The following is a 50,257-nucleotide window of genomic DNA, read 5'->3' as shown; positions in this document are numbered from 1 at the left end:
CCGGACTCACGATGGCCACCCCCGTTCAGGAGTCGACCTCTGATGCCTCTCCAGGCGCTACGGGCTACGCCCTTCGCGCCTTGAAGACATTAAAAACTTACACCACTCCCCGGGACATCAACCACCTCAGAGCGGCGAGCTCGAGACTACGCTTACGGACGCCCCCACACCCCAAAGCTCAAAGAGCAACCTTGACCACGATCAGGGCGCCGCGAACGCGCGGCAGGTAACGTCGCACCCATGCTCTCCTACCCCACCGCAAAGGAGTTGGCCACCCCCAGCCCTTCGCTCGAACTGGTGTGCCCCGCCGGCAGCCTGCCGGCCCTGCGCAACGCCGTGGACGAAGGCGCGGACTGCGTCTACTTCGGCCTGCGCGACGCCACCAACGCACGCAACTTCGCGGGGCTGAACTTCGACCTGCCGGCCATCGTCAGCGGCGTGCGCTACGCACATGCGCGCGGCAAGAAGGTGCTGATGGCGATCAACACCTACCCGCCCGCGGCCGACCCCGCGCCGTGGCACAAGGCGATCGACCTCGCGGTGGACCTCGACATCGACGCGGTGATCGTGGCCGACCCCGGCCTCATGCGCTACGCCGCGAAAACGCATCCGGACCTGCGCCTGCACCTGTCCGTGCAGGCGTCCGCGACCAATTACGAAGCGATCAACCTGTACCACGAGCAGTTCGGCATCCGCCGCGCCGTGCTGCCGCGCGTGCTGTCGCTCGACCAGGTCAAGCAGGTCATCGGCCGCACGCCGGTGGAGATCGAGGTGTTCGGCTTCGGCAGCCTGTGCGTCATGGTCGAAGGCCGCTGCCAGCTCTCTTCGTACGTAACGGGCGAGTCGCCCAACACGCACGGCGTGTGCTCGCCCGCCAAGGCCGTGCGCTGGCAGGACACGCCGCAAGGCATGGAAGCGCGCCTGGGCGGCGTGCTGATCGACCGTTACGCCAAGGACGAGAAGGCCGGCTACCCCACGCTGTGCAAGGGCCGCTTCGATGTCGGCACGCAGAAGAACTACTACGCGGTGGAGGAACCCACGAGCCTCAACACGCTGGAGCTGCTGCCGCAGCTGATGAAGATCGGCGTGAAGGCCGTCAAGATCGAAGGCCGCCAGCGCAGCCCCGCTTATGTTTCGCAGGTGACGCGCGTCTGGCGCGAGGCCATCGACCAGGCGCTCGCGCAAGGCCACCGCTACGCGGTGCGCACGAACTGGATGGCGCAGCTGGACCCGCTCGCCGAGGGGCAGCAGCACACGCTGGGCGCCTACCACCGCCCCTGGAGATGACCCGATGAAGCTATCCCTCGGGCCGGTGCAGTACTACTGGCCGCGCGACACCCTGCTCCGGTTCTACGAAGAAGCCGCGCAATGGCCCATGGACATCGTCTACCTCGGCGAGGTGGTCTGCTCCCGCCGCCACGAGATGCGCCTGCCGGACTGGCTGGCGCTCGCGCGCGACCTGCGCACGGCCGGCAAGGAAGTGGTGCTGTCGACGATGGTGCTGCTCGAATCGGGCAGCGACGTCTCGGCGATGGCGCGCATTGCCGACAACGGCGAATTCGCCGTCGAAGCCAACGACATGGGCGCGGTGCATTGCCTCGCCGGGCGCCTGCCCTTCGTCGCGGGCCCGCACCTGAACATCTACAACCAGGACGCGCTCGGCTGGATCGCCGAGCTCGGCGCGCGCCGCTGGGTGGTGCCGCTCGAAGCCACGCAGCCCAATGCCGCGCGCCTGCATGCGCAGCGGCCGCAAGGTGTGCAGACGGAGCTGTTCGCCTTCGGCCGCATGCCGCTCGCCTTCTCCGCGCGCTGCTTCACGGCGCGGCACCACGATTTGCCGAAGGACGATTGCCGCTTCAGCTGCATCGCCGACCCCGACGGGCTGCTGCTCGCGACGCGCGAGGGTGAGCCCTTCCTCGTGCTCAACGGCATCCAGACGCAGTCCGCGCGCACGCACAGCCTGCTGCAGGAGTTTGCGTCGCTGCAGTCGATGGGCATCGACGTGCTGCGCATCAGCCCGCAGTCGCGCGCCACGGGCGACGCGCTGCGGCTCTTCGACGAAGTGCGCCGCGGCAAGCTGCAGGCCGGCGAGGCGGAGTCGCAGCTGCGCGAGCTGGTGCCGACGGCCGCGTGCAACGGGTTCTGGCATGGCCGGCCCGGCATGGATACCGCATTGCCGCGGGAGGCCGTGTGAACGAAGGCGCCCTGCAACTGCCACCCTGCCCGAAGCCGCTCGCGGCGATCTTCGCGCGGCTGCCTTCTTACCCGCCGTCGGCATTGCTCGCTGCCGCCCTCAACATCGGCCTCGCGTCAAAGCTGCCCGAGGACGTGCGCGAGCGCCTGCTGCGCAAACGCCTGCGCATCGAGGTACGCGACGCACGCATCACGATGGATTTCACTTGGACCGGCGACCGCTTTCGCGCGCTGCCGCGGCAGGCGCAAACGGACCTGACCATCGGCGCGACTGCGCCGGACTTCCTGCGGCTCGCGCAGCGGCAGGAAGACCCCGACACCCTCTTCTTCAGCCGCCGCCTCACGCTCGAAGGCGACACCGAGCTGGGCCTCGTCGTGAAGAACACGCTCGACGCGCTGGAGCTGCCGGTGCTCGACCTCACGCGCCTGCGCGAGACGGCTGCGCGCCGCCCCCCATGGCGCAGCTGAAACCCGCGCCGGCGGTGCGCGACTTCGTCGTCGCCATCACCGGCGCGAGCGGCGCCGTCTACGGCAAGCGCCTCCTCGAAGCGATGCACGACATGCCGGACGTGCGCGCGCACCTCGTCGTCTCGCCGGCGGGCTGGCGCACGGTGACGCACGAGCTCGGCATGTCGGTGGACGAACTCTCCTCGCTCGCCGACATCGTGCACGACGCATCGGATGTCGGCGCCTCGATCGCCAGCGGCAGCTTTCGCTGCCAGGGCATGGTGGTCGCGCCCTGCTCCATGCGCACGCTGGCCGCCGTGGCGCACGGGATCTCCGACAGCCTCATCACGCGGGCCGCGGACGTGATGCTCAAGGAGCGCCGCCGCCTCGTGATGATGGTGCGCGAAACGCCGCTGCACCTCGGGCACATCCGCAACATGGCGACCGTCACCGAGATGGGTGCCATCGTCTGCCCGCCCATGCCCGCGTTCTACCTGAAGCCGCGCAGCCTCAACGACATCGTCGACCAGGCCGTGGCGCGCGTGCTGGACCTGCTCGACGTGCAGCACGAGCTCGCACCGCGCTGGACCGGCGGCCTCGCCGCTGCGGCCTGACGCCATGCCGTACCGCGACTTGCGCGACTTCATGTCGCAGCTGGAGGCTGACGGCGACCTGCTGCGCATCGTCGAACCGGTGTCGCCGCACCTGGAGATGACGGCGCTGGCCGATCGCGTGCTGCGCAAGGGCGGCCCCGCGCTGCTGTTCGAGCGGCCCGCCGGCCACTCGATGCCGGTGCTGGCGAACCTCTTCGGCACGACGCAGCGTGTCGCACGTGCCATGGGCGTGGACAGCCTGCGGGCGCTGCGCCCGCTCGGCGAAGTGCTGGCGCGCCTGCGCGAGCCCGCGCCGCCCAAGGGCTGGCGCGACATGCTCGGCCTGGGCGACCTGCTGCGGCGCCTGTGGCACATGGCACCGCGCGAGGTGGGCAGCGCCGATTGCCAGCAGGTGGTGTGGGAAGGCAAGGATGTTGACCTCGCGAAGCTGCCCGTGCAGCACTGCTGGCCCGGCGACGTCGCACCCCTCATCACGTGGGGCCTCGTCGTCACGCGCGGCCCGCACAAGGCGCGGCAGAACCTGGGCATCTACCGCCAGCAGGTGCTCGCGCGCAACAAGGTCATCATGCGGTGGCTGCCGCACCGCGGCGGCGCGCTGGATTTCCGCGACCATGCGATCGCCAACCCCGGGCAGCCTTACCCCGTCGCGGTGGCGCTCGGCGCGGACCCCGCCACGATCCTCGGCGCGGTCACGCCCGTGCCGGACGCCCTCTCCGAATACCAGTTCGCCGGCCTGTTGCGCGGCCAGCGCACCGACGTCATCTCCGCCGTCGGCGTGCCGCTGCAGGTGCCCGCCACGGCGGAGATCGTGCTCGAAGGCCACATCCAGCCGGACGCCACGCACGCGAGCGGTTTCGAGCATGCGATGGAAGGCCCGTACGGCGACCACACCGGCTACTACAACGAGCAGGCCTCGTTCCCGGTTTTCACCATCGACCGCATCACGCTCAAGCGCGAGCCGATCTACCACTCCACCTACACGGGCAAGCCGCCCGACGAGCCCGCGGTGCTGGGGCTCGCCATGAACGAGCTGTTCATCCCGCTGCTGCAGCGGCAGTTCCCCGAAATCACGGACTTTCATTTGCCTGCCGAGGCGTGCAGCTACCGCATGGCGGTTGTGCAGTTGCGCAAGGCTTACCCCGGCCACGCCCGGCGCGTGATGATGGGCGTGTGGAGCCACCTGCGGCAGTTCATGTACACCAAGTTCATCGTCGTGGTGGACGAGGACGTGGACGTGCGCGACTGGCGCGAGGTGATCTGGGCGCTGACCACGCGCGCGGACCCGGCGCGCGACACCTTCACCATCGAGAACACGCCGATGGACTACCTCGACTTCGCTTCGCCGGTTGCCGGGCTGGGCAGCAAGATGGGCATCGATGCGACGAACAAGTGGGCGGGTGAGACGCAGCGCGAGTGGGGGCGCTCCATCGCCATGGATGCGGATGTTTCCGGGCGCATGAACTCGTTGGCGGAGGCGCTGGGCCTGTAGGATGGCCGCATGCGGTCTCCTGCGAAGTTCGGCGCTGCCTTCCTGCTGGCTTGCGCCGCTGCATCGGCAACCGCGGCGCAGTGGCGCACGCTGCCCGGCACGGCCGACGTGGACGTCGACCTGGCATCCATCCGGCTCGAGCGAGCGCGGGTGACGGCCTGGCTGCGCTGGTGGGGGCGGTCCCCGCTCGTGAGCGAAACGCCTGTTTTCGCGGCACTGCGCTCGCGCGTCTACAAGACGGCGGTGCAGGTGGAGTTCGATTGCGCGGCGCGCCATTGGCGCACGCTGGCTTTCAGCGCCACGGACAGCAGCGGCCTGCCGATCGCGATGGACAGCACGCCGGGGCCGCGCATCGCGGCGGTGGACGGCGACATGGGCTGGGCGTACGACTCGCTGTGCGAGATCGTGCGCGCGCCGCACCGGAAGTGAGCCGGCGCGGAATGGGTGTAATTGGGTGTAGTATCGGGTGGCATGTTCCGCACGCACTCGGTCCGCATCACCCCGGAGGTCCTCGGCCTCATCGCCTCGATCGACGAGTTCCGTGGCGCCTGGCGATCGTTGGGCACGCTGGCACCGGAACGGCTCGCCGCGCTGCGCCGAGTCGCCACCATCGAGAGCATCGGGTCTTCCACACGCATCGAAGGCAGCCGCCTGAGCGACCGGGACGTCGAGAGGCTCCTGTCGAACCTGCGCATCCAGTCGTTTACCACCCGCGACGAGCAGGAAGTGGCCGGATACGCGGACGTGATGGAAACCGTCTTCGCCCATTACCGCGAGATTCCCCTGACGGAGAACCACATCCGCCAGCTACACCGCGACCTGCTTCGACACAGCGAAAAGGACGAATGGCATCGCGGCAATTACAAGAAGTCCTCCAACAGCGTTGTCGCCTTCGACGAGCAGGGCCGGTCGATGGGCGTCGTGTTCGAGACCGCAAGCCCCTTCGAAACCCCACGGCTCATGACCGAGCTGGTGGACTGGTTCCATTCGAACCGCGACATCGCGCCTTCCGAACGCCTGCACCTGCTGCTGCTGATCGGCATCTTCATCGTCGTGTTCCTGGAAATCCACCCGTTCCAGGACGGCAACGGCCGGCTGAGCCGGGTGCTCACCACGCTGCTGCTGCTGCAGGCGGGCTACGCCTATGTGCCGTACAGCTCCCTGGAGAGCGTCATCGAGCAGAGCAAGGAAGCGTACTACCTCGCATTGCGGCAGACGCAGGGCACGATTCGCGGCGCCGCCCCCGACTGGCAGCCCTGGCTTGTTTTCTTCCTCCGCGCGCTGTCCCGCCAGGTCCAGCGGCTTGCGCAGAAGGTCGAGCGGGAACGGCTGGTGCTGGCCGCGCTGCCCGACCTGTCGCTGAAGGTGATCGACTTCGTGCGGCAGCACGGGCGCATCACCATGGCCGAAGCAGTCCGGCTGACCGGCAGCAGCCGGAACACGCTGAAGCTGCACTTCAGGTCATTGGTCGCGCAGGGGCATCTTGCGACTCGCGGCCAGGGTCGCGGCGCCTGGTACGAGCTGCGTTAGCCCGGACGCCGCGACGCAATCGGGTGGAAATGGGTAGGGTTTTAGAACGCCGCAATCCCCGTCTGCGCGCGCCCCAGGATCAGCGCATGGATGTCGTGCGTGCCCTCGTAGGTGTTCACCACCTCGAGGTTCACCAGGTGCCGCGCGATGCCGAACTCGTCGCTGATGCCGTTGCCGCCCAGCATGTCGCGCGCCACTCGCGCGATGTCCAGCGCCTTGCCGCACGAGTTGCGCTTCATGATCGACGTGATTTCCACCGCAGCCGTGCCGTCGTCCTTCATGCGGCCGAGGCGCAGGCAGCCCTGCAGGCCGAGCGTGATCTCCGTCTGCATGTCGGCCAGCTTCTTCTGCACGAGCTGGTTGGCAGCCAGCGGCTTACCGAACTGCTTGCGGTCCAGCACGTACTGGCGCGCGCGGTGCCAGCAGTCCTCGGCGGCACCCAGCGCGCCCCACGCGATGCCGTAGCGCGCCGAGTTGAGGCAGGTGAACGGGCCCTTGAGGCCGCGCACTTCGGGGAAGGCGTTCTCCTCGGGGCAGAACACCTCGTCCATCACGATCTCGCCGGTGATCGACGAACGCAGGCCCACCTTGCCCTCGATCTTGGGCGCGGTCAGGCCCTTCCAGCCCTTTTCCAGCACGAAGCCGCGGATGGCGCCTTCATCGTCCTTGGCCCAGACCACGAACACGTCGGCAATCGGCGAGTTCGTGATCCACATCTTGCTGCCCGTGAGCTTGTAGCCGCCGTCGACCTTGCGGGCGCGCGTGATCATGCTGCCGGGGTCCGAGCCGTGGTTGGGCTCGGTCAGGCCGAAGCAGCCGATCCACTCGCCGGTGGCCAGCTTGGGCAGGTATTTCTGCTTGGTCTGCTCATTGCCGAACTCGTTGATCGGCACCATCACCAGCGAGCTCTGCACGCTCATCATCGAGCGGTAGCCGGAGTCGATGCGCTCCACCTCGCGCGCGACGAGGCCGTAGCAGACGTAGTTAAGGCCGGCGCCGCCGTACTGCTCGGGAATCGTCGGGCCCAGCAGGCCCAGCGAACCCATCTCACGGAAGATCGACGCGTCGGTCTTCTCGTGGCGGAAAGCTTCGAGCACGCGCGGTGCGAGCTTCTCCTGGCAATAGGCGTGGGCGGCGTCGCGCACGGCGCGCTCGTCGTCGGTGATCTGCGCATCCAGCAGCAGCGGGTCGGCCCAGTTGAAAGCGGCTTTGGCGGCCATGGTGTTCTCCTTGGATTCGTGCGGTTTGCCGCTCAGGCCGGGGGCGCGAGGCGGTAGGTGGCCGGGGTGCGGCTCAGCTTGATCGGCGATGCAACGCCAGTGTAGTCGCCCAGCTTCACCACCATCTCGCGATGCGCGGTGTGCGGGTGCTCGAGCGCTGCGCGTACGGACAGCACAGGTGCGGCGGGCACGCCGATGGCCATCAGCTCCTCGGCGAGCTGCGGGCCGTCGCGTTCGGCGAGCAGCCGCACGAGTTCGGCACGCAAGGCTGCGCGATTCGTGGACCGCGCGCCGGCCGTTGCATAGCGGTCGTCCTGTGCGAGCGCAGGCACGCCCAGGTGCTTGCACATCAGCGCGAACTGCCGGTCGTTGCCGACGGCGAGGAACACCGGCGCGCCGCCCGTGGGGAACGAGTCGTACGGGTAGATGTTGGGGTGCGCGTTGCCCGTGAGCTTCGCCTCGCGGCCATCGGCGAAGAAATTCGCCGCGTGCGGATGCAGCAGCGACAGGCCGCAGTCGTACAGGCTCGCCTCGACGAACTGGCCCTTGCCGCTGCGTTCGCGCTCCTTGAGCGCCAGCAGCACGCCGAGCGCGGCATTGAGGCCCGTCACGAGGTCCACCACCGGCAGGCCCACGCGCAAGGGCTCGCCACCCACCTCGCCGTTCACGCTCATGAGGCCGGCCATAGCCTGCACGGCAGCGTCGTAGCCGGCCAGCCCGCCGAGCGGGCCGTCGGCGCCGAAGCCGCTCACACGGCAGTGCACGAGGCGCGGGAAGCGCTGCGCGAGCTGTTCGTAGCCCAGGCCCCACTTCTCCATGGTGCCGGTCTTGAAATTCTCGATGAGCACGTCCGCGCCTTCGAGCAGCGTCATCAGCACGTCACGCCCTTCGGCGCTCGCCAGGTCCAGCCGCATGCCGGTCTTGTTGCGGTTCAGGCCCATGTAGTAGGAGGCCACGCCCTTGATGAACGGTGGGCCCCACTCGCGCGTGTCGTCGCCCTGCGGCGGCTCCACCTTGACGACGTCGGCGCCATGGTCGCCGAGGATCTGCCCGCAATACGGGCCGCCGAGGATGCGCGAGAGGTCGATGACCTTGATGCCTTGCAGGGCGCCGGTGCTGGTCGACATGCCGTGCTCCTTCAATCGGCCTTGGCGCCGGACGCCTGGATCACCTCGCGCCACTTCGCGGCTTCGGACCGCATGTAGCCGGCCAGTTGCGCGGGCGTGTAGTTCGGCGGCGGCTCCAGCCCCTGCTGCGACAGGCGCTCCTTCACGTCGGGCTGCTGCAGCACGGCGGTGAAGGCGGCGTTGAGCTTGGTCACCACGTCCTGCGGCGTGCCCGAGGGCACCACGATGCCGAAGAACACGCTGGCGTCGAAGTCCTTCAAGCCCTGCTCCGCGAGCGTCGGCACATCGGGCAGCGCCTTCGAGCGCTTGGCGGACGTCACGCCCAGCACGCGCAGCTTGCCCGCGCGAATGTGCGGCAGCGCCGTGAGCACGTCTGTGAACGACATCGCCACCTGCCCGCCGAGCAGGTCGTTGAGCGCCGGGCCGGTGCCCTTGTACGGCACGTGCTGGATGTCGGTGCCGGCGCGCATGTTGAACATCACGCCGGCCAGGTGCGACGACGCTCCGCTGCCGGAGGACGCGAACGCGAGCTTGCCCGGCTGCGCCTTCGCGTGGGCGATGAGCTCCTTCACGTTCTTCGCCGGGACGGAGGGGTGGACCACCAGCACGTTCGGCAGGTAGCCCACCTGCACCACCGGCGCGAAGCTGCGGAACGGGTCGTAGTTGATCTTCGGGTAGAGGTACAGGTTGATGCCCAGCGGCGCGGAGGTGCCGAAGAGGAGCGTGTGGCCATCGGCTTCGGCGCGCGCCACGTACTCGGCGCCGATGTTCGAGCCCGCGCCGGCTTTGTTCTCGACGATCATCGTCTGGCCGAGGTGCGGCTTGATCGCCGTGGCGAGGATCCGCGCCATCGCGTCGGTGGGGCCGCCGGGCGCGTAGGGCACGACGAGCGAAACGGTCTTGGCCGGGTAGCCGCCTTGCGCGAAGGCGAAGGGGCTGGCTGCGATGGCGCCGAGCGCGGCGAGGCTTTGCAGGGTCTGGCGGCGGTTCATGGGTCGGGTCATGTCAGTGGGCGAGCAGGCTGTCGTTCAGGGGCGCCATGTCGGCGGCGAGCGGGTCTTTCGGTTCGAGGCGGTGGCGCAGCACGAGGTCCGCCCATTCCGTGCGTTGCGGCTTGCCCATGCGGTGCGCCTCCCAGCACATCGCGATGGCGCTGGTCACGTGGTACAGCGCCGAGGCCGCCTGCCGCGCGATCGCGTCCTGCCCGGCTTCGGCGGCGGCCTGCGCGAGCGCCGTCGCGCGTTTCGCCGCCGACTGCAGGCGCGCACGCAGCGCGGCGTCGAGCGTCATCTCGTCCAGCTGCGACTGCCAGTGCGATTGCAGCGCGGCGAGCGAGCCTTCGCGGCGGATCGCGCGGACGACGTCCAGCGCCACGATGTTGCTCGTGCCTTCCCAGATCGAGCCGAGGTGCGCGTCGCGCACGAGGCGCGGGTCGGCCCATTCCTCGATGTAGCCACAGCCGCCGCGCACTTCCATCGCGTCGCCCGTCACCTTGCGCGCATCGCGGCAGGCGCGGAACTTGATGAGCGGGGTGAGGATGCGCGCGAGCGGCTTCGCCGCCTCGTCGCCCGCGTCGGCGGCGCGCAGCGCCTGCGCGGTCTGGAACACCATCGTGCGCGCCTGCTCGGCGGGCACCTGCAGCTTGAGCAGCTGGCGGCGCATCAGCGGCAGGTCGATGAGCTTGCGGCCGAAGGCCTCACGGTTGCGCGCCACATGCATGGCCTCGCTCACCGCGCGGCGCATCAAGCCGGCGGCGCGCACGCCGTTTGACAGGCGCGAGTTGTTCACCATGTCCGCCATCTGCACGAAGCCGCGGCCCTGCTCGCCGACGAGCCATGCGCGCGCGCCCTCGAGGCGGATCTCGCCGCTGGCCATCGAGCGCGTGCCGAGCTTGTCCTTCAGGCGGATGATCCGGTAGTGGTTGTGCGTGCCGTCCTCCAGGTCGCGCGGCAGCAGGAAGAGCGACACGCCCTTCATGCCCGCCGGGCCGCCTTCGACGCGCGCGAGCACCATCGCCAGCGCCGCATCCGGGTTCGAACAGAACCACTTGTCGCCGGTGAGCAGCCATGCGCCGGGATGCTGCAGGTCGGGCCGCGCGAGCGTCGTGGTGGCGGCGATGTCGGAGCCCGCACCTTGCTCCGTCATGAACATCGCGCCTTGCGACAGCGTATCGAGGTCCAGGCTGGTGAGCGAAGGCAGCCAGCGCTGCACGAGATCCGGCGAGCCGAACTTCTTGAGCGTGCGCGTGAGCGAATCGGTCATCGAGACCGGGCAGCACAGGCCGAATTCCGCCTGCACGAAGAGGTAGGTCAGCGCGTACTTGACGACAGCGGGCAGCTGCCCCTCCCAGCCGAGCACGTCCTGCCGGTGCGAGATGGCGGCCAGTGCGAATTCGCCGAAGGCCAGGCGCTCCATCTCCACGTACGCCGGGTGCTTGTCGATGCGCTGCTGGTCGATGCCGGTGCGGGTGCGCAGCTCGAGCGTGGGCGGGTTCCTGTCCGCGATGCCGGCCAGGTCATCCAGTTCGCCGCCCGCCAGCGCCCCGAGGCGCGTGAGCACCGGCTCCAGGTGCGCGAGCAGTTCGCGCGGCATGTAGACCTGCAGCAGGTCGCGCAGCGCGGGGTCGGTGGTGTACAGGTTGGCGCCGTGCTGGTCGGGCACCGGGTGGGCTGTCATGGCTCGTCTCCTGTTTTCGGGTTTCGCCCATTTTTGCCTTGCGGCCGATAGGTGTCCAATATCGAATACGACTCCAACGATTCGATAATCGAAACATGGAATTCCGCCACCTGCGCTACTTCCTCGCCGTCGCCGAAGAGCTGCACTTCGGCCGCGCGGCGCAGCGGCTGGCGATCTCGCAGCCGCCGCTGTCGCAGAACATCCGCCAGCTGGAGGAGTCGCTCGGCGTGAAGCTCTTCCACCGCAACAGCAAGGAGGTGCGCCTCACCGCCGCCGGCCGCGAGTTCGTGCCGCGCGCACGCGCCCTGCTGGAGCAGGCCGGCGACGCGGCGCGCCACGCGCGTGAGGTGGACAAGGGGTTCGCCGGGCGCCTGCGCATCGGTCTGGTCAGCTCCATGCTCTACCGCGGGCTGCCCAAGCTGCTGCGCGACTTCCAGGCGAAGCACCCGCAGCTGCGCCTCGTGCTGCGCGAGCTCAACTCGCAAGGCCAGGTCGTGGAGCTGGTGCACGGGCAGCTGGACATCGGCTTCGTGCATACGCAGCGATTGCCGCCGTCGATTTCGCGCGTGCTGTTCGCGTCGGAGCCGTTCCTGTGCTGCCTGCCGGAAGGGCACGCGCTGGCGAACGCGCGGAAGGTGGCCGTCGCGAAGCTCGAGGGCGAACCGCTCGTCATGTTCTCGCGCGAGGCCTCGCCCGACTACTACGAGCGCGTGCTGGCGATCTGTTCCGACGCGGGCTTCTACCCCGAGGTGCGGCACGAGGTGCGGCACTGGCTCAGCGTCGTGTCGCTCGTCGCGCAGGGGCTGGGTGTGGCGCTGGTGCCGCAGGCGCTGAAGGACTCCGCCATCCCCGGTGCGGTGTTCGTGCCGCTCGACAAGGTCACCGCGCGTTCGGAGGTGTTCTGCGCGTGGCGCACGGCGGACGACAGCGCCGCGCTGGACGCCTTCCTCAAGCAGGTGCGGGCGCGCTGAAGATTGCTCAGTCCTCGAGGACGGCCGTGACCTCGATCTCGACCTTCGCGCGGTCCTCGATCAGCGCCTTCACTTCCACGGCCGTCATCGCCACGTCGTAATGGCCGATCACCTCACGGAACGCGCGGCCGATGTCCTTGGCCGCGGCCAGGTACTCGCGCTTGTCCGTCACGTACCAGGTCATGCGCACGATGTCCTGCGGCCTGCCGCCCGCGGCCGCCAGCACGTCCGCGACGTTCTGCAGCGCCTGGCGCGACTGCTGCGCGAAGTCGTCGCTGTGGAACTTCTGCTCCTTGTCCCAGCCGATCATGCCGGCGATGAAGAGCATGCGGCCGCGCGCCGCCACGCCGTTGGCGTAGCCCTTGGGGCGGGGCCAGCCTTCGGGCAGGATCGGTTGGTGGCTCATTTCATTTCCTTCAGGAGTTCGCGGGCGATGATCAATTGCTGGACCTCGGTCGCACCTTCGTAGATGCGCAGCGCGCGGATCTCGCGGTAGAGCGACTCGACCATTTCGCCGCTGCGCACGCCCGCGCCGCCGAACATCTGCACGGCGGCGTCGATGACCTGTTGGGCGCCTTCGGTGGCCGCCATCTTGGCCATTGCGGCTTCCTTCGTGACGTTGCGGCCCTGGTCGCGCTGCCAGGCGGCGCGATAGACGAGCAGCGCCGCGCTGTCGATGGTGGTGGCCATCTGGGCCAGCTTGGCTTGGGTGAGCTGGAAGTCGGCAAGGGTCTGGTTGAACATCTTGCGCGTGGTGGCGCGTTGCAGCGCCTCTTGCAATGCGCGGCGTGCGAAGCCGAGCGCGGCAGCGGCGACCGAGGTGCGGAACACGTCCAGCGTGCGCATCGCCACCTTGAAGCCTTCGCCCGGCTCGCCGATGCGCTGCGCGAGCGGCACCTTGCAGTCGGTGAACTTCAGCCGCGCGAGCGGGTGCGGCGCGATCACTTGGATGCGTTCGGCGATCTCGAAGCCGGGCGTGCCCGCGTCGACGATGAAGGCCGAGATGCCGCGCGCGCCGGGCGCTTCGCCGGTGCGGCAGAACACGACGTAGAAGTCGGCGATGTCGCCGTTGGAGATCCACGTCTTCTCGCCGTTGAGGATCGCGTGGCCGCCTTCGACGCGCGCGCTGCATTGCATCGCGGCGACGTCGCTGCCGGCTTCGGGCTCCGAGAGCGCGAAAGCCGCGATGGCTTCGCCGCGCGAGACCCGGCCGAGGTACTTGTCCTTCTGCTCGCGCGTGCCCTGCAAGCTGATCGCACCGGAGCCGAGGCCTTGCATCGCGAAAGCAAAGTCAGCGAGGCCGTTGTAGCGCGCGAGCGTTTCGCGCAGCAGGCAGATCGCGCGAGTGTCGATGGTGCCCCCGACGGCGTGCTGCAGCCAGCCGGCGGAGCCGAGCTTCCTGACCAGCGCGCGGCATTCGGCGTCCACATCAGTTGCATGGTGGTCCGCCAGGTTCTCCGCCGCCCAGCGATCGAGCGCAGTCGCGAGCTCGCGGTGGCGGGTTTCGAAGAACGGCCATTCGAGGTAAGTCATCTCAGTCGCCCTGGAAAACGGGCTTCTGCTTCGCCACGAACGCGTGGTACGCGCGAGAGAAGTCCTCCGTCAGCATGCAGATCGCCTGCGCCTGTGCCTCGGCCTCGATCGCCTGCTCGATCGTCATGCTCCACTCCTGGTGCAGCATGGTCTTCGTGATGCCATTGGCGAACGTGGGGCCGGCGGCCAGGTCCCGCGCGAGAGCCTGCGCTTCACCCAGCACTGCTTCCGGAGCGCACAACCGATTGAAAAAACCCCAGCGCTCGCCCTCTTCCCCACCGAGCGCCCGCCCGGTGTAGAGCAGCTCGCTCGCCCGCCCCTGCCCGACGATCCGCGGCAGCATCGCGCAGGCACCCATGTCGCACCCCGCCAACCCCACGCGGTTGAACAGAAACGCCGTTTTGCTGCGCGCCGTCCCCAGCCGCAGGTCCGAAGCCATCGCCATGATCGCGCCCGCACCGGCACACACGCCATCGATGGCCGCCACGATCGGCTGGGGGCAGGTGCGCATCGCCTTCACGAGGTCGCCCGTCATGCGCGTGAACATCAGCAGCTCCGGCGCCTTCAGCCGCACCAGCGGCCCGATGATCTCGTGCACATCCCCGCCGGAGCAGAAGTTGTCCCCTGCTCCTGCCAGCACCACGGCCTTCACGTCGGTGGCGTACTTCAGCTGGCCGAACAGGTCGCGCAGCTCCGCATACGAATCGAACGTGAGCGGGTTCTTGCGCTCCGGCCGGTTCAGCGTGATGGTGGCGACGCCGCCTTCCACCTGCCACTTGAAGTGCTGCGCGGCGTAACCCGCCAGCTGCTTGCGGTTGCCCGCGGCCAGCGCGGGGTCCACGCGCTCAGTTGAATCGCTCATTCTTCGTCTCCTGCGCGGATTGCAGCTTCTCGCGCTCGAGGTTGCGCTCCAGCTGGTTCTTGCCCGATAGGTACTGCTTCGGCCAGCCGATGTCGTGGTAGCCGATCTTCGCGGCCTCCTGCAGCGTCCACTGCGGGTTGGCCAGGTGGGGCCGCGCGATCGCGCAAAGGTCCGCGCGGCCGGCAGCGATGATGCTGTTGACGTGGTCGGCTTCCGAGATCGCGCCCACGGCGATGGTCGCGATGCCCGCCTCGTTGCGGATACGGTCGGCAAACGGCGTCTGGTACATGCGGCCGTACACCGGCTTCTGCTTCGGGCTCACCTGGCCCGACGAGCAATCGATCATGTCGGCGCCCGCGGCCTTGAACAGTTTGGCGATCTCCACCGCGTCGTCGGGCGTGATGCCACCCTGCACCCAGTCGTGCGCCGAGATGCGCACGGACATCGGCAGGTGCTGCGGCCACACGGCGCGCATTGCCTTGAACACCTCGAGCGGATAGCGCAGCCGGTTCTCGAGCGAGCCGCCGTATTCTTCGGTGCGTTGGTTCGTCAACGGCGAGATGAACGACGAGAGCAGGTAGCCGTGCGCACAGTGCAGTTCCAGCCAGTCGAAGCCCGCTTCAGCGGCGTAGCGCGTGCTACGCACGAAGTCGTCACGCACGCGGTCCATGTCCGCGCGAGTCATGGCGCGCGACCAGTCGCTCACGCCGTCGAGGTATTGCTGGGGCGACGCGGAGATCAAGGGCCAGTTACCGCGAGCCAGCGGCTGGTCCTCGCCTTCCCACGGCACGCAGGTCGAACCCTTCGCACCCGCGTGTCCCAGCTGCATGCCGATCTTCGCGTCGGTGTTGGCGTGCACGAAATCCACGATGCGCTTGAACGCATCGCGCTGCGTGGTGTTCCACAGCCCCGGGCAGCCGGGCGTGATGCGCGCGTCGGCGGTGGGGCAGGTCATCTCCACCATCACCAGCCCTGCGCCGCCCATGGCGCGCGCCCCGAGGTGCACGAGGTGGTAGTCGCCCGGCACGCCATCGACGCAGGAGTACTGCGCCATCGGCGAAACGACGATTCGGTTCTTGAGCGTCGTCTCGCGCACCGTGAACGGCGTGAGCATCGGCGGGATCGGCTGTTTCGACGGCGTGCGCACCACGCCCGCGAGCGAAGCGATCCAGTCCTCGTACTGCTCCACATAGCCCTTGTCGCGCAGGCGCAGGTTCTCGTGGCTGATGCGCTGGCTGCGTGTGAGCAGCGAGTACGCGAACTGCTCGGGCGGCAGGTGCACGTAGCGCTTGACGTTCTCGAACCACTCGGTGGAATTGCGCGCGGCGTTCTGGATCTTCAGCACCTCGACGCTGCGGATCTCCTCGTACGCCTGCAATGCGGCCTTCAGGTCGTCCGGATGCCGGCCGATGCAGCGCGCGAGCTCGATCGAATCCTCCAGCGCCAGCTTCGTGCCCGACCCCACCGAGAAATGCGCGGTATGCGCCGCATCACCCATCAGCACGACAGGCGCCCGGCCGTTGTGGTGCACCCACGTCTTGCACACGACGCGCGGAAAGCGGATCCACTGCGCCGAACCACGCAGGTGCGTGGCGTTCGACATCAGCTCGTGGCCACCCAGGTATTTCGCGAAGAGCCGCTCGCAGAAGGCGATGGACTCTTCCTTCTCCATCCAGTCCAGGCCGGCCCTTTGCCACACGTCCTGCGGCGTCTCGACGATGAAGGTGGAGGTGTCGCCGTCGAACTGGTAGGCGTGGGCCTGGAACCAGCCGTGCTCCGTCTCCTCGAACGCGAAGGTGAAGGCCTCGAACTTCTGCTTCGTGCCCAGCCACACGAAACGGCAGTCGCGGATGTCGATGTCGGGCTGGTACGTGGCCGCGTATTTGGTGCGGATGCGGCTGTTGAGGCCGTCGCTCGCGATGATGAGGTCCGCGTCGGGGTACTGCTCGTCGCCCTGGACGTCGGTCTCGAACACGAGCTTGACGCCCAGCTCCTCGCAGCGCCGCTGCAGGATGTTGAGCAGCCGCTTGCGCCCGATGCCGCAGAAGCCGTGCCCGCCCGAGCGCATCCTGTGGCCGCGGATGTTGACCTCGATGTCGTCCCAGTGGTTGAACGCGCCGAGGATCTCGCCTGCCGTCGGCGAGTCGGCGGCCTGCAGGTTGCCCAGCGTCTGGTCCGAGAACACCACGCCCCAGCCGAAGGTGTCGTAGGGGCGGTTGCGCTCCACCACCGTCACCTCGTGCCGGGGGTCCTGCTTCTTCATCAGCAGCGCGAAATAAAGGCCCGCGGGGCCGCCGCCGATGCAGACGATGTTCATGTGGGCCGCTTTGGTGAAGCCTAGATAGTTTAAGTTTAAAGCATCTCGGCCGCCCGCGCCAGCGCTTCCTCGGCCAGGGCCATCACGTCGCGGGGGTCCGAGTCGCGCAGCTTGTGGTCGCTCCACACCTGGCGCCACTTGCGGGCGCCCGGCTGGCCGTTCCACAGCCCCAGCATGTGCCGGGCGATGGACGTCCACGGCGTGCCGTGCGCCTGCCGCTCGCGCGCCATGTACTCGGCCATCTGCTTCTCGACGCCCGCGCGGGTCACCTCGCGCGGCTCGCCGTAGTACGCGTCCCAGGAGGCCAGCCACCAGGGGTGGTGGTAGGCCTCGCGCCCGACCATCACGCCGTCCAGCGCCTGCAGCTGCTCGCGCACCTGCTCGTCGGTGGTGATGCCGCCGTTGATGCCGATGACCAGTTGCGGAAACTCGCGCTTGAGCCGGTGCACGAACTCGTAGCGCAAAGGCGGCACCTCGCGGTTCTCCTTCGGCGACAGGCCCTTGAGCCACGCGTTGCGCGCGTGCACCATGAACACGTTGCAGCCCGCCTCGCTTACCGTGCCGACGAAGTCGCGCACGAACTCGTAGCTCTCGCCCTTGTCGATGCCGATGCGGTGCTTCACCGTCACCGGCACGTTCACCGCGTCCACCATGGCCTTGACGCAGTCGGCCACCAGCTGCGGCTCCGCCATCAGGCAGGCGCCGAACGCGCCGCGCTGCACGCGCTCGCTCGGGCAGCCGCAATTGAGGTTGATTTCGTCATAGCCCCAGTCTTCGCCCAGCTTCGCGCATTTCGCCAGGTCGGCGGGCTCGCTGCCGCCGAGCTGCAGTGCAACAGGATGTTCCGCCGCATCGAAGTCCAGGTGGCGTGGTACGTCCCCGTGCAGCAGCGCGCCCGTGGTCACCATCTCCGTGTAAAGGCGGGCCTTTCTAGAGAGCAACCGGTGGAAGTAGCGGCAGTGCCGGTCGGTCCAGTCCATCATCGGCGCCACCGAAAGGCGCCAGTCGTCTTGTTTCGTCATGCAAAAACTCACACGAACACTTTAACCTTCGGTCCGGCCGCCGTTGACAATGGCCGCGCGAAGCCCATCCTTGAGGTGTCGATGAAAGCCTTCCACCTGCAGCCAGCCATGCTGTCGTACGGCGGCGTCTTCTACCCCGTGGGGTACATCTTCCTGATGTTCGCCAGCGAACAGGATGCACGCGACGCGGCGGCCCTGCTGGTCGGCGACGGCTACGACGGCGAGGAGATCGCGCTGCTCACGCCGGCGCAGATCCATGATGAGCTGACCCGCGCCGACGGGCACCTCGCCCCGCATGCCCAGCCCACGTCGCAGGAGATGCACCGCGTGCAACGCTTCCTGCAGCTGGCGCAGCTCGGCCATCACGCCCTCATGATCTACGCGCCCACCGGGCACGAAACCAGCCACATCATGCAGGTGCTGCAGGGCGCGCGCATCTCGTACGGGCAGAAGTACCGCCCCGTATCCATCGAGCACCTCGCCGGGAAAGAAACAAGTATCAGCGTTGTCTGACGCACAGCGCGGCCGCGCAGGCCCAAGCTTGCGGCGGGGGCACCCCCGTGCCTCCAAGGAGGCGACATGAAACCCTTCCACCTCGAATCGGGCATGACCACCCTGCGCGGCGTGTTCTACCCCACCGGGTACATGGTGCTGATGTTCCCCACCGAGCAGGACGCCCGCGAAGCGGAGCGGCGCCTGATGGCGGACGGCAACAACGGCGAGGAAATCCTCTACCTCACCCCCGCCTGCGTGCTGGGCGAGCTGGCCGCCACGGCCGGCGATGAGGACTCGATGCCCTCCATCGGCACCGAGGCCGCCACGGTGCGGCACTTCGTCGACCTCGCGCGCGAAGGGCACCACGGCGTGATGATCAAGTCGCCTTCGCCCAAGGAGACCGAGCACTACATGGAGGTGCTCAAGGGCTTGCCGATCTCCTTCGGGCAGAAGTACCGCAGGCTGGTGATCGAGGACCTCGTTACCGAGCAGTGATCATCGTCACTGGCGGAAGGGGTCCGAGAACCGCGGGTCCGCCGTCAGCACCGGGTCGCTGAGCGTGCGCAGGAAAGCCACCAGCGCCGCCTTGTCCGCGTCGGTGAGGTTCAGCCTGCGCGGCTGGCCCCCCGGCCCGCGCAGGCGGTTGTCGAGCGCGGGCCCGTCCTGCACGCCGCTGTTGTAGTGCTCCACCACCTGCTCCAGCGACGAGAAGCGGCCGTCGTGCATGAAGTTGGACGACAGCCCGACGTTCTTCAATGACGGTGACTTGAACACCGTGGTCTCGCCCGCGTCCAGGCCGTTGCTGCGCGAGTTGGCCGCGAGCGCGAAGGTCGGCGGCACGTGGCACGCGGAGCAGTTGGTGTTGTTGCCCATGAAGATCTGCCGGCCGCGGTTCTCCTGCGCGGTGAAGTTGGGCAGGTCGTTGTTCAGGCCGCGGTTCTGTTGCGCGGGGTTGAACACCTGCGCAAAGCCCGTGTCCCAGCGGCTGTTGGTGGACACCATCGCACGCTGGAACTGCGCGAGCGCGCGCTGCACGCGGTCCTCGTTGATGGTCGCGTCGCCGAAGGCGAGCGTGAAGAGCTCCGCGTAGTACGGCAGCGAGCGCATCTTCGTGAAAAGAGCAGGCAGGCCGCCGTTGGCCGCATCGAAGCCCATCTCCACCGCGTTCTGGATCGGCTGCGTGGCCTGCGCTTCGAGCGTGGCGGCGCGCCGGTCCCAGAACATGGTGCCGGGGTCGAAATAGCGCACGTTGCCGATGCGCATGGAGTGCGCCGTCGTGAACGCGTTGCCGGAGAAGCCGGTGCTGAAGCGCTTCGAATCGGAGAAGCCCAGCGCCTGTTGGTGGCACGAGGCGCAGGCCACGGTGTTGTTGATGCTCAGGCGCTTGTCGTGGAACAGCACGCGGCCGAGCGTGGCGACCGCGTTGGAGGACGGGTTGGTCGGCGGGGTGTTGTCGGTGCCGGCGACCTGCGCGTCGTAGTACGCCGGGAGTTGGGGCGTGTAGTTGGCGAGGTTGGCGATGTCGAGGTTGAGGTATGCGGCGGCCGCGGCGGAGAGGGCAAGCGGCGCGGGCGTCGCAGGCGAAGTTGTTCCGGCGGTTGGGGCGGCGGGTGCCGCAGCGGTCGTGGTTGCGGTAGCGATCGCGGTCGTGGTCGTGGTCGTGGTCGTGGGCGCCGTCGTGGGCGCCGTTGCGGGGTTTGCAGTCGTGGCCGCAGCCGGCGCGGGCGCGGCGGCAAGCGCGGTGGGCGCGGCGTCACCGCCCCCGCCGCAGGCGGCGAGCGTGGCGACGAGGGCGAGTGCGGCGGATTGGCGGATCGGGGTCTTCATCGGTCCCTCCTTGGAACGTGAGGGCCATTTTTCGGGCCCAATATGGAGGAACGATGGACGCCGTGTGCGCTAGTTCACGCTTGACTCGTCTTCCGGATCGAAGCGGTAGCCCAGGCCGTAGACCGAAGCGATGGCCGAGCCCTGCGGCCGCACCTTCGCGATCTTGCGGCGCAGGTTCTTCACGTGGCTGTCGATCGCGCGGTCGGTCGTGTCGCGCAATTCGTCGTGCACGGTGCGCAGCAGCGCATCGCGCGAGTACACGTGGCCGGGGCGCTGCACCAGTTGGCGAAGCAACCGGAACTCCACCGGCGTGAGCGGCAACCAGTGGTCCTGCCACGCGATGCGCTGCGCGTCCTCGTCGATGTGGAACCCATGCGACGGCGGGGCGGGGCCGAGCCGGCCTTCCGCGCGCCGCAGCTGGGCGCGGATGCGCGCCACCACCTCGCGGGGGCTGAAAGGCTTGCACACGTAGTCGTCCGCGCCGGTTTCCAGCCCGAGCAGCCGGTCGATCTCGTCGATGCGCGCGGTGAGCATGATGATCGGCACGGAGCTGAAGGCGCGCACTTCGCGGCACACCTCGATGCCGTCCTTGCCGGGGAGCATCAGGTCGAGCAGAACGAGCGAGGGTTCGTTGCGGCGCACCTCGGGCGCCACCTGCAAGCCGTTGGACACCACCTCCGGCACGTAGCCTTGCGCGCGCAGGTAGTTGGCCAGCATGTCGGCGATCTTGCCGTCGTCTTCGACGACGAGGATGCGGCGTGGTGCGTCGGTCATCGGCGATCCTTTCATGGCGTCGGCGTGAGCGTTCATGCGTCCCCATGCGCGTTCAATGGCAGCCGCGCCTCGATGCGCAGGCCGCCCAACGGCGACGCCATCGCGATGATGCTGCCCCCGTGCGCCTCCACAATCGCCTTGCAGATGGCGAGCCCCAGCCCGCTGCCGCCGGAAGCGCCCTTGACGCGCTGGCGCGCTTCGTCGGCGCGGTACAGCGGCTCGAAGAGCTGCGCGAATTGCGAAGGCTCGACGCCCGGCGGGCTGTCGTCCACGCGCAGCACGACGTCGCGCCCCACGGTATCCCAATGCACGTCCACGCGCCCCGGTGCATCCGTGTACCGCAGGCTGTTCTCCAGCAGGTTGGTCAGCAGCTGCGCGATGCGGCCGAAGTCCCAGCAGGCGGTGGCTTGCGGACCGGGCGTCACCGCGAGCGACAGGCCGGCCTGACGCAGCCGCGGCTCCATGCGCGCCGCCGCGCGCTGGAGCGCGCTGCCCACGTCGCCGTCCACGAATTCGCAGGGCAGCGCACGCAGGTCGGCCATCGACAGTGTGTGCAGGTCGTTCACCAGCCGCACGAGTTGCAGCACTTCGTCGCGCAGGCTCGCGATCGTCTGGGCATTCGCTTCGCGCGCGCCGTCCTGCACCGATTCCAGCTCGCCGAGCAGCACCGACAGCGGCGTGCGCAGCTCGTGCGACATCTGCGCGATCCAGCGCCTGCGCGCGCCCTCCAGCTGGTTCAGCGACGCCGCCATGCGGTTGACGTCGGCGATCAGCGCCGCCATCTCGCGCGAGCCGCTCTCGGGGACCATCACGTCCAGCTCGCCGTGCGCGATGCGGTGCGTGGCTGCTTGCACTTTCGCGAGCGGGGCGCCGAGCCACCGCGCGGCGATCGCTGCCAGTGCCACCGCCAGCAGCAGCGTCACGGCGAGTGCGCCTGCGAGCCCCGCGTATTGGCGCTGCAGGAATCTTGCATCGACGGCCTGCAGCTGTTCGCTAGGCAGCATGCGCACGTACGCGACCGGCTGCCCGTTGATGCGCACGGCTTGCTCGAGCACTTCGCGGCCTTGCGGAAACGGCGGGCCGCCCAGTCGCGTGCCTTGCAGGTCCACCACCTGGATGCGTTGCGGCAGGCCGCCGGGCGGGCCCTGCCGCGGCGGCCGCGCACCGGGTCCGCCTCGCAGTGGCGGCCGGCCTTCCGGGTCGGCGCCGCGCGGAGGGCGTCCTTCGCCGTACGAACCGCCTTGCGGCGGCCCGCCCTGCTCGCCGGGTGCATCGGATGGCGCTTCCGGCCCGCGTGGCGGCCGCCCCTGCGCACGCGAGCCTGGCGGCGGCGCCTGCCCGTCCCGATGCAGGAATTCGTCCATCAGCTCGCGCATCTGCAGCGGTTTGCCGGCGGTCAAGCTGCCGGCATCCACGCGATCGGCCACCACCTGCGCAAACCGCTCCAGCTGCTGCTGGTCCCGGCTCTTCAGGTAATCCGAAAACCCCGCGCGCAGGTTCCACGCCACGAGCGCGCCGACGGCGGCCGTGGACAGCAGCGCGATGCCGGCGAGCAGCAGCGCGAGTTGGTGGACGATGCGCAGGCGCATCGGCGGATGCTAGCGCGCAACTGTGGAGGAAACTTGGACACTACGGCTGCAGCACCCACGCCGACGCGCGGATCGCCTGGCCGCTGTCGCGCCCGCCGACGATGTAGATCGCGCCGCCGAGCTCCGTGGCCGCGAAACCGAAACGTGGCTCGGGCATCGTGGGCCCGGTGCTGAAGGTCATGCTGCCCGTGTCCAGGATCTCCACGAGGCGCCCGTCGCCGGCCGTGTTGGAGCTGGACGTGCCGCCCATCACGTAGATCGACGACCCGCGCGCCACGGCGGTCGGCTCGTCACGCGCGGTGGGCAGCCGCACCGTCAGGTTCTCCCAGAAATTGCCGGAGGTGCGGAAGCGCCGCACGGTCGAACTGATGGCGCCCTGCGTGTAGCCGCCGATCACGTACACATCGTCGCCCACAGCGGCGACGCCCGGCCGCAGCACGGTGGAGGTATAGCCGATGCCGACGGTCTGGCGCCCGGTGGAAGGGTCGTACACGTAAGCCGCCATCACAGACGTCCCCGGGCAATCGATCAGCACCAGCTTGCCGCTGGCCACGGCCGCGGCGCCGCACGGGTTGCGCAGCGTCGGCGCGGTGGCAACGGTGGACCAGTTGTTGCGCGCGGTGTCGTACACCAGCAGCGACGACGCCCCCAGCGCATACAGCCTGCCGCCGCTGGCGCCGATGATGTCGGTCACCTGCACGCCAGTGGACGACGTCGCGCTCCACGAACTCGTGGCGGGGTTGTACAACTGCACCCACGGCGTGGTCGTCCCCAAACCGCCGGCCACCAGCACGCGGCCACCCACGCTCCCCGCCCCGGCGACCAGCGTGGCGATGGTGAGGTCCGGCAGCCGCGTGTACGGCGAGCCGGCGAACACCGTTCCGTCGGTCGCGGTCCGCGAGCTCTTCACCAGCTCCACGAGGTTGCTCACGTTCGACACGCTCAGGAAGCCGCCGCCGGAAAAGCTCGCCGAGGCCGTGTAGCGGTAGCCGATGGGGCCGACGCCGGGCTTCTGGTACTCGGTCTCGGAGTAGCTCACCGGGTCGTTCACGCAGATGGTGTCGCCGATCTCCGAGAAGAACCTGCAGCCGCCCGTGGACGCCGAACGCGACACGGTCCACGCGCTCGTGCTGCGGTAGTTGCCCGTGAACGTGCCGGTCGCCGCGGTGCGCGCGAGGTCGGGCCGGAAGAACACGAAGAAGCCCGCACCTTTCCACCCGCCGCCGTCGTCGCCCATCACCGTGCTCCAGGTCGCGCCGTCGCGCGTGCCGAGGAGTTGCGAGCCCTCGCTGGACAGGTAGGTCCAGATCGGCCGGTACGAGCCGGGGTCGCCCGTCACCGTCAATGGATACGCCGTGCGCCCGCCGATGTTCGTCGCCGTGCCCAGCGTCGCGCGGAACGTGCCGTTGCTGCTGTTGCGCGTGCCGCCGCTGCTGCTGCCCGACGTGGTGGTGTTCGACCACTCGAACTCCCAGTAGTCGCCGGCGTTGAGCGCCATCGAGCCGGTCGTGGCGACCGGTGTCGAGCCCGCGATGACGAAGCTGCCGATGTTGGAGAACGCGCCCTCGCCGTCCGCGTTGCGCGCGCGGATCGCGACGAAGAACGCTGCGCCCGGCGGCAGGTCGACGGCGACGCTCGTGAGCGTCGCGACGTCGATTCGCCCGATCGCACTCGCACTGGGATAAGGCGCGTAGTAGAGCCAATAACCGGTGGCGCCCGCGACCGAGCTCCAGCCGATGGAGACGCGCGTGCCCTGCGTGGAGAGCGTCATCGTGGGCGCGCCGGGCGGTGCCGCGGAGGCCTGCGGCACCAGCAACAGGAACGCGAGCATGAGCCGGGCCAGCCACCCCGCAAGGGGTGCGCAGCGCGCGGCCGATCCCCTCTCCATGACGGATGAGCATAGGCATCGGCCCGCGACGGGCAAGCCCGTTCGGCCAGAAAAAAAGCCGGCACGACGGCCGGCTTTCCCTGCGAGGCGCGAAGCCTCAACCCATGTGCAAACCGCCGTTGACGGAGAAGTCCGCGCCGGTGGAATAGCCGCTCTCTTCACCCGCCAGCCACGAGATGATCGATGCGATCTCGCTGGGCTCGCCGAAGCGCTTGACGGGGATGGTCGCCACGATCTTGTCCTGCACGTCCTGGCGGATCGCCTTGACCATGTCGGTGCCGATGTAGCCCGGGCTCACCGTGTTGACCGTCACGCCCTTGCTGGCCAGCTCCTGCGCCAGCGCCATCGTGAAGCCGTGCATGCCGGCCTTGGCGGCGGAGTAGTTGGTCTGGCCCGCCTGGCCCTTCTCGCCGTTGACCGAGCTGATCTGGATGATGCGGCCCCAGCCCTTTTCCACCATCTCCGGCACGACCTGCTTGGTCACGTTGAACATGGAGTTCAGGTTGGTGTCGATCACCGCCTTCCAGTCGTCGGGCGTCATCTTCAGGAACATGCGGTCGCGCGTGATGCCGGCGTTGTTCACCAGCACGTCGATGGGGCCGTGCTCCTTTTTCGCCTTGGCGAACGCCTCGACGGTGGACTCCCACTCGGCGACGTTGCCCACGGACGCGTGGAACGTGTAGCCCAGCTCCTTCTGCTCGCCCAGCCACTTGTTGTAGTCGCGCGTGGGGCCGCAGCCCGCGATGACGGTGAAGCCGTCCTTGTGCAGGCGCTGGCAGATGGCCGTGCCGATGCCGCCCATGCCACCGGTGACGTATGCGATCTTCTTGCTCATGTGAGTCTCCTTTTGAACCTTGCTTTTATACGCGTCAGACGCGTTCCACGGCGAGGGAAACCCCCATGCCGCCGCCGATGCACAGGGCGGCCACGCCCTTCTTCGCCTCGCGGCGCTGCATCTCGTGCAGCAGCGTCACCAGGATGCGCGCGCCGGACGCACCGATCGGGTGCCCGATGGCGATGGCGCCGCCGTTGACGTTCACCTTGGCGGCGTCGATGCCCAGCTCCTTGTTGACGGCGCAGGCCTGCGCGGCGAAAGCCTCGTTCAGCTCGAACAGGTCGACGTCGCTCGCCTTCCAGCCGGCGCGCTCCAGCACCTTGCGCGTGGCGGGCACCGGGCCCATGCCCATGGTGGCGGGGTCGAGGCCGCTCGTGCCGAAAGCCTTGATCTTCGCGAGCGGGCGGATGCCCAGCGCGGCGGCCTTCTTGGCGCTCATCAGCACCACTGCGGCGGCGCCGTCGTTCAGGCCGGAGGCGTTGCCGGCCGTCACGGTGCCGGCCTTGTCGAAGGCGGGGCGCAGCCCGGCCAGCGCTTCGGCGCTGGTCTTCTTGTTGATGAACTCGTCGCTGTTGAAGACGACCGGGTCGCCCTTCTTCTGCGGGATGGTCACGGGGACGATCTCGTCCTTGAACTTGCCGGCTTCCTGCGCGGCGGCGGCCTTCTGCTGGCTGCCCAGCGCCAGCGCGTCCTGCTTGTCGCGGGAGATGTCGTGCGCCTTGGCCACGTTCTCGGCCGTCACGCCCATGTGGTACTGGTTGTACACGTCCCACAGGCCGTCGACGATCATCGTGTCCTGCATCTTCCAGTCGCCCATGCGCTGGCCGTCGCGGCTGTTCATCAGCACGTGCGGCGCGGCGGACATGTTCTCCTGGCCGCCCGCAACGACGATCTCGCTGTCGCCCCAGGCGATGGCCTGCGCGGCCAGCATCACGGCCTTCAGGCCGGAGCCGCACACGGCGTTGATGGTGAGCGCCGGCACTTCCTTGGGCAGGCCCGCCTTCAGCGACGCCTGGCGCGCGGGGTTCTGGCCCGCGCCGGCGGCGAGCACCTGGCCCATGATGACCTCACCGACCTGCGCCGGGTCCACCTTGGCGCGCGCGAGCGCTTCCTTGATGACGATGGACCCCAGCTCGGTGGCCGGGATCTTGGCGAGCGAGCCGCCGAACTTGCCGACTGCGGTGCGGACGGCGGAAACGATGACGATGTCTTCCATGGCTTGTGCTCCTTGGTTTGAACTGGGTCCCCGCCTGCGCGGGGATGAAAGCCTTTCAGGCCTTCACTTTCACGTAGCGACCCGGTGCTGGTTCGATCGCCTTGAACTTGGTGCCCTTGCCGACGGACTTCGGCGCGGGAATCATCTTGCCTGCGTGGGGCTTGAGCCACGCGGACCAGTCGGTCCACCAGCTGCCCGGGTGCTCCTTGGCACCCTTGGTCCATTCGTCGATGTCCTTGGCCAGCTTGTCGTTGGTCCAGTAGGACCGCTTGTTCTTCGAGGGCGGGTTGATCACGCCGGCGATGTGGCCCGAAGCGCCCATCACGAAGCGCTTCTTGCCCGGCAGGTGCTTCACGCTCGCGTACGCGCCGCCGATGGGCACGATGTGGTCTTCGCGCGAGCCGTAGATGTAGACCGGAATGTCCACGTTCGAGAGGTCGACCTTCTCGCCGCACACCTTGACCTTGCCCGGCTTGACCAGGTTGTTCTCGAGGTACGTGTTGCGCAGGTACCAGGCGTAGAACGGGCCCGGCAGGTTGGTCGAGTCGCTGTTCCAGTACAGCAGGTCGAACGGCGGCGGCGTCTCGCCCTTGAGGTAGTTGCCGACGACGTAGTTCCACACGAGATCGTTCGGGCGCAGGAAGCTGAAGGTGGACGCGAGGTCCTGGCCCTTGAGCATGCCGCCCTTGCCCATCTGCATCTCGCGGAACTTGACCATGTTCTCGTCGATGAAGATGTCCAGCACGCCGGTGTCGGTGAAGTCCAGCAGCGTGGTCAGGAACGTGGCGCTGGCCACCGGCTTCTCGCCGCGCGCGGCGAGCACCGCCAGCGCGGTGCCGAGGATGGTGCCGCCCACGCAGAAGCCCAGCGCGTTGATCTTCTTTTGGCCCGTGATCTCCTGCACCGTCTCGATGGCCTTGATGGCGGCATCGCCGATGTAGTCGTCCCAGGTCTTGTCCTCGAGGCTCGCGTCGGGGTTGCGCCAGCTCACGACGAACGTGCGATGGCCCTGCTCGACCAGGTAGCGCAGCAGCGAGTTGTCGGGCTGCAGGTCGAGGATGTAGAACTTGTTGATGCAGGGCGGCACGACGAGGAAAGGCTTCTCGTGCACCTGCTTCGTCAGGGGCTTGTATTCGATGAGCTGGAACAGCTCGTTCTCGAACACGACGGCGCCTTCGGTGGTGGCCACGTTGCGGCCCACTTCGAACGCGCTCTCGTCGGTCATCGACACGTGGCCCTGCTGGATATCGGCCAGCAGGTTCTGCACGCCCTTGGCGATGCTCTCGCCCTTGGTCTCCACGGCCTTCTTCTGCGCTTCGGCATTGAGCGCGAGGAAGTTGCTGGGGGCGGATGCCGCCATCCATTGCTCGACGGCGAAGCGAAGGCGCGCCTTGGTCTTGGCGTCGGTGTCGGCCGCTTCGGCCAGGCCCAGCAGCGTGCGGGCGTTCAGGAGGTAGACCGCGGCGGAGAAAGCGGAGACGGGATTCTGCGACCACGCATCGCCGGCGAAGCGGCGGTCCTGCGTGACGGGCTTGCCCTGCAGCGCCTGGTTCCACAGCTCGGTGGCTTCCTTCACGTACGCCTGCTGCAGCGCGCCGAGTTTGTCGGGCGAGAAGCTCAGCTGCGGAAGGTTGACGCCCGCACCGGGTGCGGCAAGCTGGAAGGACTGGAGGGCTTGGGTCCAGTGGCCGGCAAGGTCCTGCTGGAAACGCTGGGCTTGCGCGACCCAATCGGGCTCAGAATTCATCTTGTCTCCTGACTGTTCTTCGGGTTAACCCGAAGTATCCCATCTTCTTTGTTGCGGTGCAACATAAGTAGTTGCCGCAAGCCCCGGCCAAACCATGTACCTGATCCTCGTCATCCTTGCCTGGCTCTATGTCGCGCTCATGATGGCAGTGGCGGAGGCCACCAGCGCAAACGGCACACTTGCTGGTGCGGTTTTTACCTTCTTTGCGTACGGCGTGGGGCCAGTTTCGCTCGTTGCTTATTTGATGGGCCGCCCCGCTCGTCGGCGCGCACGCGAACGGCGCGAGGCCGAGGCATCAACCGCGCCAGATGGCGGCGGCGAAGCGGCCGCTGACCCGGTCGCGCCGGTGCGAAAAGAACCTTGAGGCGTTGCTGACGGTGCACCACGCGTCGGTGCCGTCGTTGCCGTGCACCGAGGTGATGCCGAGCCGTTGGAGGCGTTGCCTTGCGAGGCCCGGCAGGTCGGCGAGGAATTTGCCTTGCGTGTGCGGCCGGAAGTACTTCGCTGCGTCCGCGCTTGCGTCGACGAAGGCTTCGCGCACTTCGGGGCCGACTTCGAATTTGCGCGGGCCGATGCAGGGGCCGAGCCATGCGATAGCGCCGGGCACTCGGGAGGCGGCGGCTTCGATGACGCCGGAGGCCAGGCCGCGCCAACCGGCGTGGGTGGCGGCCACGACGCTCCCCTGCTTGTCCGTCAGCAGCACGGGAAGGCAATCAGCCACCATGATCGTGCAAGCCACGCCCTTCTCGCGCGTGAAGCACGCGTCGGCTTCGATGCCATCGGGCGTGTCGCGTCCCAGCTGCGCGCAAAGTGCACCGTGCACCTGCTTCATGTAGACGGGACGCGCCGCGAGCGCCGCTTCGAAGCGCTTGCGGTTCTCCGCGACGAGCGCGTCGTCGTCGCCGACGTGATCGCCGAGGTTGAGCGAGTCGTACGGCGCCGAAGAAACGCCACCCTCGCGCGTGCTGCACGCCGCGCGCACCGACGCGGGCGCGGGCCAGTCGGGCACCAGCAGCGGCGTCAACCCTCGTTGTCCGGCTGGTTGACGGGCTGCGCCTTGTCGAAGGCCGGGTGCTTCATGCAGGCTTCGAACACCGCCATCGTGCGGTCCAGGCCGGTGTAGTCGGTGTTGAAGCGGCGGCCGTTGAAGATCTGCGGCACGAGGCAGCAATCGGCCATCGTCGGCGTGTCGCCGTACGAGTACGTGCCCTTGGGCAGGCGCGCGAGTTCCTTCTCGTACAGCTCCAGGCCGTTGCGCACCCAGTGGCGGTACCAGTCGGCCTTGGCTTCCTCGGACACCTTGAGCTGGTGCGTGAGGTACTTCAGCACGCGCAGGTTGTTCAGCGGGTGGATCTCGCACGCGATCAATTGCGAAAGCGCCCGCACGCGCGCGCGGCCCAGCGCATCGCGCGGCAGCAGCGGCGGCTCGGGGTGCGTCTCGTCGAGGTATTCCATGATGGCCATCGACTGGCCGAGCAGTTCGCCGCCGTCGGTTTCCAGCGTGGGCACCAGCGTGGACGCGGAGATGGCGGCGTACTTTTCCTGCTTGTGCTCGCCCTTGACCAGGTGCACCGGCAGGTACTCGAAGGGCAGGCCCTTGATCTGCAGCGCGATGCGCACGCGGAAGGAGGCGGAGGAGCGGAAGTAGTTGTACAGCTTCATGCGCCAAAGCATAAACTGCGGCGAGCCGTATTTGAAGGAGACGAGCCATGCTGCACCCCCAAGCCGCCGCCCTGCTGCGCCTGATGGAGGAAAAGAAGATCCCGCCCGTGCACACGCTCACGGCCGAACAGGCGCGAGAGTTCTACCTGGTTCGCCGGGCGGTCACGCAACCCGCGCCGCCCGACGTAGCGGCCGTGCGCGAGCTGAAGGCCAAGGGCCCGGCAGGCGACATCCCCTTGCGCCTGTACCGCCCCGCGGGCAGCCGGGCCACCGACGCATTGCCCGTGCTCGTGTACTACCACGGTGGCGGCTTCGTCATCGGCGACCTCGACACGCACGACGTGCTGTGCCGCGAGCTCAGCAATGCCTCGGGGTGCGCCGTGGTGGCCGTGCACTACCGCCTCGCGCCCGAACACCGGTTCCCCGCCGCGTGCGACGACTGCGTCGCGGCCACGCGCTGGGTACACGCGAATGCCGGCGAGCTGCACCTCGACCCGGCGCGGCTTGCGGTGGGCGGCGACAGCGCGGGCGGCAACCTCGCGGCGGTCGTCGCGATCGCCGCGCGCGACGAAGGGGGCCTGCCGGTCAAGTTCCAGCTGCTGATCTACCCGACGGTCGATGCGCGCCGCGAAATGCCTTCGCACACCACGAATGGCCAGGGCTACCTGCTCACGAAGGACAGCATCACCTATTACGACGGCCACTACTTCGGCAACCCGATCCCCGTGTCCGACTGGCGCGCATCGCCGCTGCTGCACGAGGACCTGCGCAATTTGCCGCCGGCTTTCGTGCTCACCGCCGGCTACGACCCGCTGCGCGACGAAGGCATTGCATACGCGCAGAAACTGACCGAGGCCGGCAATACGGCAACGCTCGTGAGTTTCGAGCGCCAGATCCACGGCTTCATCACGATGGGCAAGGTGATCGACGAGGCGAACGTGGCGGTGCAGATGTGCGCCACGCAACTGAAGCAGGCGCTGCAGCCGTGAAGGCGGAGCAGAACGAGCTGCTCACGCGCATCGGCCCGGGCACGGCCTGCGGCGCGGTGCTGCGCAGCTACTGGCAGCCCGTTGCGCTGGTGGACGAGTTCAACCCCGTGCTCGACCCGCGCATGGAGAAGCGGCCCGTGAAGGCCGTGCGCGTGATGGGCCAGGACCTCGTCCTGTTCAAGGACGCGCAGGGCCGCTGGGGCCTGCTCGACCGCGACTGCCCGCACCGCGGCGCCGACCTCTCGTTCGGCCGGCACGAAGGCGACGGCCTGCGTTGCCCCTTCCACGGCTGGAAGTTCGACGCGACCGGCCGTTGCCTTGAAACGCCTGCGGAGCCCACGGGCAGCAAGCTGTGCGAGCGCGTCACGCAGCGCAGCTACCCGGTCGTCGAGAAGAGCGGCATCCTCTTCGCGTGGTTCGGCGAGGAAGGCAAGGCACCGCCCTTCCCCAATTTCGACTGCTTCGCCGCGCCGTCGACCCACACCTTCGCCTTCAAGGGCCTGTGGCATTGCAACTGGCTGCAGGCTTTCGAAGTGGGGATCGACCCTGCGCATCCCTCGTTCCTGCACCGCTTCCTGAACGACGCACCGCTGGAAGGCATCGGCGACAACGCGGCCGGCAAGCAGTTCCGCAGCGCGAGCGCCGGCGATTTTGGAGGCGAGCGCTGGCCGATGACGCGGATCATGCGCGAGTTCCACCAGCCCGAGATCTCCTTCGAGAACAAGCCCTGGGGCCTGCAGCTCACCGCGCTGCGGCAGATGACGGAGCAGCTCACGCACGTGCGCATCACGCAGGCGATCTTCCCGCACACGTTCGTGATCCCGCTGTCGGAGACGCTCACCATCACGCAGATGCACGTGCCGGTGGACGACACGCACACGTACTGGTATTCGATCTTCACGAGCTTCGCGGGGCCGGTGGACAAGGAGGCGATGCGCAACCAGCGGCTGCAGTTCATCTCGCTGCCCGACTACGTCCCGAAAAGCGGCCGCCACAACCAGTGGGGCTTCAACCCCGACGAGCAGCGGTCGCAGACGTACCTGGGCATGGGCGAGGAAGACATCAACGTGCACGACCAGTGGGCCGTGGAGAGCATGGGTCCGATCCAGGACCGCACGCGCGAGCACCTGGGCACGAGCGACAAGGTGATCATGGCCAACCGGCGCGTGTTGCTGAAGGCGATCGAGATCGTGCAGGCCGGCGGCGTGGCGCCCGGGTGCGCGGACGCTTCCGTCGCGTCGCAGATGCAAGGGCCTGACACGGTGGATGGCATCGCACCTGCGGGAACGTGGGGCACGTGGTGGCAGGAACAGGTGCAGGCCAAGCGCGACCACGCGCCGTGGATCGCGAAGTCACCGGGGCCGGCAGTGGCGGCATGACGTCGTTCGCCGAGCAATGCCGCATCCATGACGCCGCGCGCGAAGAAGCGCTCGCGCGGACGGTGCGCATCATCAAGGCCGCCAACCTGGAGCTCGTGCGCTTCGTGTGGTGCGACCTGCACGGCGTGCTGCGCGGCAAGACGCTCGTGGCCCCTGCGGCGGAAAAGGCCATGCGCGAAGGCGTCGGCCTGGTCAGCACGCTGATGCTCAAGGACACGTCGGACCGCACGGCCTGGAAGGTGTTCGAGCCCGGCGGCACGGCGAGCCTGCCGGGCTTCGGCTTCGCCAACAATTTCCTGCTGATGGCGGACCCCGAGAGCTTCCGCCAGCTGCCGTGGACCACCGCCACCGGCTGGCTGCGCGGCCAGCCGCACTACCCCGACGGCAAGCCGGTCGAACTGGACACGCGCTACGTGCTGCAACGCGCGCTCGAGCGCTTGCACGCCGCCGGTTACGCGATGAAGTGCGGCCTCGAAGTCGAGTTCCACATCTACCGCATCGAGGACACCACGCCGCAGCTCGACCCCGAGCTCGCCGCGTGGAACGGCCTGCCGCCCAAGGTGCGCATGATCCACCCCGGCTACAACCTGCTGGCCGAAGCTTGGTTCGACATGAGCGAGGAGCCGCTTCGCATCGTGCAGCGCACCGCGCAGGCGCTCGGGCTGCCGCTGCTGTCGCTGGAAGTGGAGTTCGGGCCGAGCCAGGTGGAGGCGGTGTTCGAAGCCACCGATGCGCTCACAGCCGCCGACAACATGGTGCTGTTCCGCAATGCGGTGAAGATGGCGCTGTTGCGCGCGGGCTACCACGCCACGTTCATGTGCCGGCCGCCCTTCCCGACGATCATGTCCAGTGGCTGGCACCTGCACCAGTCGCTGGTGGATGCGAAGACGGGCCGCAACGTGTTCCGGCGCGACTCGCCGGCCGAAGGCTCGACACCGCTGCAGGCATCCAGCACCTTGTCACGCATCGGCGAGAGTTACCTCGCCGGCCTGCTCGCGCATGCGCAGGGTATGACGGTGTTCTGCACGCCGACCGCCAACGGCTTCGGCCGCTTCCGCCCGAATGCGCTGGCGCCGCAGTCGGTGCTGTGGGGCCGCGACAACCGCGGCGCGATGCTGCGCGTGGTGGGGGAGTGCGGCGACGAGGCAACGCGCATCGAGAACCGCATCGGCGAGCCGGCCGCCAACCCGTACCTCTACTTCGCCTCGCAGATCCATGCGGGGCTGGACGGCATCGAGCGCGGCCTCACGGCGCCACCCGCCACGGAGTCGCCGTATGGCGCGGGCGCCGAGCCGCTGCCCACGCGCCTGGGCGACGCCATCGCGGCACTGCAGCGCGACGAGGTCCTGTGCAAGGCGTTCGGCCCGGCCTTCATCGACTACTTCTCGCGCATCAAGCAGGCCGAGCAGGACCGCTTCGATGCCGCCGAGGACAAGGACGATTTCCAGCGCCGCGAGTATTTCGGCCGCTTCTAGAAATGTTGGCCCCCACGCTCCCCGCTGCGCGAGGTTCGCTGCCCCCCGAGGGGGCTTCTGCCGTCTTGGGGCGGCCCGGCGACGGCAGATGACGATCACGATCCACCTGTACGGCCCGCACGCGGGCCAGCACGCCGAGGTGAAGGGCAAGGAAGGCAAGAGCCTGATGGAGGCCGCCGTGGCCGCCAACATCGAAGGCATCGCCGCCGACTGCGGCGGCCTGATGACCTGCGCCACCTGCCACGTCTACGTGCGCGCACCTTGGGCCCAGCAGCTGCCGCCGCCCTCCGACGAAGAAAATGGCATGCTCGGGTTCACGGCGGCGGAGCGCCAGCCGCACAGCCGGCTCTCGTGCCAGATCGAATTGAAGGCCGCCCTCGATGGACTCGAGGTCGACCTGCCGCCCACGCAGTACTGAAGAAGGAAAGAAACATGGTCCTCGAGATCGCCGACATCCGCATCCAGCCCGGCAAGCAGGCCGAATTCGAAGAAGCCATCACGCGCGCCATCGCCACTGTCGCATCGCGTGCGAAGGGCGCGAAGAACGCGCGCGTGCAGCGCTGCATCGAGACGCCGGAGCGCTACATCCTCACGATCGAGTGGGACACGCTGGAGGACCACACCGTGGGCTTCCGCCAGGGGCCGCTGTTCACCGAGTGGCGCGCGATCATCGGGCCGTTCTTCGCGCAGCCGCCGCTGGTGGAGCACTTCAATCCGGTGAACTGAAGGCGTCGTGGCCGGCCACGAGCCGGTCCAGCAGCGTCACCAACTGCTCGCGCTCGGCCGCGTCCAGCGGGCCGAGGATGCGCGCCTGGGCCTTCGTCACGGCGCGCTTCATGCGCTGCGCCGCCTTCGCGCCCTCTTCGGTCACCCAAAGCAGCTTGCGCCGCTTGTCGTTGCTATCGGCTTCGCGGCGTATCCAGCCTTTCGCTTCCAGCCGGCCGATCACGGACCCCGAGGTTGCCGCGTCGAACGCAACGCGGCGTGCCAGCGTCACCTGGTCCTCGCCCGGGTCATCGATCAGCGCATTGAGGATGGCGAACTGGACCGGCGTGACGTCGTGGTCCTCCATCTCTTCCATGAAGATCGCCACCGCCACCTGGTGCGCGCGGCGGATCAGGTGGCCCGGGGCATGGCGGAAGTCGAAGGCACGCGTCATGGCCGGCGAGTTTAGCTTGAGGCGCGAGGGATTACTATGTATGCTTAGCATTCAATGACCGCGATCATCGAGCCCAGACGGGAGACCCAGGTCTACGGCGAATACGAAGTCGTCGTGCTGGGTGGCGGCCCGGCGGGTATGGCCGCGGCTGTCGCGGCGGCGCGCAACGGCCGCTCCACCATCCTGGTCGAACGCTACGGCTTCCTGGGCGGCATGGGCACCGCCGCGGGCGTCACCAACTTCTGCGGGCTGCATGCCAACGTGCACGGGGAGATCAAGCAGGTGGTGCACGGCGTCGCCGACGACCTGCTGTCGCGCATCGACCGGCTCGGCGGCCTGAACACGCCGCACAACCTGTTCGGCAAGACGGTGGCGCAGGCCTACGACACGGCGGCGTACAACATCGCCGCCGATGACCTGATGCTGGCGGCCGGCGTGCACGTGCTGTTCCATGCGTGGGCTTCGGCGATCGTGATGGATGGCGAGCGGCGCGTGACCACGCTGCTCGTCGAAACCAAGTCGGGCCGCCGTGCCATCCTGGGCCAGGCCTTCATCGATGCCTCCGGCGACGGCGACCTGTGCGCCTGGGCCGGCGCGAAGTTCGACAAGGGCGACGGGCAAGGCAACATGCTCTACCCCTCGACGATGTTCCGCATCAACAACGTCGACCCCGTGCGCGCGGGCGAGGCGTGGAAGACCATCCCCGCACTGATGCTCAAGGCCGAAGAAGAAGGCCGCTACAAGTTCCCGCGCAAGACGCCGATCATCCGCCCGCAGAAGAGCGGCATCGAATGGCGCGTCAATCTCACGCAGCTGGCCAACGAACATGGCGACGCGATGGACGGCACCGATGCCATCGAGCTGAGCGAAGCCGAGATGCTCGGCCGCCGCCAGATCGCGGAGGTGGCCGGCTTTTTGCGCGAAGTGCCCGGCTTCGAGAAGAGCTACATCGTCGACATCGCCCCGCAGGTGGGCATTCGCGAGACGCGGCGCATCCGCGGCCAATACCAGCTCACCGAAAGCGACGTGCTCGATTGCGCGAGCTTCGACGACACCATCGGCGTCAATGGCTGGCCGCTGGAGCTGCACCTGAAGGGCGACGTGGAATTCCGCTGGCCGAAGATTCCGGAAAGCCGCGGCTTCAACCACCTGCCCTATCGCATGACCGTGCCGCAGGGCCTGGACAACGTGTGGGTCGCGGGCCGCTGCGCGTCGATGTCGCACGAGGCGCAGTCGGCCGCGCGCGTGACGGGCGCCTGCTTCGTGATGGGCCAGGCGGCCGGCATTGCCGCGCACCTGCACCTGCGCAACGCGAGCGTCGACGTGAAGGACCTGCAATCGCGCCTCGAACACGAAGGCGCTTACCTCGGCAAGGACGTTCAATGAACGAAGTTCGCAAACAGCTGTACGCGGACATGAACCCGCACAACCTCACGCCGCTGTGGGAGGTGCTGCACGCCCTCGTGCCGCAGAAGCCGAACACGCCGTGCGTGCCCGCCTTCTGGAAATACGACGAGGTGCGGCCCTTCCTCATGCGCGCGGGCGAAGCGATCACCGCCGAAGAGGCCGTGCGCCGCGTGCTGATCCTGGAGAACCCGGCGCTTCGCGGCCAGTCGGCCATCACGCAATCGCTGTACGCCGGCCTTCAACTGATCCTGCCCGGCGAGATCGCGCCGAGCCACCGCCACACGCAAAGCGCCTTGCGCTTCATCGTCGAAGGCTCCGGCGCATTCACCGCTGTGGACGGCGAGCGCACCACGATGCAGCCCGGCGACTTCATCATCACGCCGAGTTGGACGTGGCACGACCACGGCAACGATTCGGACGTGCCGGTCGTCTGGCTCGACGGCCTCGACATCCCCATCATCCGTTTCTTCGACGCGGGCTTCGCCGAGAACGACACGCGCAAGTCGCAGACCTTGAGCCGCCCCGAAGGCACCAGCTTCGCGCGCTTCGGCCACAACATGGCGCCGGTGCGGCACGACTCGCCTTACGGCGCCACGTCGCCGATCTTCAGCTACCCCTACGAGCGCAGCCGCGAGGCGCTGGACCAACTGGAGACCTCCGCGCCCATCGACCCGTACGACGGCGTGAAGCTTCGCTACACCAACCCGCTCACCGGCGGCTGGCCCATGCCCACCATCGGCACCTTCATGCAGAAGCTGCCCGCGGGCTTCACAGGCAAGCCGTGGCGCCAGACCGACGGCGGTATCTACAGCGTGGTCGAGGGCGAAGGCCGCGTCACCGTCACCCGCGGCGACCACGAACAAACGTTCGCATTCGGCCCGCGCGACCACTTCGTCATTCCGTCATGGCACACTGCCCGCCTCCAGTCGGAGCGCGGCTGCGTGCTGTTCAGTTATTCCGACCGCCCCGTGCAGCAGGCGCTGGGCATCCACCACGAAGAAAGGTTGTCATGAGTTACGTCTTCCCCCCCGCACCCGCCGCGAGCGTCCCCGTCGTCGGCCGCAGCGAGCGCTTCCCGGTGCGCCGCGTCATCTGCGTGGGCCGCAACTACGTGGAGCACGCCAAGGAGATGGGCTTCACCGGCCGTGAGCCGCCCTTCTTCTTCTTCAAGCCCGCTGATGCCGTCGTGCCTGTCAACGCGGGCGAGACGGGCACCATCGCCTACCCGAGCCTCACCAAAGACCTGCACCACGAGATCGAGCTCGTGGCGTGCATCGGAACGGGTGGCCGCAACATCAAGGCCGCCGATGCGATGAAGCACATCTGGGGCTACGCCGTGGGCCTGGACATGACCCGCCGCGACCTGCAGGGCGAGATGAAGAAGCAGGGCCGCCCGTGGGAGATCGGCAAGAGCTTCGAGCAGAGCGCGCCCATCGGCCCGATCACGCCCGCCGCGCAGGCCGGTGACATCGCCAACGCGGAGATCTACCTCAAGGTCAATGGCCAGGACCGCCAGCGAAGCAGCGTCAGCAAGTTGATCTGGAACCTCGGCGAGATCATCGAGCACCTCTCCGCCGCGTGGGAGCTGGCGCCCGGCGACCTGATCTTCACGGGCACGCCCGAAGGCGTGGCCGCCGTCGTGGCGGGCGACAAGCTCGAAGGCGGCGTGGCGGGGCTGACCCCGCTTTCGGTCACAATCGCCGCTGCGCGCTGACCGACACCTCCGGGACGCGCAGCATAAAAAGAAGAGGAGCTTCGATTGCGCGTCCTGGAAATCCTGGCGAAGGCCTGCGCGGTCCTCGCCGGCGTGCTGCTCACGGGCATCACGCTCATGACCTGCGCGAGCCTGATCGGCCGCAACACCACGGGCTGGACGCTCGTCGGTGACTTCGAACTCACCGGCGTGGCCACCGGCGCGGCCATCGCCCTCTTCATGCCGTGGTGCCAGGTCCGCCGCGGCAACATCATCGTCGACTTCTTCACCGCCAAGGCCAGCCAGCGCACCAATGACGCGCTGGACCGCTTCGGCGCGCTGATGCTCGCCATCTGCTTCGCGGCGCTTGCGTGGCGCACGTCGCTGGGCGGCTGGAACGCGTGGACCACGCATTCGGAAAGCCAGATGCTCGGCGTGCCGCAGTGGATCGTCTATGCGGCGATGGTGCCGGCGTTCGTGCTCACGACCGTGATCGGCCTGTGGCAAGCAGCCTTCGGCTTCCCCGCGGAAGAGCCGGAGGCGCACGCATGAGCCCGTTGGCGCTGACCCTCGTCATCTTCGCCATCATGCTGGTGCTGATGGCGATCCGCACGCCGATCTCCATCGCCATGTTCGTCGCGGGTGCCATCGGCTACGTGATGCAGACGGGCTGGCACCCGTTCCTGAGTTTCCTCGACAACCAGGCCTTCGCGCGCTTCGCGAGCTACGACCTGTCGGTGATCCCGCTGTTCATCCTGATGGGGCACTTCGCAACGCAGGGCGGCATCAGCAAGGCGCTCTTCGAGTTTGCGGCGGGCGTGATGGGGCGGTTCCGCGGCGGCCTCGCGATGGCGGCCGTGCTGGCCTGTGCTGCGTTCGGTGCGATCTGCGGGTCGTCGGTGGCGACGGCGGCGACGATCACCTCGGTGGCGTTGCCGGAGATGAAGCGCCACGGGTATTCGGGGCGGCTCGCCACCGGCACGCTCGCGGCCGCGGGCACGCTGGGCATCCTGATCCCGCCGTCGGTGCCGCTCGTGATCTACGCGATCCTTACCGAGCAGAACATCGCCAAGCTGTTCGCCGCGGCGATGATCCCCGGCATCATCGCGATGTTCGGCTACATGGCCGCCATCGCCGTCTACGTGCGCCTCGTGCCCGGCCATGCGCCGGATGTGGACGACGAGCCGACGAAGCTCACGCTGCACGCGTTCTGGGGCATCGCACCCATCGCGATCATCTTCCTCATCGTGTTCGGCGGCATCTACGGCGGCCTGTTCACGCCCACCGAAGGCGCCGGTGTCGGCGCGGCTTCCACCTTCGTCGCAGCGCTGATCAAGCGCGAGATCACGTGGCAGAAATTCAAGCACTGCTTCTACGCCACGGCCGAGAGCTCCGCGATGATCTTCCTGATCTTCATCGGCGCGGACCTGATGAACTCCGCGCTCGCGCTCACGCAGGTGCCCAACCAGCTCGCGGCCGTGGTCGGCAGCTGGGGCCTGTCGCCGCTGATGGTGGTGGCCGCGATCCTGCTGTTCTACGTGGTGCTCGGCGCGGTGATGGACGAGCTGTCGATGATCCTGCTCACGATCCCCATCTTCTTCCCGATGGTGATGGGGCTGGATTTCGGGATGCCGAAGGAGTCGGTGGCCATCTGGTTCGGCATCATGGTGCTGATGGTGGTGGAGTTCGGGCTGCTGGCGCCGCCTGTTGGATTGAACGTGTACGTGGTGAACGGCATGGCGCGCGATGTGCCGATCGCCGAGAGTTACCGTGGCGTGATGCCGTTTTTGGTGAGCGACACGCTGCGGACGTTGCTGCTCCTGTTCTTTCCGGCAATTTCTTTGTGGCTGGTGAAGTACGTGGGTTAGCGACACCGCGCAACCCAGCCGGAAGTATGAAGTGGCGCGGGTACAACCCGCCTCGCGCCGATTCTTGAGCCGCGCCGAGGCCCTCATTACACTCGCGCGCAGCAGTAAGCAGTAGCAGTCCAGGAGGGCGGCTGTGCCTCGCAACGAGGTGCGGCCGGGTGCGAAGTTGTGTGCGCGACATCCTGAAACGGTGGCTTCAACAGTGCTCATGGTCACTATCGCGCTCTGGAACGAATCGGACGTGCCGGTCCGATTTAGTCTGGAGCCCTACGCGGAATCCTTCGAAATGCCTGCGCACGCGCAGGTAAAGGTGCACGCGGAGTGCCAGGAAATGGGCGGAGTTCCAGAATTCACCGTGGGATACGCCGGCTCGCTTCTGACGGTCTACGCTCCGGGGGCGCCGACGCATCTTCATGATGTCTATGTCACGCTCAATGGGCAGAAGCTGGATCCCGTTTGAACGAGTCGAGTACCTGATGAGTTCCGCATGGGTGAATTCGAAAAGCGATTGAGTCAGGTACGCGCCGAGATGGAGCGCGGGGAGTTCAAGCGGGCGTCCAGGCTTTTGGCGCCGCTGGTGAGAGACGGTGTTCCGGAAGCGCTATTCCTGTATTCAACGTTCAGTATCGCCGGCTCTGAATCGGATGCCGAGTTCGAGAAGCGAAGCCTCGAACTCTTGACCCGCTCTGCGCAAGCTGGGTACCCGCCCGCGCTCTACGCATTGGGAGCCTGCTACGATGCCGGCGATCTCGTCGAACGCGACACGTACCGTGCCGCCGCCCTCTTCAAGGAAGCAGCTGATCGTGGTCACGCGAAGGCGATGTTCCTTCACGGGCTGAATCTGATGGCTGCCATCAATGGCATGCCTTCGCTGCCTGTCGATGGGCTCGAACTGGTGAAAAGCGCCGCGCGTGCGGGGGATGATGACGCCGTGCAATTTCTTGCAGATCGAGGCATTCGCGCATGAATAGAGAGCGAGTCATCGAGAAAGCGTCTTGGCTGCTCGGCCCCTGCCTTGCAGTCGGGCTCATTGTCAGCTCCGTCGTTGGGAATTCAGGCCCCGGTTTCTTCGTGCTGGCGCTCGTAGCCGGCGCATGTTTCGCTTTTGTAGTCCCCGGTGTCCAAGCACTTTTCCGCCGTCATCACCCGGTCATGTCAGGCCGCCCCTTGACTGCGTTCGCGCTTGCACTTGGACTCGTGGTCGCCGTACTTGTGCTGATCTCCGGCGCAGCCGCCTTCAACCAGTGGTGATCGTGACCGAGAGTAGTTCGATGCCCACTCCTCGGACCTTGAAGTTGGAATCTGACCCGTTGACGCCATGTCACGTTTGATCGATATCCAAATCCAGGGCATCGGTGCGCCTTCGGCGCTGTCTCGCATCGACACCCTGCTTCACGTGATCCATGCAGTAGCGGGTAGCGCCAGAGGCAGTGTCGCAGTTCGGGTCAATGCCGCTCGTGACTACTGCAATCTCTCGATCGATGCCACCCGTCCTGGAATCATTTGGCGCGAGTTGTTGGCAGCTATCAACCAGAATGCAGCGATGCGATCCTGGTTGAGCCACCGCTGGATCGTGGTTCTCCAGGGAAGGCTCGGGTGGAACGACTACCTGTTACTTGCGCATTTCAATCCCACGGTTCGAGTGGATTCGTTGCGTTGACTTCGGATCAGCCGTTCGCCTCCAGATAATCGCAAGTCACGTGCGTCAGCGCCCGCAACCCCAACAGCAGCGCATCCTCATCCACCATGAACTTCGGCGAGTGATTCGAGTACGTCTTGGTCGGATCGATCCCCGGCGCGGTCGCGCCGACGAAGAAGAACAACCCGGTGAAGTACGTGGGTTAGTCAGCGCCCCAGCATCTGCGCACCGTTGATCCGCGCCGCTTTCCTGTCGAATGTCCACAACGGCAGCTCACCAGCCTGGGCCGACAGTGCAATGTGGACGCAGTCGGCGAAGTCCGCCGAGCCGTCGCGGTAGAGTTGCAGCGCCACCTCGAGCGCCTGCTCCGATTCGAACACGAGTTCGGCGGTCGAGAACAGGCCCGCGAGCACCTGCAGCACGACTTCCTTGCCGAAGCCGTAACTCGTGCGCAGCACCCACTCCAGTTCGAGCACGACCGTTGCCGGCACGAACAGCTCCGATCCCTGTGCCACGCAAGCTTCGATCAACCTTCGCGCAGCTGCGAGTTGGGTGTTGTCGTCGCGAACGACGAATCGCACGAGGACGTTGGTGTCGAGCGCCGGCATCAGCGCAGAGGGCTCATCTTGTCGACAGTAACGCGCTTGCCTTTCGGCGCCTTGAGCAGCCCGGCCATGTCCAGGATGGACTTCGTCTTGGCACGAACGATGATGGTTCCGTCAGGCATTACGGACCAGACGAGTCGCGTGCCTGGCTCGGCGTGCACGAGCGCCCGGACGTCGGCTGGCACCGTCGTCTGGCCCTTGGCGGTGAGCGTGGATTCCGTCAATTCCTTACCCATGTACGTATTGTAATGCGTCGCTCGATCAGGCATTCGCCTCCAGGAAATCACAAGTCACGTGCGTGAGGGCGCGCAACCCCTGCAACAGCGCATCCTCATCCACCATGAACTTCGGCGAGTGATTCGAATACGTCTTCGTCGGGTCGATCCCCGGCGCCGTAGCGCCGACGAAGAAGAACAACCCCGGCACCAGCTTCTGGAAGAACGAGAAGTCCTCCGAGCCGGTCACCTTGTCCACGCGCACCACGTTTGACGCACCAGCCACGCGCTCCAGCGTGGGCACGAACTGCGCCGTCAAAGCCGGGTCGTTGTAAGTGACGTCGTAACCCTTGTTGATGCACACCCGGCATTCCGCGCGGTTGCCCTTGGCGATGGATTCGGCCAGCGTGGTGATGCGCTCATGCAAGTCATCCCGCATGCCCTCGTCGAAGGTGCGGATCGTGCCCTGCATGCGCACCCCGTCCGGGATGATGTTGCCGCGGTTGCCGCCCTTGATGCTGCCAACCGTCACCACCGCCGGCTCGCGCGTGATGTCGACGGTGCGCGACACCAGCGTGTGCAGCCCCATCACGATCTGCGCCGAGGTGAGGATCGGGTCCACGCCCAGCCACGGCGCGGCGCCGTGCGTCTGCTTGCCCTTCACCTCGATCTCCAGCGGGTCCGAGCTCGCCATCACCGGCCCCTCGCGCCAGCCGATGGTGCCGGCGTTCAGCCGCGAGCTGACGTGCAGCCCGAAGATCGCCTTGGGCACGGGCTTCTCCAGCGCACCCTCCTGGATCATCAGCCTGGCACCGCCCTCCTCGCCGGCCGGCGGCATCTCCTCGGCGGGCTGGAAGATGAACTTGACCGTGCCGGGCAGCTGATCGCGCATGCCGGCCAGGATCTCGGCCACGCCCATCAGGATGGCGACGTGGCAGTCGTGGCCGCAGGCATGCATCACGCCCACCTCTTCCCCCTGCCACTGCGTGCGTACTTTCGATGCGAAGGGCAGGCCCGTCTCCTCGGTGACAGGCAGGCCGTCCATGTCGGCGCGCAGCGCCACCACCGGGCCCGGCTTGCCGCCCTTCAGCAGGCCGACGACGCCCGTGTACGCCACACCGGTGCGCACCTCGTCGAGGCCCAGCTTGCGCAGGTGCTCGGCCACGATGCCCGCCGTGCGCACCTCGCGGTTGCCGAGCTCCGGGTGCTCATGGATGTCCCGCCGCCAGGCAATGACGCGCGGCTCCAGCGCGCGGGCCGCCTCCTCGACGAGGGCGGCCAGGGAATGGGCGGGGGTGACTGCTGCGTCCATCGAAAAACTCCTTCGTGTGCGGTGCCATTACAGCACCGGCCGCGCCCCGCGTGAAGCGCGGGCACGTTGCTTGCGTAGCTGCACTAAGCGTTTTCACTGAGCCGCATTCAGGGCGTTGCGCGCATTCTTTCGCACGCATCAATAAAGACATTGGAGTTGCCATGGACGAACGTGCTATCCGTGCTTTGGTCGAAGAAGTCCGCGAGGGCAAGCTGCCCCGCCGCAGCTTCGTCCAGAAGATGATCTCGCTGGGCCTCACCGCGCCGATGGCCGGCATGATGCTCATGCATTACGGCGTGGCCAGCGCGCAGACCATGCCCGCCTACCGGCCCACCCGGCGCGGCGGCGGCGGCACGCTCAAGATCCTCTGGTGGCAGGGCCCCGTGCACCTGCAGCCGCACTTCGCGGCCGGCACCAAGGAGCAGGAAGGCTCGCGCATCTTCTACGAGCCGCTGAACTCGTGGGACGCCGACGGCAACATGATCCCGGTGCTCGCGGCCGAGGCGCCCACCCGCGAAAACGGCGGCGTGTCGGCCGACCTGAAGACGATCACCTGGAAGCTCAAGCGTGGCGTCACCTGGCACGACGGCCAGCCTTTCACCGCCGACGACGTGGTCTTCACCTGGGAATACGCGAGGGACCCCGCCACGGCCACCGTGACCATCGACACCTACAACCACATCCGTGTGGAAAAGGTCGATTCGCACACCGTCCGCGTGCACTTCCAGAAACCCACGCCGTACTGGGCCGAGCCCTTCTCCGGCCCGCGCGGCATGATCATCCCCAAGCACGTGTTCGGCCCCTACGTCGGCGCGAAGTCGCGCGAGGCACCGGCCAACATCAAGCCGGTGGGCACCGGCCCGTATCGCATCACGGGCTTCACCCCGGGCGACATGGTGCGCGGCGAGGCCAACCCCAACTACCACATCCCCAACCGGCCGCACTTCGACGCGATCGAGATGAAGGGCGGCGGCGACGCCGTGGGCGCCGCGCGTGCCGTCCTGCAAACGGGTGAATACGACTACGCCTGGAACCTGCAGGTGGAGGACGAGATCCTCAAGCGGCTGGAAACCGGCGGCAAGGGCAAGGTCACCATCACGCAGACCGGCAACATCGAGTTCATCCTGCTCAACACCACCGACCCCTGGAACGAGGTGGACGGCGAGCGCGGCAGCATCAAGAGCAAGCACCCCGCCTTCCAGGACAAGGCGGTGCGCGACGCGATGGCGCTGCTGGTGGACCGCAAGGGCGTGCAGGACTTCATCTACGGCCGCACCGGCTTTGCCACGGCGAACTTCCTGAACGCGCCCTCGCGCGTGCAGAGCAAGAACCTCAAGTACGAGTTCAACATCGACAAGGCCAACCAGATCCTCGAAGCGGCCGGGTGGAAGAAAGGGCCGGACGGCATCCGCGCCAAGGGCAACGTGAAGCTCAAGTTCGTCTACCAGACCTCGGTGAACCAGCCGCGGCAGAAGACGCAGGCCATCGTCAAGGACGCCGCCACCAAGGCCGGCATCGACCTCGAGCTGAAGTCCGTGACGGCCGCCGTGTTCTTCGGCTCCGACGTGGCCAACCCCGACACGTACCAGAAGTTCTGGACCGACGTGCAGATGTACACGACCACCATGACGGACCCCGACCCGCAGGTGTTCATGAACCAGTTCAAGTCGGACCAGTGCGCGCAGAAGGCCAACAAGTGGGCCAGCCGCAACATCTGCCGCTGGCGCAGCGCCGAGTACGACAAGACGTACGACGCCGCCGAGAACGAGCTGGACCCCGCCAAGCGGGCAGCGCTGTTCATCCGGATGAACGACCTGGTGTGCACCGACCACCACATCATCCCGGTGGTGGGCCGCCCGCGCGTGCAGGCGGTCAGCAGCCGGATGGTCGTGCACTCCTCCGGGTGGGACAACGACCTGTGGGCGCTGGCGCACTGGCATACGGCGTCGGCTTGACGTAGGGTGGGCCGCTACCTCATCCGCCGCCTGGTGCTGATGCTGCCCAGCCTGGTGGGCATCAGCATCGTGCTCTTCACCGTGCTCGCGCTCGCGCCGGGCGACCCGTTCGAGGACCTGGCGCAGAACCCCAACGTGCCGGCCGAGGTGCGCGCCGCGCTGCGCGCGCAGTTCGGCCTGGACGACCCGGTGTGGAAGCGCTACTTCCACTGGGCGTCCAGCATGGCGCAGGGCAACTGGGGCTTCTCCTTCGTCAGCCGCATCGACGTGGACAAGCTGATCCTGCAGCGCCTGCCGGTGACCATGGCGGTCATCGGCGCGTCGCAGCTGCTGGCGCTGCTCATCGCGCTGCCGGTGGGCATCCTCGCGGCCGTCAAGCCCTATTCGTGGTTCGACCGCATCGCCAGCACGGTGGCGTTCGTGGGCTTCTCGCTGCCGACGTTCTTCACCGGCGTGCTGTTCATCCTGCTCTTCTCCATCGAGCTCGGCTGGCTGCCCTTCGTCTACCGCGCGGACATACCAGGCAGCGGCTGGCCGTGGATCTGGGAGCACGTCAAGCAGTCGATCATGCCGGTGATGGTGCTGGGGCTGTTCCAGGGCGCGAGCTGGATGCGCTACGTGCGCTCCGCGGTGCTGGACGTCGTCAAGCTCGATTACGTGACCACGGCCCGCAGCAAGGGGCTGGCCGAGCAAGCGGTCATCGTGCACCACGTGGTGCGCAACGCGCTGATCCCGGTGGTGACGCTGGTGATGCTGCAGCTGCCCGCCATCTTCGGCGGCGCCATCGTCACCGAGCAGATCTTCCGCATCCCCGGCATCGGCTCGCTGCTGATCGACGCGATCCTGCGCAACGACACGCCCGTCATCATGGCTGTGACGTTCGTGCTGAGCGCGCTGGTGGTCTTCTTCAATCTCGTTGCGGACATCCTGTATGGCTGGCTCGACCCTCGCATCACCTACAGTTGAAACGCCCGCGGCGGCCGCGGCGGAGCCTGTAGGTACTTCGGCGAAGCCCAGCTCGCTGTGGCGCGACACGTGGCGGCGCTTCAAGCGCCACAAGCTCGCTTACATCGGCCTGTGGGTGCTGGGCTTCCTGGTGCTGTCGGTGATCATCGGGCCGCTCGTCTACAAGGTCGGCATCAACGACATCGACTTCAAGGCGCGCCTCGCGGGCCCGAGCCTGCAGCACCCGCTGGGCACCGACGACCTCGGGCGTGACCTGCTCGCGCGCGTCCTGTACGGCGGGCGCATCTCGCTGGCGGTGGGTATGGCGGCGATGCTCACGGCCATCAGCATCGGCGTGCTGATCGGCGCGCTGGCCGGCATGTCGCGCGGCTGGGTCGACACGGTGCTGATGTGGGTGACGGACCTGTTCCTCAGCCTGCCCTCGCTGCCGCTGCTGCTGCTGCTGATCTTTTTGTTCCGCGAGCCGCTCAAGCAGATGTTCGGGCTGGAGGTGGGCATCTTCATCCTGATCGTGCTCGTGATCGGCGGGTTGCGATGGATGCCGGTGGCGCGGTTGGTGCGGGCGCAGTTCTTCTCGCTGAGGGAGAAGGAGTTCGTCGAGGCCGCGCGCGCGCTCGGCGCCACCACGTCGCGCCAGGTGCTGCGGCACATCCTGCCCAACAGCCTGGGCCCGGTGATCGTGGCCGCCACGATCGACGTGGCCGCGGCCATCATCGCGGAGTCGACGCTCTCGTTCCTGGGGCTGGGCTTCCCGCCCGACATCCCGACGTGGGGCCGAATCCTCTATGACGGCCGCGACTACATGGACGTGGCTGCGCACTGGTCCCTCTTCCCCGGCATCGCGATCTTTTTGACCGTGCTGGCGATCAATTTCGTCGGCGACGGTTTGCTCGACGCGCTGAACCCGCGGAAGGTGATGTAGTGGCACTGCTCGACATACAAGGCCTGAAGACCCACTTCCAGACCGACGACGGCTGGCTGCACGCCGTGGACGGCGTGGACATCTCGGTGGACAGCGGCGAGACGGTGTGCGTGGTGGGCGAGTCCGGCTGCGGCAAGTCCGTCACCGCGATGACCGTGCTCAAGCTCATCCCGATGCCGCCGGGGCGCATCGTCGCGGGCCGCGTGATGTGGCAGGGGCAGGACCTGGTGCCGCTGCCGGCGGAGGCGATGCAGAAGATCCGCAGCAAGGAGATCGCCATCGTCTTCCAGGAGCCGATGACGTCGCTGAACCCGGTGTACACCGTGGGCGACCAGATTTCCGAGTCGGTGCGGCTGCACAGCGGCTACGGCAAGAAGGCCGCGCTGGAGCATGCCATCGAGATGCTCAAGCTGGTGCAGATCCCGCAGCCGGAGCGGCGCGTGCACGACTACCCGCACCAGTTCAGCGGCGGCATGCGCCAGCGCGTGATGATCGCGATGGCGCTGTCGTGCAACCCGCGCCTCTTGATCGCCGACGAACCGACCACCGCGCTCGACGTGACGATCCAGGCGCAGATCCTGGAGCTGATGCAGGAGCTGAAGGAGCGCATGGGCATGTCGATCATGCTCATCACGCACGCGATGGGCGTGGTGGCCGAGATGGCGCAGCGCGTGGTGGTGATGTACGCGGGCAAGGTCGTGGAGGAGGCGCCGGTGAAGCCGCTCTTCGCGCGGCCGCGGCACCCCTACACGCAGGGCCTGATCCGCTCGATCCCGCGCGTGGACAAGAACCGCCACGACCGCGGCAAGCTCGAGACCATCCCGGGCACCGTGCCCAAGCTCATCTCGCCCGGCGAAGGCTGCCGCTTCGCGCCGCGCTGCAAGTGGGCCGTGGACACCTGCCGCGGCATCACGCCGCCGCTGGTGGAGATCGAACCCGGCCACAAGGTGGCCTGCATCCGCGCCGAAGAGATCCCCGCATGACAGAGCCTTTGCTGAAAGTCCGGAACCTGCAGAAACACTTTCCGGTGCATGGCGGCGTGCTCAAGCGCGTTGTCGGAAAGGTGCATGCCGTCGATGGTGTGAGCTTCGACATTGCGCCCGGCGAGACGCTGGGCCTCGTCGGCGAATCCGGCTGCGGCAAGAGCACCACGGGGCGGTGTGTGCTGCGGTTGATCGAGCCTACCGGCGGTGAGGTGTTCTTCGAAGGCAAGGACGTCCTGGCGCAGGACAAGGAGCAGTTGCGTGCGCTTGCGCGGGACATGCAGATCATCTTCCAGGACCCGTATGCGTCGCTGAACCCGCGGATGACCGTGGGTGCGATCGTGGGGGAGGCGCTGGTGATCCACAAGCTGGCGCCGAACCCGCAGGCGGCGCGGGATCGCGTGGTGGAGTTGCTGGAGCTGGTGGGGTTGAATGCCGATCACTTGCGGCGGTATCCCCACGAGTTTTCAGGTGGGCAAAGGCAGCGGATCGGGATTGCGCGGGCGCTGGCGGTGAGCCCGAAGCTGGTGGTGTGCGATGAGCCCGTGTCGGCGCTGGATGTGTCGGTGCAGGCGCAGGTGATCAACCTGCTGCAGGATTTGCAGGGGCGGCTGGGGCTGACGTACCTGTTCATCGCGCACGATCTGTCGGTGGTGGAGCACTTCAGTGATCGCGTGGCGGTGATGTACCTCGGGCGGATTGCGGAGATTGCGCCGGCGAAGGATTTGTATGCGAAGCCGTTGCATCCGTATACGGAGGCGCTGCTGTCGGCGGTGCCGCTGCCGGATCCGGAGGTGAAGCGGAAGCGGATTGTGTTGAAGGGGGATGTGCCGAGCCCGTTGAATCCGCCGGGGGGGTGCCGGTTTCATACAAGGTGTCCGATTGCGCAGTTTCCGATTTGCAGTACGGAGCAGCCGCCGTTGAAGGAGGCGGGGCCGGGGCATCGGGTGGCTTGTCACTTTCGGGGGTAGCGTGCCCCCTGAAGACGGGGTCCTGGTCGTCGCAGCGGAGCGCACCCCTGCACGATGCGGTCCGCATAGGTCTCTTCAGGTTACCTTCCCACCGAGAAACCCAGACAACTTCCCGGCGAAAGCAGACAACTCGTTCTCGTGCCGAGAGCACAAGAACTCGAACACCTGCCTGCGAGTGAACACGCCAATCCGAAGCAGCTCGTTGAACAGCTCCTTGCCGTTTGGATGGAACGTACGGCTGTTCAAGTCAGTTGCGCAAGGGATGTCGCCTGCCTTGAATGCGGCATAGAGTGCCTTCTCGACGCTATCGAGCGGGATACAAAGGATGTTGTTGCCGCCAGCGTGCGGTTGCTTAGCCTGATCGCCGTCCAGCACACAGATCACATCTTTCTCGGGGCCGAAGAAGTGCTCCGTGCGATTGCGATCGAGCAGAGACGCGACCTGCACCGATCCACCGATGTAAATTACCTGATAAAGATAGAAAGTCGGAGTGCAATAGCGCTCGATGAGATACCGCAAGAAGTCTTCTAGAACTTCGTCTTCCGTGAGGATGTGCTTGTCGTGAGCTAGCCCCCTGATTCTCCGGACCCGTTCTATCGCTTATCTTTCGAGATAGGAGAAGGACAGTGAGTACGACTAGGAATACGGATTCCGTAGAGGTCATCTTGAAAGACCAGCGCCGCAG

General features: G+C 67.4%; 53 protein-coding genes. 29 read left to right on the top strand and 24 right to left on the bottom strand.

Annotated elements, in window-relative coordinates; all coding sequences use genetic code 11:
- Nucleotides 1-240: 240 nt before the first annotated feature.
- Genes ubiU through H8R02_RS29565 form a run of 7 tightly spaced genes read left to right on the top strand, consistent with a single transcriptional unit; the run spans nt 241 to nt 6,273 of the window.
- Nucleotides 241-1,287: a ubiquinone anaerobic biosynthesis protein UbiU gene (ubiU, locus tag H8R02_RS29595; protein WP_187085582.1), complete on the top strand. Its 1,047-nt coding sequence runs from the start codon at nt 241-243 to the stop codon at nt 1,285-1,287.
- A gap of 4 nt (nt 1,288-1,291) precedes the next feature.
- Complete coding sequence (gene ubiV / locus H8R02_RS29590) at nt 1,292-2,194, top strand: ubiquinone anaerobic biosynthesis protein UbiV (RefSeq protein ID WP_187085580.1); 903 nt, start codon at nt 1,292-1,294, stop codon at nt 2,192-2,194.
- Nucleotides 2,191-2,661, top strand: a complete 471-nt coding sequence (ubiT, locus tag H8R02_RS29585) for a ubiquinone anaerobic biosynthesis accessory factor UbiT (RefSeq protein ID WP_187085578.1) — start codon at nt 2,191-2,193, stop codon at nt 2,659-2,661. Before ubiV ends, ubiT begins: the two co-directional genes overlap by 4 nt.
- Complete coding sequence (locus tag H8R02_RS29580; protein ID WP_222622698.1) at nt 2,649-3,254, top strand: UbiX family flavin prenyltransferase; 606 nt, start codon at nt 2,649-2,651, stop codon at nt 3,252-3,254. Before ubiT ends, H8R02_RS29580 begins: the two co-directional genes overlap by 13 nt.
- A 4-nt stretch (nt 3,255-3,258) precedes the next feature.
- On the top strand, nt 3,259-4,743 hold the full coding sequence (locus tag H8R02_RS29575; RefSeq protein WP_187085577.1) for a UbiD family decarboxylase: 1,485 nt from the start codon (nt 3,259-3,261) through the stop codon (nt 4,741-4,743).
- Between the two features lie 9 nt (nt 4,744-4,752).
- Nucleotides 4,753-5,172 carry a hypothetical protein gene (locus H8R02_RS29570; RefSeq protein ID WP_187085575.1) on the top strand — a complete coding sequence of 140 codons (420 nt, stop codon included), beginning with the start codon at nt 4,753-4,755 and terminating at the stop codon, nt 5,170-5,172.
- 42 nt (nt 5,173-5,214) lie between these two features.
- On the top strand, nt 5,215-6,273 hold the full coding sequence (locus H8R02_RS29565; RefSeq protein WP_187085573.1) for a Fic family protein: 1,059 nt from the start codon (nt 5,215-5,217) through the stop codon (nt 6,271-6,273).
- A gap of 41 nt (nt 6,274-6,314) precedes the next feature.
- Here H8R02_RS29565 and H8R02_RS29560 read toward each other — a convergent pair whose 3' ends face one another.
- The 4 genes from H8R02_RS29560 to H8R02_RS29545 are packed head-to-tail and all read right to left on the bottom strand — an operon-like array spanning nt 6,315 to nt 11,296.
- Nucleotides 6,315-7,493 carry an acyl-CoA dehydrogenase gene (locus tag H8R02_RS29560; RefSeq protein ID WP_187085571.1) on the bottom strand — a complete coding sequence of 393 codons (1,179 nt, stop codon included), beginning with the start codon at nt 7,491-7,493 and terminating at the stop codon, nt 6,315-6,317.
- 32 nt (nt 7,494-7,525) lie between these two features.
- The gene (locus H8R02_RS29555) at nt 7,526-8,620 is read right to left on the bottom strand and encodes a CaiB/BaiF CoA transferase family protein (protein WP_187085569.1); all 1,095 of its coding nucleotides are present in this window, start codon (nt 8,618-8,620) and stop codon (nt 7,526-7,528) included.
- A gap of 11 nt (nt 8,621-8,631) precedes the next feature.
- A complete protein-coding gene (locus H8R02_RS29550; protein WP_187085567.1) occupies nt 8,632-9,612 on the bottom strand; it encodes a Bug family tripartite tricarboxylate transporter substrate binding protein in 981 nt (326 codons plus the stop codon).
- A gap of 13 nt (nt 9,613-9,625) precedes the next feature.
- Nucleotides 9,626-11,296: an acyl-CoA dehydrogenase family protein gene (locus H8R02_RS29545; RefSeq protein ID WP_187085565.1), complete on the bottom strand. Its 1,671-nt coding sequence runs from the start codon at nt 11,294-11,296 to the stop codon at nt 9,626-9,628.
- A gap of 95 nt (nt 11,297-11,391) precedes the next feature.
- Between H8R02_RS29545 and H8R02_RS29540 the strand changes: the two genes are divergently transcribed.
- Nucleotides 11,392-12,267 (top strand): LysR family transcriptional regulator, encoded by an 876-nt coding sequence (locus tag H8R02_RS29540; protein WP_187085563.1) that lies wholly within the window; start codon nt 11,392-11,394, stop codon nt 12,265-12,267.
- Nucleotides 12,268-12,274: 7 nt separating this feature from the next.
- On the opposite strand, the gene H8R02_RS29535 is transcribed toward H8R02_RS29540, so the two are convergent.
- From H8R02_RS29535 to dusA, 5 genes are read right to left on the bottom strand one after another with little or no spacing between them, the layout of a single operon-like run.
- The gene (locus tag H8R02_RS29535) at nt 12,275-12,673 is read right to left on the bottom strand and encodes a RidA family protein (protein WP_187085561.1); all 399 of its coding nucleotides are present in this window, start codon (nt 12,671-12,673) and stop codon (nt 12,275-12,277) included.
- Nucleotides 12,670-13,800 carry an acyl-CoA dehydrogenase family protein gene (locus H8R02_RS29530; protein ID WP_187085559.1) on the bottom strand — a complete coding sequence of 377 codons (1,131 nt, stop codon included), beginning with the start codon at nt 13,798-13,800 and terminating at the stop codon, nt 12,670-12,672. Before H8R02_RS29530 ends, H8R02_RS29535 begins: the two co-directional genes overlap by 4 nt.
- A gap of 1 nt (nt 13,801) precedes the next feature.
- Entirely contained in the window at nt 13,802-14,662 is an 861-nt protein-coding gene (locus tag H8R02_RS29525; RefSeq protein WP_187085557.1) for an enoyl-CoA hydratase family protein, read from the bottom strand.
- Nucleotides 14,646-16,979 carry a bifunctional salicylyl-CoA 5-hydroxylase/oxidoreductase gene (locus tag H8R02_RS29520; RefSeq protein WP_187085555.1) on the bottom strand — a complete coding sequence of 778 codons (2,334 nt, stop codon included), beginning with the start codon at nt 16,977-16,979 and terminating at the stop codon, nt 14,646-14,648. Before H8R02_RS29520 ends, H8R02_RS29525 begins: the two co-directional genes overlap by 17 nt.
- Before the next feature lie 35 nt (nt 16,980-17,014).
- Entirely contained in the window at nt 17,015-18,001 is a 987-nt protein-coding gene (dusA, locus tag H8R02_RS29515; RefSeq protein ID WP_187085553.1) for a tRNA dihydrouridine(20/20a) synthase DusA, read from the bottom strand.
- A gap of 81 nt (nt 18,002-18,082) precedes the next feature.
- Between dusA and H8R02_RS29510 the strand changes: the two genes are divergently transcribed.
- Complete coding sequence (locus H8R02_RS29510; RefSeq protein ID WP_187085551.1) at nt 18,083-18,514, top strand: RNA-binding protein; 432 nt, start codon at nt 18,083-18,085, stop codon at nt 18,512-18,514.
- Nucleotides 18,515-18,580: 66 nt separating this feature from the next.
- Nucleotides 18,581-18,991, top strand: a complete 411-nt coding sequence (locus H8R02_RS29505) for an RNA-binding protein (protein WP_187085549.1) — start codon at nt 18,581-18,583, stop codon at nt 18,989-18,991.
- 6 nt (nt 18,992-18,997) lie between these two features.
- Here H8R02_RS29505 and H8R02_RS29500 read toward each other — a convergent pair whose 3' ends face one another.
- From H8R02_RS29500 to H8R02_RS29470, 7 genes are all read right to left on the bottom strand, one after another.
- Nucleotides 18,998-20,323, bottom strand: coding sequence for a cytochrome-c peroxidase (locus tag H8R02_RS29500; RefSeq protein ID WP_187085547.1), 1,326 nt, complete (start codon nt 20,321-20,323; stop codon nt 18,998-19,000).
- A 69-nt stretch (nt 20,324-20,392) separates the two neighbouring features.
- Entirely contained in the window at nt 20,393-21,097 is a 705-nt protein-coding gene (locus H8R02_RS29495; RefSeq protein WP_255429639.1) for a response regulator, read from the bottom strand.
- A 32-nt stretch (nt 21,098-21,129) separates the two neighbouring features.
- On the bottom strand, nt 21,130-22,686 hold the full coding sequence (locus tag H8R02_RS29490; protein WP_187085545.1) for an ATP-binding protein: 1,557 nt from the start codon (nt 22,684-22,686) through the stop codon (nt 21,130-21,132).
- Between the two features lie 40 nt (nt 22,687-22,726).
- Nucleotides 22,727-24,574: a Kelch repeat-containing protein gene (locus H8R02_RS29485; protein WP_187085543.1), complete on the bottom strand. Its 1,848-nt coding sequence runs from the start codon at nt 24,572-24,574 to the stop codon at nt 22,727-22,729.
- 97 nt (nt 24,575-24,671) lie between these two features.
- The gene (gene phbB, locus H8R02_RS29480; RefSeq protein WP_187085541.1) at nt 24,672-25,409 is read right to left on the bottom strand and encodes an acetoacetyl-CoA reductase; all 738 of its coding nucleotides are present in this window, start codon (nt 25,407-25,409) and stop codon (nt 24,672-24,674) included.
- Nucleotides 25,410-25,443: 34 nt separating this feature from the next.
- Nucleotides 25,444-26,625, bottom strand: a complete 1,182-nt coding sequence (locus tag H8R02_RS29475) for an acetyl-CoA C-acetyltransferase (protein WP_187085540.1) — start codon at nt 26,623-26,625, stop codon at nt 25,444-25,446.
- A 55-nt stretch (nt 26,626-26,680) separates the two neighbouring features.
- On the bottom strand, nt 26,681-28,372 hold the full coding sequence (locus tag H8R02_RS29470) for a PHA/PHB synthase family protein (protein ID WP_187085538.1): 1,692 nt from the start codon (nt 28,370-28,372) through the stop codon (nt 26,681-26,683).
- Nucleotides 28,373-28,466: 94 nt separating this feature from the next.
- On the opposite strand from H8R02_RS29470, the gene H8R02_RS29465 reads away from it, so the two are divergent.
- A complete protein-coding gene (locus tag H8R02_RS29465; RefSeq protein WP_187085536.1) occupies nt 28,467-28,736 on the top strand; it encodes a hypothetical protein in 270 nt (89 codons plus the stop codon).
- On the opposite strand, the gene pgeF is transcribed toward H8R02_RS29465, so the two are convergent.
- Both pgeF and maiA read right to left on the bottom strand, forming a co-directional pair.
- Complete coding sequence (gene pgeF / locus H8R02_RS29460; RefSeq protein ID WP_222622697.1) at nt 28,668-29,396, bottom strand: peptidoglycan editing factor PgeF; 729 nt, start codon at nt 29,394-29,396, stop codon at nt 28,668-28,670. The two genes, H8R02_RS29465 and pgeF, sit on opposite strands and share 69 nt — an antisense overlap.
- On the bottom strand, nt 29,393-30,034 hold the full coding sequence (gene maiA / locus H8R02_RS29455) for a maleylacetoacetate isomerase (RefSeq protein WP_187085534.1): 642 nt from the start codon (nt 30,032-30,034) through the stop codon (nt 29,393-29,395). Before maiA ends, pgeF begins: the two co-directional genes overlap by 4 nt.
- 47 nt (nt 30,035-30,081) lie before the next feature.
- Here maiA and lipP1 point away from each other — a divergent pair, with 47 nt between their 5' ends.
- The 5 genes from lipP1 to H8R02_RS29430 all read left to right on the top strand — a co-directional run bounded on the left by lipP1 (nt 30,082) and on the right by H8R02_RS29430 (nt 34,603).
- A complete protein-coding gene (gene lipP1 / locus H8R02_RS29450; protein WP_187085532.1) occupies nt 30,082-31,023 on the top strand; it encodes a LipP1 family hormone-sensitive lipase in 942 nt (313 codons plus the stop codon).
- Complete coding sequence (locus H8R02_RS29445; RefSeq protein WP_187085530.1) at nt 31,020-32,402, top strand: Rieske 2Fe-2S domain-containing protein; 1,383 nt, start codon at nt 31,020-31,022, stop codon at nt 32,400-32,402. Before lipP1 ends, H8R02_RS29445 begins: the two co-directional genes overlap by 4 nt.
- Nucleotides 32,399-33,877 (top strand): glutamine synthetase family protein, encoded by a 1,479-nt coding sequence (locus tag H8R02_RS29440; protein ID WP_187085528.1) that lies wholly within the window; start codon nt 32,399-32,401, stop codon nt 33,875-33,877. Before H8R02_RS29445 ends, H8R02_RS29440 begins: the two co-directional genes overlap by 4 nt.
- 88 nt (nt 33,878-33,965) lie before the next feature.
- The gene (locus H8R02_RS29435) at nt 33,966-34,295 is read left to right on the top strand and encodes a 2Fe-2S iron-sulfur cluster-binding protein (RefSeq protein WP_187085526.1); all 330 of its coding nucleotides are present in this window, start codon (nt 33,966-33,968) and stop codon (nt 34,293-34,295) included.
- 14 nt (nt 34,296-34,309) lie between these two features.
- Nucleotides 34,310-34,603, top strand: a complete 294-nt coding sequence (locus H8R02_RS29430) for an antibiotic biosynthesis monooxygenase family protein (protein WP_187085524.1) — start codon at nt 34,310-34,312, stop codon at nt 34,601-34,603.
- Here the strand turns inward: H8R02_RS29430 and H8R02_RS29425 are convergent.
- Nucleotides 34,587-35,036 carry a MarR family winged helix-turn-helix transcriptional regulator gene (locus H8R02_RS29425; RefSeq protein WP_187085522.1) on the bottom strand — a complete coding sequence of 150 codons (450 nt, stop codon included), beginning with the start codon at nt 35,034-35,036 and terminating at the stop codon, nt 34,587-34,589. The two genes, H8R02_RS29430 and H8R02_RS29425, sit on opposite strands and share 17 nt — an antisense overlap.
- Before the next feature lie 54 nt (nt 35,037-35,090).
- Between H8R02_RS29425 and H8R02_RS29420 the strand changes: the two genes are divergently transcribed.
- The 8 genes from H8R02_RS29420 to H8R02_RS29385 all read left to right on the top strand — a co-directional run bounded on the left by H8R02_RS29420 (nt 35,091) and on the right by H8R02_RS29385 (nt 41,664).
- Entirely contained in the window at nt 35,091-36,422 is a 1,332-nt protein-coding gene (locus H8R02_RS29420; protein WP_187085520.1) for an FAD-dependent oxidoreductase, read from the top strand.
- Nucleotides 36,419-37,456: a gentisate 1,2-dioxygenase gene (gene gtdA, locus H8R02_RS29415; protein ID WP_187085518.1), complete on the top strand. Its 1,038-nt coding sequence runs from the start codon at nt 36,419-36,421 to the stop codon at nt 37,454-37,456. Before H8R02_RS29420 ends, gtdA begins: the two co-directional genes overlap by 4 nt.
- On the top strand, nt 37,453-38,157 hold the full coding sequence (locus H8R02_RS29410; protein ID WP_187085516.1) for a fumarylacetoacetate hydrolase family protein: 705 nt from the start codon (nt 37,453-37,455) through the stop codon (nt 38,155-38,157). The genes gtdA and H8R02_RS29410 overlap by 4 nt, the downstream gene beginning before the upstream one ends.
- 45 nt (nt 38,158-38,202) lie before the next feature.
- On the top strand, nt 38,203-38,688 hold the full coding sequence (locus H8R02_RS29405; protein WP_187085514.1) for a TRAP transporter small permease: 486 nt from the start codon (nt 38,203-38,205) through the stop codon (nt 38,686-38,688).
- The gene (locus H8R02_RS29400) at nt 38,685-40,004 is read left to right on the top strand and encodes a TRAP transporter large permease (protein ID WP_187085512.1); all 1,320 of its coding nucleotides are present in this window, start codon (nt 38,685-38,687) and stop codon (nt 40,002-40,004) included. Before H8R02_RS29405 ends, H8R02_RS29400 begins: the two co-directional genes overlap by 4 nt.
- Before the next feature lie 208 nt (nt 40,005-40,212).
- Nucleotides 40,213-40,464 carry a hypothetical protein gene (locus H8R02_RS29395; RefSeq protein ID WP_187085510.1) on the top strand — a complete coding sequence of 84 codons (252 nt, stop codon included), beginning with the start codon at nt 40,213-40,215 and terminating at the stop codon, nt 40,462-40,464.
- A gap of 27 nt (nt 40,465-40,491) precedes the next feature.
- On the top strand, nt 40,492-40,971 hold the full coding sequence (locus H8R02_RS29390; protein WP_187085508.1) for a tetratricopeptide repeat protein: 480 nt from the start codon (nt 40,492-40,494) through the stop codon (nt 40,969-40,971).
- Nucleotides 40,972-41,322: 351 nt separating this feature from the next.
- Nucleotides 41,323-41,664, top strand: coding sequence for a hypothetical protein (locus H8R02_RS29385; RefSeq protein ID WP_187085506.1), 342 nt, complete (start codon nt 41,323-41,325; stop codon nt 41,662-41,664).
- Between the two features lie 7 nt (nt 41,665-41,671).
- Here H8R02_RS29385 and H8R02_RS29380 read toward each other — a convergent pair whose 3' ends face one another.
- Genes H8R02_RS29380 through H8R02_RS29365 form a run of 4 tightly spaced genes read right to left on the bottom strand, consistent with a single transcriptional unit; the run spans nt 41,672 to nt 43,775 of the window.
- On the bottom strand, nt 41,672-41,827 hold the full coding sequence (locus H8R02_RS29380; protein ID WP_187085504.1) for a hypothetical protein: 156 nt from the start codon (nt 41,825-41,827) through the stop codon (nt 41,672-41,674).
- Between the two features lie 22 nt (nt 41,828-41,849).
- Nucleotides 41,850-42,251: a type II toxin-antitoxin system VapC family toxin gene (locus H8R02_RS29375; RefSeq protein WP_187085502.1), complete on the bottom strand. Its 402-nt coding sequence runs from the start codon at nt 42,249-42,251 to the stop codon at nt 41,850-41,852.
- Nucleotides 42,251-42,484, bottom strand: a complete 234-nt coding sequence (locus tag H8R02_RS29370; protein ID WP_255429637.1) for an AbrB/MazE/SpoVT family DNA-binding domain-containing protein — start codon at nt 42,482-42,484, stop codon at nt 42,251-42,253. Before H8R02_RS29370 ends, H8R02_RS29375 begins: the two co-directional genes overlap by 1 nt.
- Nucleotides 42,485-42,509: 25 nt before the next feature.
- Nucleotides 42,510-43,775 (bottom strand): amidohydrolase, encoded by a 1,266-nt coding sequence (locus H8R02_RS29365; protein ID WP_187085500.1) that lies wholly within the window; start codon nt 43,773-43,775, stop codon nt 42,510-42,512.
- 161 nt (nt 43,776-43,936) lie between these two features.
- Here H8R02_RS29365 and H8R02_RS29360 point away from each other — a divergent pair, with 161 nt between their 5' ends.
- From H8R02_RS29360 to H8R02_RS29340, 5 genes are read left to right on the top strand one after another with little or no spacing between them, the layout of a single operon-like run.
- Entirely contained in the window at nt 43,937-45,730 is a 1,794-nt protein-coding gene (locus H8R02_RS29360) for a peptide ABC transporter substrate-binding protein (protein WP_187085498.1), read from the top strand.
- A 6-nt stretch (nt 45,731-45,736) separates the two neighbouring features.
- Entirely contained in the window at nt 45,737-46,696 is a 960-nt protein-coding gene (locus tag H8R02_RS29355) for an ABC transporter permease (protein ID WP_187085496.1), read from the top strand.
- The gene (locus tag H8R02_RS29350; RefSeq protein WP_187085494.1) at nt 46,662-47,618 is read left to right on the top strand and encodes an ABC transporter permease; all 957 of its coding nucleotides are present in this window, start codon (nt 46,662-46,664) and stop codon (nt 47,616-47,618) included. Before H8R02_RS29355 ends, H8R02_RS29350 begins: the two co-directional genes overlap by 35 nt.
- Nucleotides 47,618-48,601, top strand: coding sequence for an ABC transporter ATP-binding protein (locus tag H8R02_RS29345; protein WP_187085492.1), 984 nt, complete (start codon nt 47,618-47,620; stop codon nt 48,599-48,601). Before H8R02_RS29350 ends, H8R02_RS29345 begins: the two co-directional genes overlap by 1 nt.
- The gene (locus H8R02_RS29340) at nt 48,598-49,572 is read left to right on the top strand and encodes an ABC transporter ATP-binding protein (protein WP_187085490.1); all 975 of its coding nucleotides are present in this window, start codon (nt 48,598-48,600) and stop codon (nt 49,570-49,572) included. Before H8R02_RS29345 ends, H8R02_RS29340 begins: the two co-directional genes overlap by 4 nt.
- A gap of 75 nt (nt 49,573-49,647) precedes the next feature.
- Here the strand turns inward: H8R02_RS29340 and H8R02_RS29335 are convergent, their stop codons facing one another.
- The gene (locus tag H8R02_RS29335) at nt 49,648-50,091 is read right to left on the bottom strand and encodes a hypothetical protein (RefSeq protein WP_187085488.1); all 444 of its coding nucleotides are present in this window, start codon (nt 50,089-50,091) and stop codon (nt 49,648-49,650) included.
- Nucleotides 50,092-50,257 lie beyond the last annotated feature (166 nt).

It is taken from the genome of Ramlibacter albus (assembly GCF_014297445.1).
GTDB lineage: Bacteria > Pseudomonadota > Gammaproteobacteria > Burkholderiales > Burkholderiaceae_C > Ramlibacter > Ramlibacter albus.
The sequence above is the reverse complement of the archived record's forward strand: the minus strand, read 5'-3'. Positions and strand labels throughout refer to the sequence as shown.

What these genes read in the sequence shown, in the direction of transcription:
- H8R02_RS29470 (WP_187085538.1), bottom strand. Translation starts at nt 28,372, where the DNA reads ATGAATTCTGAGCCCGATTGGGTCGCGCAAGCCCAGCGTTTCCAGCAG.
- H8R02_RS29505 (WP_187085549.1), top strand. Translation starts at nt 18,581, where the DNA reads ATGAAACCCTTCCACCTCGAATCGGGCATGACCACCCTGCGCGGCGTG.
- gtdA (WP_187085518.1), top strand. Translation starts at nt 36,419, where the DNA reads ATGAACGAAGTTCGCAAACAGCTGTACGCGGACATGAACCCGCACAAC.
- H8R02_RS29565 (WP_187085573.1), top strand. Translation starts at nt 5,215, where the DNA reads ATGTTCCGCACGCACTCGGTCCGCATCACCCCGGAGGTCCTCGGCCTC.
- H8R02_RS29535 (WP_187085561.1), bottom strand. Translation starts at nt 12,673, where the DNA reads ATGAGCCACCAACCGATCCTGCCCGAAGGCTGGCCCCGCCCCAAGGGC.
- H8R02_RS29500 (WP_187085547.1), bottom strand. Translation starts at nt 20,323, where the DNA reads ATGAAGACCCCGATCCGCCAATCCGCCGCACTCGCCCTCGTCGCCACG.
- H8R02_RS29540 (WP_187085563.1), top strand. Translation starts at nt 11,392, where the DNA reads ATGGAATTCCGCCACCTGCGCTACTTCCTCGCCGTCGCCGAAGAGCTG.
- H8R02_RS29420 (WP_187085520.1), top strand. Translation starts at nt 35,091, where the DNA reads ATGACCGCGATCATCGAGCCCAGACGGGAGACCCAGGTCTACGGCGAA.
- phbB (WP_187085541.1), bottom strand. Translation starts at nt 25,409, where the DNA reads ATGAGCAAGAAGATCGCATACGTCACCGGTGGCATGGGCGGCATCGGC.
- H8R02_RS29435 (WP_187085526.1), top strand. Translation starts at nt 33,966, where the DNA reads ATGACGATCACGATCCACCTGTACGGCCCGCACGCGGGCCAGCACGCC.
- H8R02_RS29490 (WP_187085545.1), bottom strand. Translation starts at nt 22,686, where the DNA reads ATGCGCCTGCGCATCGTCCACCAACTCGCGCTGCTGCTCGCCGGCATC.
- H8R02_RS29395 (WP_187085510.1), top strand. Translation starts at nt 40,213, where the DNA reads ATGGTCACTATCGCGCTCTGGAACGAATCGGACGTGCCGGTCCGATTT.
- dusA (WP_187085553.1), bottom strand. Translation starts at nt 18,001, where the DNA reads ATGACGAAACAAGACGACTGGCGCCTTTCGGTGGCGCCGATGATGGAC.
- H8R02_RS29385 (WP_187085506.1), top strand. Translation starts at nt 41,323, where the DNA reads ATGTCACGTTTGATCGATATCCAAATCCAGGGCATCGGTGCGCCTTCG.
- H8R02_RS29545 (WP_187085565.1), bottom strand. Translation starts at nt 11,296, where the DNA reads ATGACAGCCCACCCGGTGCCCGACCAGCACGGCGCCAACCTGTACACC.
- H8R02_RS29530 (WP_187085559.1), bottom strand. Translation starts at nt 13,800, where the DNA reads ATGACTTACCTCGAATGGCCGTTCTTCGAAACCCGCCACCGCGAGCTC.
- maiA (WP_187085534.1), bottom strand. Translation starts at nt 30,034, where the DNA reads ATGAAGCTGTACAACTACTTCCGCTCCTCCGCCTCCTTCCGCGTGCGC.
- lipP1 (WP_187085532.1), top strand. Translation starts at nt 30,082, where the DNA reads ATGCTGCACCCCCAAGCCGCCGCCCTGCTGCGCCTGATGGAGGAAAAG.
- H8R02_RS29575 (WP_187085577.1), top strand. Translation starts at nt 3,259, where the DNA reads ATGCCGTACCGCGACTTGCGCGACTTCATGTCGCAGCTGGAGGCTGAC.
- H8R02_RS29375 (WP_187085502.1), bottom strand. Translation starts at nt 42,251, where the DNA reads ATGCCGGCGCTCGACACCAACGTCCTCGTGCGATTCGTCGTTCGCGAC.
- H8R02_RS29520 (WP_187085555.1), bottom strand. Translation starts at nt 16,979, where the DNA reads ATGAACATCGTCTGCATCGGCGGCGGCCCCGCGGGCCTTTATTTCGCG.
- H8R02_RS29425 (WP_187085522.1), bottom strand. Translation starts at nt 35,036, where the DNA reads ATGACGCGTGCCTTCGACTTCCGCCATGCCCCGGGCCACCTGATCCGC.
- H8R02_RS29465 (WP_187085536.1), top strand. Translation starts at nt 28,467, where the DNA reads ATGTACCTGATCCTCGTCATCCTTGCCTGGCTCTATGTCGCGCTCATG.
- ubiV (WP_187085580.1), top strand. Translation starts at nt 1,292, where the DNA reads ATGAAGCTATCCCTCGGGCCGGTGCAGTACTACTGGCCGCGCGACACC.
- H8R02_RS29365 (WP_187085500.1), bottom strand. Translation starts at nt 43,775, where the DNA reads ATGGACGCAGCAGTCACCCCCGCCCATTCCCTGGCCGCCCTCGTCGAG.
- H8R02_RS29430 (WP_187085524.1), top strand. Translation starts at nt 34,310, where the DNA reads ATGGTCCTCGAGATCGCCGACATCCGCATCCAGCCCGGCAAGCAGGCC.
- H8R02_RS29370 (WP_255429637.1), bottom strand. Translation starts at nt 42,484, where the DNA reads ATGGGTAAGGAATTGACGGAATCCACGCTCACCGCCAAGGGCCAGACG.
- H8R02_RS29485 (WP_187085543.1), bottom strand. Translation starts at nt 24,574, where the DNA reads ATGGAGAGGGGATCGGCCGCGCGCTGCGCACCCCTTGCGGGGTGGCTG.
- H8R02_RS29440 (WP_187085528.1), top strand. Translation starts at nt 32,399, where the DNA reads ATGACGTCGTTCGCCGAGCAATGCCGCATCCATGACGCCGCGCGCGAA.
- H8R02_RS29495 (WP_255429639.1), bottom strand. Translation starts at nt 21,097, where the DNA reads ATGACCGACGCACCACGCCGCATCCTCGTCGTCGAAGACGACGGCAAG.
- H8R02_RS29410 (WP_187085516.1), top strand. Translation starts at nt 37,453, where the DNA reads ATGAGTTACGTCTTCCCCCCCGCACCCGCCGCGAGCGTCCCCGTCGTC.
- H8R02_RS29510 (WP_187085551.1), top strand. Translation starts at nt 18,083, where the DNA reads ATGAAAGCCTTCCACCTGCAGCCAGCCATGCTGTCGTACGGCGGCGTC.
- H8R02_RS29390 (WP_187085508.1), top strand. Translation starts at nt 40,492, where the DNA reads ATGGGTGAATTCGAAAAGCGATTGAGTCAGGTACGCGCCGAGATGGAG.
- H8R02_RS29550 (WP_187085567.1), bottom strand. Translation starts at nt 9,612, where the DNA reads ATGAACCGCCGCCAGACCCTGCAAAGCCTCGCCGCGCTCGGCGCCATC.
- H8R02_RS29560 (WP_187085571.1), bottom strand. Translation starts at nt 7,493, where the DNA reads ATGGCCGCCAAAGCCGCTTTCAACTGGGCCGACCCGCTGCTGCTGGAT.
- H8R02_RS29555 (WP_187085569.1), bottom strand. Translation starts at nt 8,620, where the DNA reads ATGTCGACCAGCACCGGCGCCCTGCAAGGCATCAAGGTCATCGACCTC.
- H8R02_RS29525 (WP_187085557.1), bottom strand. Translation starts at nt 14,662, where the DNA reads ATGAGCGATTCAACTGAGCGCGTGGACCCCGCGCTGGCCGCGGGCAAC.
- H8R02_RS29360 (WP_187085498.1), top strand. Translation starts at nt 43,937, where the DNA reads ATGGACGAACGTGCTATCCGTGCTTTGGTCGAAGAAGTCCGCGAGGGC.
- H8R02_RS29400 (WP_187085512.1), top strand. Translation starts at nt 38,685, where the DNA reads ATGAGCCCGTTGGCGCTGACCCTCGTCATCTTCGCCATCATGCTGGTG.
- H8R02_RS29580 (WP_222622698.1), top strand. Translation starts at nt 2,649, where the DNA reads ATGGCGCAGCTGAAACCCGCGCCGGCGGTGCGCGACTTCGTCGTCGCC.
- H8R02_RS29350 (WP_187085494.1), top strand. Translation starts at nt 46,662, where the DNA reads ATGGCTGGCTCGACCCTCGCATCACCTACAGTTGAAACGCCCGCGGCG.
- H8R02_RS29570 (WP_187085575.1), top strand. Translation starts at nt 4,753, where the DNA reads ATGCGGTCTCCTGCGAAGTTCGGCGCTGCCTTCCTGCTGGCTTGCGCC.
- H8R02_RS29340 (WP_187085490.1), top strand. Translation starts at nt 48,598, where the DNA reads ATGACAGAGCCTTTGCTGAAAGTCCGGAACCTGCAGAAACACTTTCCG.
- ubiU (WP_187085582.1), top strand. Translation starts at nt 241, where the DNA reads ATGCTCTCCTACCCCACCGCAAAGGAGTTGGCCACCCCCAGCCCTTCG.
- H8R02_RS29475 (WP_187085540.1), bottom strand. Translation starts at nt 26,625, where the DNA reads ATGGAAGACATCGTCATCGTTTCCGCCGTCCGCACCGCAGTCGGCAAG.